Raw genomic sequence first — 57671 nt, 5'->3', positions numbered from 1 at the left:
GCAATCTCTTGCTCTAAGGTAGTGATCTTGTCACTGACCAACACGTAGTAAACCAAGTAAGAAACAAAGGCCACAACAACTATGGCTAAAATCGTTTTCGCCACTACCGGCCATTGACCGATATTATTGAGGTCTAAGTCATTTAACTCTGATAAATCAATATTTTTCATTAGCGACCTCCTGCGTTAATAAGCGCTTGTTCATCTAGCAGGCCTTGGATACGTAAGGTCATTTTAAAGTCACTTAATAACTTCTCTGACTTGCCGCTATTGGTAATCGATTCCAGCTCAGCATCAGCCAATAAGGTTGAGCTTTGTACCTCACGAATCATATTCGCTAAGTGGTTATTCGACTCACTTTTACCCTGCAGCAATAATTGGTTATCTTGCTTGGTTAATTTCGTGAGATACACACCAGGTGGCACAACTTTGGCGATTTCATCGAGAACTTGGGTACCGACGTTACGACTTTTCTGTAGTTGTTCGATTAACTTCATCCGTTGAATCAAGTCTTTCTTTTTCTGCTCTAGGGTTTTGATCTCGGCAATTCGCGCATCCAATACCTTAATTTCATTGGTTAAGAACTGGTTACGAGCACGTTGGCCGTCAATCTTAGCCTGGAAATACTGGCTCACGAGGAAAACAACCAAAAAGCTAGTCAAAGCTAAAAAGGTTAATAGAGAAAAATATTGTTGCTGGCGTAGTCGCTGAGCTTCTTCACGCCACGGTAGTAAATTTATATGTGGCATGGGGAAAAACTCCTTATAGCAAGACCTGTTGCAACCATCAATTGAGGTGCAACCTTAGAAAGCTCTTCTTCATTAATTTGCTCACCGACCATCATATCTTTAAATGGGTTAGCAATAATGGTGTGAATGCCAAGTTCAGCAGATAATAGTTCTTGAATGCTTTCCAGTGCGGCGGTACCACCAGAAATGACCAGATAATCGAGTTTATCTTTGCCACTAAAAGTCAAATACATCTGAATCGCACGACGAATTTGCTGAATAAGGGTGGTTTGAAATGGTGCCAAAACCTCAAAAGTGTATGTCGGCGGTAATTCGCCGGTTAGCTTTTCTCGTTCAGCGTCTTCAAAGGTTTTATTGTAATAAGACACAATAGAGCGAGTATATTGCTCTGAACCAAACAATTGGTCTCGACTGTATATATTCGACTCGGTTTCATTGACCGTAAACAATGTCATTGTCGCGCCGATATCGATAAATGCGACGACTTTATCACTTGCATCTTCAGGTAAGGCCGGCATGCATAAATCAGCTGCACGGCTCAAGGCATAAGATTCGACGTCAACAACTTTGGTTTGAAAACCACCGGTATCGAGTGCTGCAACTCGTGCTTCAACGGTTTCCGTTCGAGCGGCACTTAAGAGAACGTTCACCTTGCTTGGGTCTGACTCGTTAACATCAAGCTTTTCGAAATCAAGACTAACTTCGTCAAGCGGATATGGAATTAAGCTATCGGCTTCAATCTCAATTTGACTGGCAAGTTCGTCATCATTGAGAGCCACATCCATATAAATAATTTTGGTAATAACGGTAGAACCGGAGATTGCGACTGCGGCATCTTGCACAGACGAAAGGACTTTTTTACGAATTTTGCGAATGACAGCGCCAACGGCCTCGATGTCTTGGATCTTACGATCGACAACGGCACCTTTTGGAATTGGTTCAACAGCGAAAGCTTCAAGTTGATAGCCATCTTTGCCTTCACCGATAAGAACAGCCTTGGCGGAATGAGAACCGATATCGATCCCGACCATTTTAGCAGCGCTTTTATTCCATAACTTACTAAGCATATCTTCCCGTGAATTATTATTATTTTTTGTCTATTAAAGCATATTATCGTTAAAAATACATTTATTACAGCTTTAATCGATATATACTGGTAATATTATTTTTAGATTTTTTATATTGGCAGTATTTTTGTGAACATTATCAAGCGGTTAGTACAATTTTCTTTTGCTATTGCCCTACTTGGAATCCTTACCATCGGCGTTTTTTATTGGTATATGAAAGACGATTTGCCGAGCGTCGACGTTTTAAAAGACATTCAATTACAAATTCCCATGCAGATCTATTCGAGTGAAGGAAAACTGATCTCGCAATATGGTACAAAACGTCGAATTCCAGTCAAGCTAAAAGATATGCCGCCAAAACTTATTGAAGCGGTTTTAGCCACCGAAGACAATCGTTTTTATGAACATTTTGGTGTCGATCCAATCGGCATGACCCGTGCTGTGGTGTTGCTTATCAAAAGTAAAATAACCGGCGGTGAAATCGAAGGCGGTGCCAGTACCATAACCATGCAAACGGCGCGAAATTTCTTCTTAACTCGCGAACAAACCATTGTTCGTAAAGTACGAGAAATTTTTATTTCTTTGCATATGGAAAAGCTATTAACCAAAGATGAAATTCTCGAACTGTATCTTAATAAAATTGAGTTGAGTCATCGTGCATTTGGTGTCGGTGCGGCGGCGCAGGTTTATTACGGTAAAGATTTGCACGAATTGACCTTGGGCGAAATAGCCGTTATCGCTGGTCTGCCTAAAGCACCAACGACCTATAACCCTATCAGTTCACCAGAACGAGCTAAATTTCGCCGTACCACAGTACTGCAGCGTATGTTAGTCAGTGGCTATATTAGCGAAGAAGAATATGAGCAAGCCAATAATGAAGAAATTCGTACTAAACGCCACGGTGTAAGAATTGAAGTCAGTGCGCCGTATGTCGCAGAACAAACCAATAAAAAAGTACTCGAGCTGTATGGTAAAGAATTTGCCTATGGTAAAGGTCTAAAAGTTTACACTACGGTTAAAGCGGATTTGCAAAACGCAGCGAAGCAAGCGGTGGTAAATAACGTTTATGCCTATGATCAACGTCATGGTTACCGTGGCCCTATTCAGCGCTTGTGGTTATCTGAGCAAGACCAGCAAAAGGTACTCAGCCAATACCAAACGTTTGTCAATGATGAGCAGTTAGACACCTTAACCGACAGTTTTGCTGAGTTACCGACTCAAGCTCCAGAGCAACAAGACATCGTTACACAATTGCAAGAAGTTAAATCCTATAATGATTTGCAGCCTGCGGTAGTCATAGAAATTGCTGAGCAGGCGGCTAAAGTAATCGATGAACAGGGTGAGATCATCGATATCCCATGGGATGGCTTAAAGTGGGCGCGTTGGTATATCGATGACAAAATCCAAGGTAAAGCGCCAAAACTTGCACAAGAAATTGTTAGCGCCGGCGACATGGTGTATATCCGCCCTGCTGCAGAGCAACAATGGCAGCTAGCACAAATGCCGGATGTATCCGGTGGCATCGTGGCCATTTCGCCAGACAATGGCGCTATCTTAGCCAGTGTTGGTGGCTTTAGTTTTAGACAAAGCCAATTTAACCGTATTACTCAGGCAAATCGTCAGGTCGGCTCAAATATAAAACCCTTTGTTTATTCGGCGGCATTGGAAAATGGTTATACCCTCGCCTCTATTGTTAACGATGCGCCAATCAATCAATGGGATAAACGCTCAGGTTTTGCTTGGCGACCAAAAAATTCACCTGCGGTTTATGAAGGTCCTTTGCGAGTCCGTACCGGTCTAGCAAAATCGAAAAACGTGATGTCCATTCGACTATTACGCGGGATGAAGTTAAGCACCTTAATTGAGCATTTAACAAAATTTGGTTTTGAGAAAGAATCACTGCCTAAAAATGAGTCTATTGCTTTAGGCTCAGCAGTCATGACGCCACTGCAAGTAGTGACCGGCTACGCCGCTTTTGCCAATGAAGGTTATTTAGTCGAACCTTATATTGTCGATCGCATAGAAGACGCCAGTGGTGAGGTTATTTATCAAGCAGAGCCTAACGTTGCTTGCTATGAGTGCGAACAAGCGCAACAAGAATATGCTAATAGTTTTGATGCAAGTGATGAACTTGACGTTGAATTATTAACCCAACCAATTGCACCGCGCATCTTAAGTCGTGAAAATGCCTTTTTAGTCACAGAAGCGATGAATAGCGTCATTTGGGGCGGTGGCGGCAACTGGTCAGAAGGCACAGGTTGGATGGGCACAGGTTGGCGCGCTAAAGCACTTGAACGTCGTGATTTGGCTGGTAAAACCGGCACCACCAATGAATCAAAAGACGCTTGGTTTACTGGCTTTAGTCGTCATCTGGTTGCGAGCAGCTGGATTGGCTTCGATGATCCAAGTCGCAACTTGGGTCGCACCAATGTCAATGCAAACCTAGGTCGTAACCAAACCGCAGGCGGCGAAGCTGGCGCCAATGCGGCGCAACCGGCGTGGATTTCGTTTATGAATATTGCTCTAAATGAGTTCCCATACGCGCCATTTAAACAGCCGGATAATATTGTTTCGATTCGCATCGACAAAGAAACCGGTAAGCGCACCAATAAAAGTGATTCGAGTTCGACTTTTGAATACTTTATTCAAGGCACCGAGCCAACCGAATGGGTAGATGAAGACAATGTGGAAGATATTCTAGAAAACGAAAAGGCTCGTGAAGAAGATGAAGAAATCTTTTAAGCACAAACACTTGCTTGCGGATGTGTGCTGCTAATCATCAACTAAAGACGTTAAATAAAGACATTAAATAAAGACGTTAAATAAAGGCGTTAAGTCGCAACAGCCACTATAAAAACAAAAAAGGCCCAAACGGGCCTTTTTTTAATGCGCTGTTAGCAATCAGACTTCGGCAACTTCAATGGAGCCCAACATTTGCGGCATGGTGTGATGTTCGTTCAAGTCATATTTTAACGCGACTTCATCACAGCAATCTTTCTTCGGACAAATCTCACAATCTTTCATCACTTTTTCTGGCAAGCTGGCTTTATCGCTCATTTTGAAATCAAGCTTTTCAAAAAAACCTGGCTTGCGTGTTAACACAAACACTTTAAGCAGTGACAATTGTTGTGCACGATCCAGTAAGTAATGACATAGCTTGTTACCATAGCCCTTTCCTTGGTGGTTATTGGCCACGCCTAATGAGCGAATCTCCGCCAAGCCGGTACTGTAGATGTAAAGTGACGCACACGCGACCACTTGGCCCGCCACTTCAACGACAGCAAAGTCTCGAATTGATTTAATTAAATCATCTTCACTGCGAGGTAAGTTTTCTTCTCGATCAGAGAAGTAATTAACGAGCTTTCCGATTGAACGTAAATCCGTTAATTTGGCGTCTCTAACCGTGTATTCGGTACTGCCCAGCTGTTGACGATTTTGCTCAATAATCTTGCTTACAGGCTCGATGCCGGTGCCGCCAAGTATATTGCGCTTATCAACAAGGTATTCCAACTCTAAAATCGGATAAACGTCTTCCTCGATTAAATTTGAGAACTGTTTAAACTCATCCAAACGTAGATTTTCTAACGGTTCACCCTGGCCTATCGCATAAAGCACGACCGCACCGGTAATATCATGTGCGGTTCTAAATGGCACGCCTTTACCAACCAGGTAGTCTGCCAATTCCGTTGCATTGGCATAACCGCCACGAGCAGCGCGACGACATTCAGCAACATTCAGTTCAATGGAATTAACCACTTCACAAGACATTTCTATACATGAAAACCACTGTTCAAGTGCATCAAATAGGCCTTGTTTGTCTTCTTGCATGTCCTTGTTGTACGCCAGCGGCAAGCCCTTGAGGGTTACTAATAATCCTTGCAATGAGCCATAAACACGACCACATTTACCACGAATTAACTCCAATGCATCTGGGTTTTTCTTTTGCGGCATCAATGAACTGCCTGAGGTCACTTGATCGCCAAGGGTAATAAAATTAGCTTCGCCGGAATTGAAGAAAATTAAGTCTTCAGCAAATCGCGATAAATGCATCATACCGGTAGAGGCTGCAAATAATAATTCCAATACATAGTCACGATCAGACACGGCATCAAGGGAATTCATACATGGACCATCAAAGCCCAAACTACTCGCCAGTTCATAACGATCAATGTCATAAACGGTGCCCGCTAACGCGGCGCAGCCCAATGGCGATTGATTTAGACGCACTCTAGCGTCTTGTAATCTCGACACATCACGCTTAAGCATTTCCACATAGGCCATACACCAGTGGGCAAAACGAATCGGTTGTGCGCGTTGCAAATGGGTGTAGCCGGGCAAGATATGCTGTTTGTTGTTATCAGCAAGATTCAGTAATTGCGCAATACAACTATTTAGCATGTTAATTAGCTCATCAACCTGCTCACGCGCCCATAATCGTAAATCGGTACTGACCTGATCATTTCGACTACGGCCAGTATGTAATTTACGGGCAATATCACCGATCATTTCAATCAATTCGCTTTCAACGAAACTGTGAATATCTTCGGCATTTGATTGCTCGAAATTGATCTCACCATTATCGACTTTCGCGGCTAAATCCAGCAACGCTTGCTCAAGTTTTTGCTGCTCATCAATGGTCAACACACCTGCTTTGCAGATCGCTTTTGACCAACCAATTGAGCCCTGAATATCCTGATGTACTAAGACATGATCAAACGGTAAGGAATCATTGAACGCCTTAAACTTATCGCTGCTACCGGCTTTAAACCGGCCACCCCATAATGCCATGTTATTTCTCCTGAGCTTTCAGTGCCTTGATACGACTCGACAAACTAAACAGACGAATAAAGCCTTCTGCATGTTTTTGATCGTAAACATCATCTTCACCAAAGGTGGCAAACTCTTCTGAGTATAAGCTGTTTGGCGAACGACGCTGAGTAACCACAGCTTGCCCTTTATACAGTTTAACTACGACATCACCGGTTAATTGCTCAGCAAAGGCATGACATGCCGCCATTTGTGCTTGAGCTAATGGTGTAAACCAACGACCATCATAAATAACATGAGAGAATTCTAAGCCTACCGACTCACGAAACTTCAGTGATTCTTTGTCAAGAATAAGGGTTTCTAAGCCTTTGTATGCTGCCATTAATACGGTGCCGCCTGGCGTTTCATAACAACCACGAGATTTCATCCCTACCAGACGGTTTTCAACGATATCTACACGACCCACACCGTGAGCACCGGCTTTGTCATTTAGATAAACCAATGATTGATACGGGCTCATGGTTTGACCGTCAACGGCAACCAATTCACCTTTATCAAAACTAAGTAAAACAGATTCCGGTGTATCTGGTGCATCCAAAGGATCGGTGGTCATGGTCCACACTTCTTTTGACGGCTCACACCAAGGGTCTTCTAATTCACCGCCCTCATGAGAGATATGCCACGCATTGGCGTCACGACTATAAATCTTGGTCAATGACGCCGAACATGGAATGTTGCGCTGATCCAAATAGTCAAGCAAGTCTTCACGAGAAACCATATCCCATTCACGCCATGGCGCGATAACTTTGAGTTGTGGTGCCAGCGCGGCAAAACACGCTTCAAAGCGCACCTGATCATTACCCTTACCGGTACAACCATGACAAACCGCGTCAGCGCCTACTTTGAGTGCGACTTCAACATGTGCCTTGGCAATCACCGGACGTGCCATAGAGGTACCCAATAGATATTGTCCCTCATATACCGCACCGGTTTTCACGATCGGATAAATGTAATCTTTAACAAACTCTTCTTTTAGATCGACGACGTGACATTCTGACGCACCAGAGGCAATGGCCTTTTCTTGAATGCCTTCAAGCTCTTCATCGCCTTGGCCTACATCGGCACAAAATGCGACAACTTCACAGCCATTATAGTTTTCCTTCAACCAAGGAATGATTGCTGATGTATCTAAACCACCTGAATAGGCCAGTACCACTTTCTTAATATCTTGACTCATAATATCTACTCTTAAATCTATAAATTCTTTACTAAAATCTTGAAACTCGGCTTAATCAGCCAACAAATTAACCAATACGGAGTTTTGTGCCCACATACGGTTTTCGGCTTGTAAGAAAGCCAATGACTTATCCGAATCAAAAACCTCTGTGGTTACCTCTTGCTCTAAGTGTGCAGGCTGGCAATGCATTAACGCGCTCGCGCCTGCCTTTTCCATCAGGGTTTTGTTGACCTGATATGGCATAAAGGTTTGCAGTATTTGCTCAACCTTGGTGTTATCTCCCATAGATATCCAAGTATCGGTATAAATCACTTGTTGCTCGGCCGCAGCATTAATGTCAGTGGTAATGGTTAGCGTGCTGCCGTTGGCCTTTGCCAAGGCTTGCGCTTTATCAACCATTTTGGCACACGGCTCATAACCAACCGGCGAAATAACCGTGACGTTGACGCCAAGCACTGGCCCCATCAGCATTAATGAATTTGAGACATTGTTACCATCACCGATATAACACAGATTTAATCCGTTAAGTTGACCAAAGGTTTCGGTTAAAGCCATGTAATCAGCCAAAGCCTGACACGGGTGATATAAATCACTTAAGGCGTTGATAACTGGAATGCCTGCGTGCTCCGCCATCTCATCGAGCACCGATTGTTTGAACACTCGGGCAACAATGGCATCGCTCCAACACGCTAAGTTTTTGGCAACGTCTTTGACCCGTTCACGCTCACCTAATTGGCCATTTTGCTGACCTAAATATAAGCTATGACCGCCCAATTTATTAATGCCAAAATCAAAACTAACATGAGTTCGCAATGATGGTTTTTCAAACAACATAGCAACGGTTTTACCGGCTAGGGCATTTTGGTATTTTGGTAAGTTATTTTTAATATCAATCGCTTGCGTAATTAACTGGGTTAATTGCGCATTATCAAAATCACTATCTGCAAGAAAATGTTGCATCGACATATGTATCTTCCTGTTATTACTGCAATTTATTAAGTTTTAAAGTGTAGGAATAATGCGGGTGCCAAACTCGCCATCACTGTTTAACACAAACAGTTTTTCAGGCGATTTCCAACTGGCAACCGCGATACTTCGTCGTAATCGGTTGGCTGCAGCAAATGCAGCGTTAACTTTAGCGATCATGCCACCGGCAATGACGCCTTGTTCGATAAGGAGTTTGGCTTGCTCACCATCAAGTGTAGCAAGGTATTTTTGATCGGCACCTTTAACCCCAGCGACATCGGTTAACAACACCAAATCAGCATTGAGTAACTCACTGATAGCCACCGCTGCATCATCGGCATTCACATTAACTAAGGTGCCATTGTCTAAGCTGCCAATAGAACTGATCAACGGCAAACAGTTTGCCGCGACTAATGAATTTAACAAGCTCGCATTGCTCGCTTGAGGTATACCAACACAACCTAATTTCGGGTCAGCAGGCAAACACACAATGGACTGTCCATCATGCAATGCTAAGCCGACTGCTTTTAAACCACTATGGTTCGCTATCGCCACCATATGCTTATTAACCGTACCCGCTAAGGCGCCGCTAATAACCGCCATATGAGCCTGTTCGCTTACCCGTAAGCCATCGATTTTTTTACTGACAAAACCAGCTTGTTGCAACATATCATCAGCCACACAGCCACCGCCGTGGACGATAATAACGCCACGGTCTTGCTGTAACTGGCTAACAACCTTAAATAAATCGGACAGAGCCTGATCAGACTCCATTATCGCCCCACCAATCTTAATAACCAGAGGTCTAGTCATGCTGACCTCCAAGTAATGCTAAGGTGGGTTGCAAGCCAAAACTAATGTTAAAACATTGCACCGCTTGTGACGCCGCGCCTTTTAATAAGTTATCAATGGCGCAACTAACCACCAAAACGTGTAATGATTCATCATATTGCCAATAAATGTTGGCAAACGGTGTATTGGCAACATCATCGATTTGCGGCCAGCTTTTACTGATACGCACCAATGGCGTGTGTTGGTAACACTGCTGAAACGCCATATCTACTTGTTGTTTAGTCACCGTGTCTTGCAAGTTAAGGGTTACCGTTGCCATTAAGCCACGTTTAAACGGCGCAATATGAGGATTGAAAATGACCTGAGCACCGGCTTCTTGGCTTATTTCAGGCTGATGACGATGCTGTAATATATTGTAGGCTTTTAGGCTTAACTCATTAAAGCTGGTTGCTAATGACGCTTTGCGACCGGCGCCACTGACGCCACTGATACCATTGACAACGATTAAGCCATCTTCTTGCTGTAAGCCGGCATCGATTATTGGTTTTAATGACAATAAACTGGCGGTTGGATAACAACCAGGCACAGCAACAATGTGTGTTTCAGCGATGGCTTGCTGATTAAACTCCGCCAATCCATATACCGCTTGTTGCAACAAGTCGGTATGTTGGTGAGCAAAACCATAATATTTAGGGTAATCATCGGCGTCTTGTAGACGAAACGCACCGGACAAATCAAACACTTTAACGCCCGCATCGACAAAAGCATTCGCCCACTGCTGTGAATATTCATGTGGAGTGGCAAAAAACACCGCATCAATTTCAGATTGGTGATCTTTTAACCATGCCGCAGAAAAAGCCTGAAGTGGCAGATCACAAACACCCTGCATCGCCGGATATAACTCGCTGAACGCAAGATCTGCTGATGCACTATTTTCAGATACAAGTAATTGCAAAACATCCACTTGGGGATGCTTTGTTAGGATTTTAACTAATTCAGCGCCGGCATAGCCACTAGCACCTATAATTGCAACTTTCACTTAACCTCTCATTTGCAATTCTATTCAACAAGAATAAATATATGATTTCTATCAGCTGGGTATTATCGGCGATCCATATCCGTTCTGGCTACTATTTATACAAAACGATTACAATAAAATCCGACAACCTATGGTCTTTACCCAGAAGCTTGATTAAACTGTCCAAAGAAAGATAACAGTGATGAAATACTTATGCAATAAAAAAGCATAAGTATTTGCAATAAAGAGTAAGTAAATGTCAACAATTGTAAAGCTACCCAATTTTCAGCAAGCACTTAGTGAATTAATCGCCAGCCCATCGATCAGTGCTGAGTCTGCATCACTCGACCAAAGTAACTTGGCGGTGATTGAAATATTAGCGACTTGGTTCAAGGATCTAGGCTTTGCGGTGAATATTCAAAAAGTGCCCGGAACCAACAATAAATATAACTTGCTGGCTAAGGTGGGCAGCGGCGAAGGTGGCTTATTACTGTCCGGCCATAGTGATACGGTGCCTTTCGATCAACAAGGCTGGAACAGCGACCCGTTTGCTATACAAGAGAAAGACGACAAGTTTTTTGGATTGGGCACCTGTGATATGAAAGGCTTTTTCGCGTTTATCTTGCAAGCCTGTAAACAGCTACCCTTAACCAAGCTAACAAAGCCGTTATATATTCTTGCCACAGCCGATGAAGAGACAACCATGGCTGGTGCACGCTTTTTCATCGAACAACAATTGGCCAAACCCGATGTGGCGATTATTGGCGAACCGACCAACTTAAAGCCAGTAATTATGCATAAAGGACATATGTCTCATCGTATTACGGTGGTTGGCAAGTCAGGTCATTCCAGCCAACCCGCGAAAGGTATTAATGCCATCGAAATCATGTTCGAGATCATTAAAAGCCTAATGACCTTAAAGCAAGAGCTTAAACACCAATATCAAAACGCTGCTTTTTCTGTTACCGAGCCGACCTTAAATTTTGGTGCGATAAAAGGTGGTGACAGTGCTAATCGAATTTGCGGTGATTGCTACTTAGATATCGATTTACGAGCGTTACCTGGCATCAAAGATGAAGAGCTGCTGTTTTGGTTAAGTGAAGCATTAAAAGCAACGGCAGAAAAATATCCCGGTAGAGTTAACATGCAGGAATTGCATGCCAGCTCTCCTGCCTTTGCTGAGAACGAGTCCAGTGAGTTGGTTCATGTCGCTGAAAAACTCTCTGGTCATTGTTGTCAGGCGGTAAATTACGCTACCGAAGCGCCGTTTATTCAGCAATTAGGTTGCCAAACCATTGTCTTAGGACCAGGCTCGATTGAACAAGCACATCAAATAGATGAATTCTTAGCATTCGATCAAATCAAGCCAACAGAAAAAATCTTATTGGATTTTATTCAGCACTATTGCCTGCTCTAAACGAAAAGGACAGTTTGCCATGTAAACAAACTGTCCCTGCAAGATAGGATTATGTGGAGTGCTTAACCTTGTTGTGGGCGAATACCTAAGGTGTGACAAATTGCATAGGTTAATTCGGAACGATTTAGCGTATAAAAATGAAAGTCATTAACCCCTTCGCTACGTAATATCTTCACCTGTTCCATTGCGATATTGGCACCGACCATGTTTCGCGTAGTCGGGTCGTCATCGAGTCCTTCGTACAATTTCCCCATCCAGTCAGGTACATGCACGTTGGTTAACCCTGCAAAGCGTTTTAAAGTGGCAAAATTTGATACCGGCAAAATACCCGGGACAATTTCGACATCAATACCAACCGCAACACAACGGTCACGAAAACGTAAATAGGCGTCTATATCAAAAAAGAATTGCGAGATAGCACGTGTCGCGCCAGCATCAATTTTTCGTTTCAAGTTAACCAAATCAAATTGCGCATTAGGCGATTCAGGATGAGTCTCCGGATAGGCGGCAACAGAGATCTCAAAGTCGGCAACACCTTTTAATACCTCGACTAAGTCGCTGGCATACATATTTGGTTTTTCACTGCTGTTTGGTAAATCACCACGTAACGCAACAATGTGACGAACACCGCTTTGCCAATAGTCTTTGGCAATATCGATTAACTCTTGTTTACTGGCATCAATACAAGTCAAATGTGGTGCAGCAACTAAGCTGGTGTCACGTTGAATTCGCTTAATAACGCCGTGTGTTCTATCTCGGGTACCACTGCCAGCGCCATAGGTTACTGACACAAAACTAGGATTAAGCGGTTCTAGACGTTCTACCGAATTCCATAAGGTGGTTTCCATTTGTTCTGAGTTTGGTGGGAAGAATTCAAATGACACATTTAAGTCGCGATCCAAATCACGGACAGTACGATTTAACAAATCAAGTTGGCGAGCTTTAGCATTCATTTAATATATCCCCTTAATGACAACTTCTTTTTTCTTATGTTCTAAACGCTGGCACAAATTAACTAAGTCAGAATGCAAGCCGCCAGCGGTAACATCTCGACCGGCACCAGGGCCGCGTATGATCAATGGATTCTCTTGATACCAGTCACTCACCAATAAAAAGATATTATCGCAGGCTGTCAGATTTACAAATGCGTGGTCCGCCGGCAGTATTTCCAAACCAACCTTCGCAGTAAGTTTGTTATTATCTATGGCAAATCTAGCCACATAACGCAAATGTTGTTGCTGACTTTTTGCCTCATTTAGCTTATTAGCAAAATACTCGTCCAACTCTGTAATGCGAGTGAAGAATTGTTTTTTATCAATACCTTGCAATGATGGTGGCACAAGGTTTTCAACGTCGATGTTGTCCAGTTCAAGCTCAAAACCAGCTAATCGAGCCAAAATAAGCAATTTTCTTTGTACGTCCAATCCAGATAAATCATCACGCGGATCAGGCTCGGTAAAACCTTGCTCAAGCGCATCTAAGACTAAATCTGAAAATGCCTGCTCACCACTAAAGTTGGCAAACAGCCAGGATAAAGTACCTGAAAATATCCCGGCAATTTCATGAATACTGTCGCCGCTTTGCAATAGATCATTAATGGCGTAATTCACCGGTAAGCCCGCGCCGACTGTGGTATTAACTAACCACTGACTGCCGGTATTTTCTTGCGCCGCGAGTAATTGGCTGTATTGACTCTGCTCACTTGAACCGGCGCATTTGTTGGCACTGATGACATGGATACCACGTTCAAAAAAGCTTTGGTATAACTGAGCAAAACTCTCAGACGGGGTAATATCAACAACCACTAACTCGTCATACGGATGTTGCTCTAACCAACCAAGTAATTGTTGGTTGTCATAGTCAACGCTGCTGTCAGCAAATAACGGTAGTGCTTGGCTCGGGTCTATACCATCGTTATTAATAAGCGCTTTTTTTGATGTCGCAAGGCCAACCAAATGCACGTTTTCCAAACTTGAGATACGTGTTAACTGTTTTGGCAGCATGTCTAAAAATTTGCTGCCGATATTACCTAAACCTGCAACCACTAACCCTATATTGCGGGCATTTTTCGTTATGCTGGAATGCACTTGATTGAGTAATTCGACATTGCAGCTCTCGTTTAAAAACGCCAGCAAGCTGTGACCATTGTCACTGCCGACCAAAGCATCCAATGCTTCGTGGCGCAATACTCGTTTAAAACGTGCTTTAATTTCACTGCGACTCGCCACTTGATAGCCAACCACAGCCACTAACGATACTTGTTGGTAACTGAACTCAAGTTGATGCTGTTGCAGATATTCAATCGCCAACTGCGAAAACTGCTGGTTCACCACTAAGCACGACTTATCAGGACATTGGTAAATCGGTTCAAAGCGGGCAATCACATGCCGCAAATACAGCTCGCTGACTTTATCGGTGTTAATTTTCACCAGATCATTATTGTGAGTAACCGATAACTCGCTTTTTGCGATATCACCAAAGACACCAATTTCAGTGCCATTGTCTTCGGGTAAAAAACTGCTGGCAACATTCAATTGAATTTGCTGACATTGCAAAGGCGTTAATGTTTTCGCGTGTAGCACTGGATTGCCCAGTCTCCCCAACTCCGTTGCCACTGAATTTTCAATACGATGTAGCTTACGCGCGGTTGAAATAATGCGAGGATCGGCACTGTAAATACCGTCGACATCGGTCCATAGCGTGACACTTTCTGCGCCGATAAGCTTGGCAACAATTGTGGCACTGTAATCGCTGCCATTGCGGCCCAATGTTTGCGTTCTATTTTGCGTATCTGTGGCAATGTAACCGGTGATAACCGTTAACTTTGCTGCTTGCTTAGCCGTTAATAACGCGTGTTGTGAGCTATGCTCAACCAATTGATAATCATTGTCACAGTCAAGATGTAACACTTGACGTGAGTCGACACCAATACATGGGCATAACTGTTCATTAATCAGCGCCGATAACAAACGCATTGACCAAATTTCACCATGGGCTAATAGATCGTGTCGCTGATATATATCATCAAAATGGATGTCGGCAAGCTTGGCAATATCTGTAGCGATTTGCTGGCATTCGGTTGCTGCCGCTGATGCAGATAGTAATTCACAGACCAGTTGTTGCTGCTGATTTTGCAGCTCTGTTAATAATAACTGGCGCTGTTCGCTCTGTTGACAGTTAATGATTGCAAACAGCTTATCCGTGGTTTTACCATTCGCTGACACCACGACGACGTCATCAAGCTGTGCTTCTTGCTTTAAAATTTGTATAACTCTTAATAAACATTCAGCATTGGCCAGTGAACTGCCACCAAATTTATGCACATTTACCGGTATTTGTACGGCGTTATCTATATTTAACAAAGATGAGTTTGCTTGGTTCATGACTTATCCCTAACCGGCTTTATCACTAGGTGCAGCAAATGCAGCATCAAGGGCTTGCTGTAAATCAGCAACAATATCGTCAGCATCTTCAATGCCTATAGACAGGCGAATCAGTGTTTGTGAGATACCGGCGGCTTTTTGTGCAGCTAAATCCATCCCAGCGTGTGTCATGGTCGATGGATGTGCAGCCAAAGACTCTACGCCACCAAGAGACTGGGCTAGTGTAAACAACTGTAAAGCGGCAAAGAAATTGCGAACCTGATTTTCATCGCCTTTAATGTCAAACGACAACATTGAACCAAAACCGGCTTGTTGCGCTTTAGCTATCTCATGACCAGGATGAGTCGACAGGCCAGGATAATAAACAGCCTCGACAGCCTGGTGCTCGGTAAGCAACGCAACCACCGCTTGGGTATTTTGCTGATGAGCGCGCAAACGTACAGGCAAGGTTTTGATACCGCGTAACGTCAGGTAGGCATCAAAAGCACTGCCAGTAATACCAATGCAATTTGCCCACCAAGCCAGATCATCGCCTAATTGCGGGTCTTTAGTGACAACGGCACCGCCGACAATATCTGAATGACCATTAATAAACTTAGTGGTTGAATGAATAACTATATCAGCACCGAGCTCTAATGGGCGCTGCAGTAATGGTGATAGAAACGTGTTGTCGACGGCAACTAAAGCGCCAACCTGCTTTGCCGCATCGCAAACCTTTTTAATATCCACTAAACGCAGCAATGGATTACTTGGTGTCTCAACTAAGACCAGTTTTGGCTTTTTGGCTAAGGCGTCCTCTAGCGCTTGACTGTCGGTTTGATCAACGACATCTAATTCGAATTGACCACGTTTGGCTAGATGGACAAACAATCTGTAACTGCCGCCATAACAATCATGCGGTATCAGTAATCGGTCACCCGCGCTGAGCAGTTGGCAAATTAGGTGAATCGCCGACATCCCCGTGCTGGTTATAATACCTTTGCTGCCACCTTCTAAATGTGCAATAACCTCGGCCAGCGTTTGACGCGTTGGGTTACCCGTGCGCGAATAGTCATATTGACGTTTTTCGTTAAAGCCTTTGAGGCTATAAGTACTCGATAAATGCATCGCCGGCACGACAGCTCCGTGATGCTGATCACTGTTTATTCCTGCCTGTACCGCGATGGTCGCTAATTTATCGAGTTTCATAATTTTGTTACCGTGTATATTAGTGGATGTTTAGACGTCTATAAATCTATACGGATTAATTACTCAGGTCAAGAAGTTTTAGCCATCTATACATCTTTGCTTATAGATGTTGACTCAAACAACATATCCAGTACAATTTGATCAGCTGAGTAAAAACATCCAGATATAATTAAAAAACGGTTATTAGGGAGCAAAAATGGCTGACTGGAATGGCGAGTACATTAATCCATACGCGCCACACGGCAAAAAAAGTGAGCAAGTGAAGAAGATCACCGTATCTATTCCACTGCGAGTATTAAAAGTATTGACCGACGAGCGTACCCGCCGTCAGGTAAATAATTTACGTCACGCCACCAATAGTGAGTTGTTATGTGAAGCGTTTTTACACGCGTTCACCGGGCAACCATTGCCAAGCGATAACGATTTGGCGAAAGATAACGAAAACTTGTTACCTGAAAGTGTGCGTAAAGTGCTGGAAGAAAATGGCATCACCGACTTTTCAGACTTCGAGAACGATGATTAAACATCATTGATGTCAATTCATTGAATAAAAAAAGCGCTGATATCAGCGCTTTTTTATTGTTGTGATTTAACTTACTAGCTATTGCCCATACCCATATAGTTTTTAGGTAAGTCTATGGTCGACACGCCGGTTTCAACAGCGGCATTGGCGACAGCGAAGGCAACGTTGGCCAATAGTCTTGGATCCATAGGTTTAGGAATAATGTAGTCCTTACCAAACTCAAGTTTGTTACAACCGCTCGCGTGCAACACCCCTTCTGGTACAGGCAATTTGGCAATCTCTCGAATCGCATCAACTGCAGCAACCTTCATAGCATCATTAATTTGGCGAGAACGTACATCTAAAGCACCGCGGAAAATAAATGGGAAGCACAACACGTTATTCACCTGATTTGGGTAATCAGAACGACCGGTTGCCATAATCAAATCATCACGAGTCGCATGTGCCAGCTCCGGCTTGATTTCTGGATCCGGGTTCGAGCAAGCGAAAACAACTGGTTTTGCAGCCATTAGCTGCAATTGCTCCGCTGATAATAGATTAGGACCTGATACACCAACGAACACATCCGCCCCTTCTAAGGCGTCTTCTAAGGTGCGTTTATCGGTATTATTGGCAAATAATTTTTTATATTCATTTAAGTCATCACGGCGGGTATGAACGATACCTTTGCGATCTAGCATGTAAATGTTTTCACGCTGAGCGCCGCAAGTGATCAATAATTCCATGCAGGCAATGGCCGCAGCGCCAGCACCTAAACATACAATTTGAGCTTGCTTTAGTTGTTTACCTTGCACTTCTAACGCATTAAGCATGCCTGCAGCTGTGACAATGGCGGTACCATGTTGATCATCATGAAAAATTGGCACCTTACAGCGTTCAATCAAGGCTTTCTCAATTACGAAACATTCCGGTGCTTTGATGTCTTCAAGATTTATGCCACCAAAGCTATCCGCAATATTCGCCACGGTATTAATGAAGTCTTCAATGGTATTGTGTTTAACTTCAATATCGAACGAATCAATATTAGCAAAGCGCTTAAATAACAATGCTTTGCCTTCCATAACAGGCTTAGAAGCCAATGGACCTAGATTACCTAAACCCAAAATCGCCGTACCATCACTGATGACCGCAACCGTATTACCTTTGTTTGTATAGCGATAGACATTATCTGGATTTTCTGCAATCTCTCGTACCGGCTCTGCAACACCCGGACTATAGGCAAGAGCCAAATCATCCGCCGTTTCGGCAGGGGTGGTTAATGCAACACTGATTTTGCCTGGTTTAGGCTGTTCATGATAATCGAGGGCTTGTTGACGCAGATCTGTCATTGACGAATTCCTTTAGAAAGACAAGGGTAGCTTAAGCTTAGTTAGAATAGTGAATGTTACCTGAAAACTTTCATAAGGGTTACATTTTTTAATGGCTATTTTGTTATAAGAAAGCGTTATTAGTAACAAATGATTTACGCATATATTGAACCATGCATATCTAGTTTATTGGCCTGCATAAATAACAAAATCTGTTGCCATATCGGTGTGCTGTTTATGGTTATTATGTTGCCAAAGTCAGCGTAAACCGCTACCGTTGTTGGCAGTTGCAATTCATGTTTAAGAGAACCTATATGAACAAATCTACCATCAGCATTGCCTGCCTATTGACGTTAATTACCAGCTCAACGATGGCGACAGAAAACATAGCCGAAGCGCCTTTGGTATCGATTACTAGCCAAGATGCATTTTTTGATGCGATAAAACAGCACTGTGGTAAAGCATTTGCCGGAAAAGTTACTGTCGATAACAGCGACAGTGATGCATTTGCCAATAAACCGCTGATCATGCACGTGCGCAAATGCAGCGATAGTCAGCTGCAAATTCCATTTCATGTTGGCGATGACTCATCACGTACTTGGCTTGTCACCAAAACCGGCTCAGGGTTGTCATTAAAGCATGATCATCGACACAAAGATGGCAGCAATGACGCGTTGACTATGTATGGTGGTCACAGCCAAGATGCAGGTTGGCCGCAAGTGCAGTCTTTCCCTGCGGACCAATACTCAAAAGAAATGTTTGTTGCCCAAGGGATCCCACAATCGAACGACAATATTTGGCAAATGTTTATCTACCCAGAAAGCTTTTCGTATCGTTTGATTCGTCATGGCCGTGAGTTTCGCGTCGATTTTGACTTAAACAAGCCGGTAACACCACCTAGTGCACCTTGGGGTTACAGTGATAAGTAAACACAACTAAGGTTTGCCGTGTCGTTAATGTTTCGCTCAATGAGTTGCTGTTTTCTATACTTAATGGCAAATGTGTCAATCGAGCGTAAATGTCGATGCCTAACGAAATGGAGCGGCGACAACAGATCATAGATACTGCATTGCAATTAGCGAGCAAACGTTCATGGCACGCTGTTGCAATGCATGATATCAGTAACGAGATAAAGCTGCCGCTGGTGCAGATAAAACCTTTGTTCCGCAGTAAAGACGCTATTGCCGAAGCCATTTTCGATCGTGCCGACGATGCAATGCTGGCGCTAAATGACAACCCCACCTTTCAACAGCAAAACTCACAGCAGCGATTATTAACCGCCATTATCACCTGGTTTGAAGCCTTACCTAACAACAAGGCGGTGTTAAAAGCGATCATGGCCTACAAATTTGAACCTGGGCACATCCATTTACAAGCACACGGCGTCACTAGAGTAAGCCGCACGGTGCAATGGTTTATCGATATTGCCAACATTCGCCAACAAGGGCTTAAACGAATATGTATTGAAATTAGCGTTACCGCGAGTTACTTGCTCAGTTTTGCCCATTTTATCCATGACAAAAGCCCTGGACACGAGCGCACGAGGCATCGCTTAGCAAAGATGTTGGCCAGAATTGTTGATGCCGACACTCGACAGATATAGCTGATTCGTTGATGGATGCATTCACCCATGCAATCGTTGGCGCTGGTGTTGGCCAATGGTTTAAGCACAAACAAGATGATAATCGACTTGCCTCATGGCAATGCAGCGCAATCGGTGCGGTAGCAGCGTTATTGCCAGATCTGGATTATCTATCATTTTGGCTTCATCCTTTAGAATTCCTCGCCTATTGGCATAGAGCAGAGAGTCATTCTATTGTGCTTGCACCACTATGGGCCTATCTATTTATGGGTCTATTATTACTTTGCAAACGGTACCTATTTGCACACGTTCGTATCAACCGAAAATGGCTCTACACATTGCTGTTGACTGCCATCATGTCACATCTGCTGCTGGATGCGTTGACGGTATATGGTACGCAGTGGTTTGCACCGCTAAGCAGCTATAAAGTCAGCTTTGCACTATTGTTTGTTATCGATGGCTATTTCACTGGCAGTTGTTTGCTCGGTCTGCTTATTTATAGTTGCTATGATTGGCGCAATAGCAACACCACTCTAGAACACGCAACAACAGCTAATAAAACATCGGCCCTTAATATGGCCAAAAATAAGATGGCAATTAATATGGCAAGACAAGCGATTTGGGCTGTGCCACTAAGTTATTTATTGCTGGTTGCCGGCATCAAGCAATACACACTCACATTACTAAGCAAGCAACCTTCACAGTTAGCCAGTGGCAGCACGATTAGTCATAGCAGGGTGAGCAATAGCACGATGTTGTTACCACAACCGTTTTCACCTTTACTGTGGTTGGCAATAACGCAGCAGGATAATGATTTGCAATACCGCTATATTCGTCTGGCTAATGACAAAGTAGCAAGACAACTTAGCTCAAGCCTAGACAAGCCGGGTTACCTTGACCGTTATAACGATATCAACAGCAAAAAAAGCGTCGATGCAAACCGCGTGCAATGGCAACACACTTATCACCCAGCGAGCAGTGATGATGTCAATATTGTTAATGCCTGGCGGCATCCCCTAATGCAGGGCTTTCGGGACTTTGCGGTGTACCCGGTATTTTTGCAGCACAGCCGAAGCAAGCAGAAAGAGTGTTTTTGGTTTAGCGATTTACGCTATCACTGGCCATATTTTTTACCGTCATTTCGCTATGGTGTATGTCGAGAATCTGCCACGAAAAATGATTGGCAGCTATACCGAAAACGATATCTAAGTGATGAAACACAGCTCGTTAATTAACAAACTAGGCAAACAAAAAAGCCGGCATAAGCCGGCTTTTTCTTATAACGAAATGATTATTCGTCGAACGGGTTAACCAAAATCATGGTCTCTACACGATCTGGACCAGTCGAGATAATATCAATTGGAACACCACAAACTTGCTCAAGACGTTTGATATAAGCTCGTGCGTTTTCAGGTAGTTGCTCTACCGTTGTTGCACCAATAGTCGACTCACTCCAACCAGGCATGGTTTCGTATACTGGAGTGATGTTTTCGTAACCTTCAGCCGCCATTGGTGGCACAGTCAAAACATCGCCTGATTGAGTTTTGTAACCAGTACAAATCTTCAATTCTTTTAGACCATCCAATACATCTAGTTTGGTTAAACAGAAACCAGAAATAGAGTTAACTTGCACTGCACGGTGCATAGCGACGGCATCAAACCAACCACAACGACGTTCACGACCGGTAGTTGCACCGAACTCGTGACCAACAGTACCTAAATGGTGACCGACTTCATCGTTTAGCTCTGTCGGGAATGGACCTGAACCAACACGAGTCGTGTATGCTTTGGTAATACCTAATACATAGTCAAGGTAACGAGGACCAAAACCACAACCTGTGGCAACACCACCAACCGTGGTATTTGAAGAGGTAACATATGGGTATGTACCGTGGTCGATATCAAGTAAGGTACCTTGAGCACCTTCAAACATGATTGACTCACCGTTTTTGCGTGCTTGGTCTAAGGTTTCGCTGATATCGTCCATCATGGCAATGATGGTCGGCGCGATAGCCATAACATCTTCGAATACTTGCTCAACGTCCAAAGCTTCTGCTTTGTAGTAGCTCGTTAATACGAAATTATGGTATTCCATGATTTCAGTTAACTTCGCTTTAAATGATTCAGCATCAAGTAAATCGCCTACACGAAGACCACGACGGGCTACTTTATCTTCATAGGCTGGGCCGATACCACGACCTGTTGTACCGATTTTCTTAGAGCCGCGAGCTGTTTCACGAGCATTATCTAACGCTACGTGGTACGGCATAATAAGAGGACATGCATCACTGATTAGTAAGCGCTCACGTACTGGTACATTACGCTCTTCTAACATGTTGATTTCTTTCATCAAGGCTGTCGGACATAAAACAACACCGTTACCGATCAGACATTTTACGTTGTCACGTAATACCCCTGATGGAATCAAGTGGAGAACAGTTTTTTCACCGTCAACGATCAATGTATGACCTGCGTTGTGACCACCTTGATAACGAACGACGTACTTCGCCTTATCCGTTAATAAGTCAACAACTTTACCTTTACCTTCATCACCCCATTGGGTGCCTAGAACAACGACGTTTTTGCCCATAATATATTTTGCAAATCGGAAAGAAAATTAGGCGGGGATCTTAGCAAATACGCGGGTCTAGATCATCTGTTTTATGAACTTTTTTGTAGTTAAATTGTTAACGGTGGGGTTAACAAATGTAAGAACTTAGAGTTATCGCGGTGAGTATTCTAAAAATTGTTAATAATTGGCCATAAACAATACCGCGCCAATGGTCACTAAGACCAAACCAATTTGCCGTATTGTGGTTGGTTTTTCCTTAGCCAATTGCATCATAAAATTGCGCCAACGGTTAGGGAATAGCAAAGGTCCTAAACCTTCAAACATCAGCATCAAGGCAAAGGCAATAAGCACAATTTCAATAGTCATGAGCTTTCATCGATATTTTTATTAATATAGTGAATAGGCTAACGTAACGAGGCACAAATAAAAAGCCCACATTGAAGTGGGCTTTGGGATTTATCTATTTGCTTTATTGTCTTTCAAGTAATGGAAGAAATCACTGTCTGGTTTGACGATCATGATATCTCCTTTATTACTGAAACTCTTTTCATACGCTTCAAGACTACGAACAAAGTTGTAAAATTCTGGGTCTTGATTAAATGAATCAGCGTAGACTTTAGCAGCCAATGCGTCGCCGGAACCACGTACTTCAAAAGAGGTTTTATGGGCAGTCGCCAATAGAACGGCAATCTTCTTATTGATTTCAGCTTCAATAACCGCCGCTTTCTCACGACCTTTCGAGCGATGTTCTTTTGCTACCGCAATACGGTCAGCACGCATACGTTGATAAATAGACTCACTTACCTCATCCGGTAAGTTGATTCGTTTAACACGTACATCGATAACCTCGATACCAAGTTCAGCTTTACTCGACTCAGCACTTAGCATGGCTTCTTCCATCAGCGAGTCACGGTCACCGGATACGATCTGTTTAATGGTACGAGCACCAAACTCAGTACGTAGGCCGTTATTCACTTTTTGCTTTAATAGTGCTTCAGCATTGGCAAGATCACCACCACTGGTACGAACGTAAAACGTTGGGAAATCAACAATACGCCATTTCACGTAGCTGTCTACCAATACGTCTTTTTTCTCAGCAGTAACAAAACGGTCAGCACGGTCATCCAATGTTTGGATACGGGCATCAAGTTTATTAACACGTTCAATCAACGGGATCTTAAAGTGTAAGCCTGGTTCGTAAATTTTTACTTCACCACTACTATCACGTTTGATCTTTGAAAATTGAAAGACAATACCGCGTTCCATTTCATTAACGACGAATACCGATGATACGGTCAATAAACCGAGAATAACCAATACGATTAAAGAGAAATTTTTCATGATTAGTTTCCTCCTCGGTTAAAGCGATCGTTTCGCGATGAACTTGAATTAACGCTTGAGTTTTGACCTTGCGTTGGGTTGCGTTGAATTAACGGCGCAACTTCACGTTTAAAGGTTTGTGGTAAGTTTGATGATTGTTGCTGCATAATTTTATCTAGCGGCAAATACATCATGTTATTACCACCTTCAACATCAACCATAACTTTCGAGGTGTTTGAATAGACTTTTTCCATAGTCGCAAGGTATAAACGCTGACGTGTTACTTCAGGCGCAGCCTGATATTCCGGCAACAATTTATTAAACTTAGCAACATTACCCTGTGCTTCAAGAACAACCTGCTCGCTGTAACCTAGTGCTTGTTGCTCAATGCGTTTGGCTTCACCACGTGCTTTTGGCTCTTCTGATAAAGCATATGCTTCAGCTTCCAAAATGAAACGCTCTTCATCTTCTCGAGCCGCGATAGCATCATCAAATGCATCTTTAACTTGCTCTGGCGGACGAGAATTCTTGAAGTTAACGTCGGAAATCAAAATACCTAAATTATACGGTTCAATGATTTTCTCAAGCTCAGCCCATACCGATTGACGTACTTGTTCACGTCCAGATGTTAGTACTTCGTCCATTTTAGAATGACCGATTACATAACGGATGGCACTGTCAAACGCATGTTCAAGACTGTTGTCAGCATTGGTAACATTAAATAGGTAATTACGCGCGTCAATAATACGATATTGCACTTGCATCTCTACGCTGACCAGATTTTCATCTTCGGTTAACATAAAGCCTTTCGCTGCGATATTACGTGTTGTTTGCACATCAACTGGGATAACTTTTTGAATAAATGTCGGTTGCCAGTGAATACCTGGATCCACGAGAGTATTGTATTCACCAAATTGCAATACAACGCCCTTTTGAGCTTCTTTAATGGTATAAAAACCACTAAAAGCCCAAACAACCAATGCAATGATGACCACCAAACTGGCGCCAAAACCAGAGAAACTGCTGCCACCGCCAGGCTTGCCAGGTTTTTTACCACCAAACATTCCACCAAATTTATTGCCTAGGTCTTTTAATAATTCATCTAGGTCTGGTGGCCCCTGATCGCGCCCACCTTTATTTTTCCAGGGATCATTATCATTTTTCCCCGGTTCATTCCACGCCATTATGGTCTCCGTAATTACCCAATTGTTATTCTCTAGTCAGACTTTCGCCTGCCTATAATCAAGTATAGTAAGTTTTAATCTTATCAGTAGCTTAGTGCTGGATAAAGGTTTCCAGTTCGGTTTTTCCAGCTTTCAACAATTTATTCCATTCCCGTAAAGGCAATGTTACATCTAATAAACAGTTACCTTGTTCGTCATACTGTTCGTCCTTGATGCAATTTAACTCATATAAGGTACCACGCCATTTACCCGCTGTAGGCGGTATTTTAAGGCGATATTCAACAATATCAGTTGCCAGTACTTCAGTTAATGCTTGGGACAGTAACTCTAGTCCCAAGTTAGCTTGTGCTGACAACCAAACACGAATCGGTTTACCTTGTTCGTCTCGGTCAATACGCGGCGCAACATCATCAAACTTGTCAATTTTGTTACAAATTAACAACTGTGGAATGTCATCGGCTTCTATATCTTGCAGCACTTGCTCAACCTGAGCAATATTGTCTGCGCGACGATCGTCGGCAATATCAATGACATGCAACTGTAGATGCGCTTCTCTTGTTTCCGTTAACGTCGCTTTAAAGGCTGCAACCAAATCATGCGGTAAGTGACGAATAAAGCCCACAGTGTCTGCGAGAATTATCCGCCCTACATCTTCTATATGGAGTCGACGCAAGGTTGGATCAAGGGTAGCGAACAATTGATCCGCTGCGTAAACGTCTGCATTAGTGATGCGATTAAACAAGGTTGACTTACCGGCATTGGTATAACCTACCAGTGATACCGTTGGTATTTCTGCTCGTTCACGCGCTCGACGCCCTTGCTGGCGTTGCTTTTCGACCTTTTCTAAACGACCACGTATGGTTTGCATACGTTCGCGCAGTAAACGTCGATCCGTTTCCAGCTGTGTTTCACCAGGACCGCGTAAACCAATACCACCTTTTTGCCGCTCAAGGTGAGTCCAACCTCGAATCAAGCGCGAGCTGATATGTCGCAATTGCGCTAATTCAACTTGCAACTTACCTTCATGAGTCCGCGCTCGTTGCGCAAATATATCAAGAATCAACGTGGTTCTGTCAATGACTCGACACTCACATAAAGCTTCAATATTTTTCTCTTGCGAAGGTGACAAAGCATGATTGAACAGTATCACATCGGCATTATACATTTGTACAGCGTCACGGATCTCTTCAGCTTTGCCTGAACCGACAAAAAATTTAGGATGAGGTTTATCGCGTTTACCGCTGACAACGGTTAAAGAGTTGACGCCCGCTGAGGACACCAACATTTCAAATTCTGATAAATCTTCGCGAGCGTTTTCTTGGGGAAAGTCTATGTGAACAAGTACTGCTTGCTCACCTGCTTGATGTCTATCAAACAAATGAGCAACTCCAATTCATTTTCATTTAATTATTCCGCGGGTTGAGTTCCGTCAACCGGTGCTGTATTTACTGCACGCGATGGCACAACCGTAGAGATTGCATGCTTATAGACCATCTGGCTTACAGTATTTTTTAATAAAATAACAAACTGATCGAAAGACTCTACTTGACCTTGTAATTTAATACCGTTTACAAGATAAATAGCTACTGGAATTCGATCACGTCGTAATGCATTTAAAAACGGGTCTTGTAATGATTGCCCTTTCGCCATTAGTTTGGCTCCTTATTGTTATTGTTAATCCAATTAACTTACACTTAAATATTCAACGAAATCATCAAACTAGATGACTCTCCATGGTTCACGGGTAAGTCATAAATACACCGAGCCATTTAAGTATACACGAAGATTTTAACTTTGCTAATCAATAAGCTAAGTCGTAAAAGTTTTTTAACTAAGCCTTAAACCCTATGATATCCATGACTTTTTTAAGGTTGTCAGGATCATTAGTTGTCAACCAGTTAAGGTTTTGCCAACTGCGCAGCCATGTTAACTGTCGCTTGGCTAATTGTCGTGTTGCGCAGACACCGCGAAACACCATTTCATCATAGTCGCATTCACCATTTAGGTGCTGCCACATTTGTCGATAACCAACACATCGTATCGACGGTAAATCTTGGTGCAAATCATCACGAGTCATCAATTGCTTCACTTCCTGCTCAAAACCTTGTTCAAGCATTATTTGATAACGTAATTCAATGCGCTCATGCAACTCGCTACGTTGGTCCGTAGAAATCGCAAACTGATAAATATCACCTTCGAGAGTGTCACCCTTTATTGCGGTTAACTCGGTCAGCGATTTACCACTAATACGATATACTTCTAACGCACGTGTTAGTCGTTGTGGATCATTTGGATGGATACGTTCAGCCGATACCGAATCAACATCTGCCAATAACTGATGTACATGTTGCCAACCGTGCTGCTGTGCTAACGCTTCAATATCAGCTCGTATTGCAGGGTCAGCTTTTGGCAATGGTGAAATGCCCTCTAACAGACTCTTAAAATACATCATGGTTCCGCCGACTAATATCGGAATTCGACCATTACTTTGAATTTCAGCGATTTCACGCTTCGCATCGCGACAAAAATCGGCAGCAGAATAACTCTGTGCAGGGTCGATGATATCGACCAATCGATGCGGATAGCGTTGCAATTCGTCAGGGGTTGGCTTGGCACTGCCAATATCCATGCCTTTATAAATTAACGCAGAATCAACACTGATTATATCGCATGGCAATACATCACTGAGCTTGAAAGCCAGATCGGTCTTGCCTGAGGCGGTTGGCCCCATAATACAAATAATCGGCGGTTTATCGCTCGCCGGTAAACGTTGGCTCATGAACTTGCTCTGCAATTAAAACAATTAAGACAATAACGACTGAATGTCTGATGTAAGGTCTACTGCCTTTGAATTCAAGCGCATGTAGGTAAAAAGATCAAAGTTTTGTATTTGATTAACATCGGCTAACAATTGTGCCGCCATGCTAAGGTCGAAGTTTTGGCTACATTTTAACTGGGCAATTGCCGCCATCCAATCGTTATCTGCAAGCTCTTGCTTGGTCAGCAAAATCGTCAGCAACTCGATAAAACTGTCGCTAATGTCTTGCTCACGCAGTTGTGCTGGGTATTGGCGAATGACGACTTTGCTGCCATTGACACTGAGATGCACACCAATAAATTCAAAGCTGGCAATGTTGCTAGCAATAAATTTAACTTGGCTTGGCTGCAACTTAACAGCAACCGGCAATAACAATGGTTGCGATACCAAGCCTTGTGGATATTGGCTGGTTAAGCGGTGATGAAGCACCTGCTGACGCAGTGCTTTGAAATTACAACAATACAGACTTTGCTGCCATTCTAGTAATAACACGTGGTCGGCTAATACGCTGAACAACTTAATATCACTATCCGCGGTTATGGCAACCTGTGGTTGGCTAGTCGCTGGCGTCATAGCCGGTGATGGACTCGTTGTCGGCTTAGCATTTGAGTCATCACAGTGGTCAAAATCACTTTCTGCAATAGCGACTCGCTCGGCAGGCGACATCAATTTTTGATAGTTGCTTACTGCTTGGTCGCTGATCTTGTCGCGATAGTTTCGCCCAGCACTTGCTGCCGCTGAACAAGCTGACGCCGGCGTTGTCGATGCCGATTGAAAAGATGTGGCATTAGAGTCATTGCGCAATGGTTGCACATAATCACGATTGCCATGGGCATCGCTTGTTGCTCCCACATCAACGCTAAGTAACTCACCGGTTTCGGTATCAACAGCTAGTGATGCGTCATCTTGTAATGTTTGCTCAACGGCTGCGGCAATAAAATCATGCACCAAACGCGCCTGATGAAAGCGAACTTCGTGTTTCGCCGGATGGACATTGACGTCAACATCACCGTGATTCAATTCAAAATACAGTACAAATGCCGGATAAACATCACTGCTTAAGCGATGACCATATGCTTGACGGATGGCGTGATTTATCAATTTATCGCGCATCATACGGCCATTAACATAGCTGTAGCTCAAATCATTTTGATTGCGTGCATAACGTGGCGAGCCTACCCACCCCCATAAACGCATACCCGAATGTTGGTATTGCAAAGGCAAAGCGTTATCAATAAACCCCTGAGAACATACCGCAGCAATACGTTTTTCAATTTGTTTATCGGTTTGAGCAGAACGATATGAGCGTATGGTTTTACCATTGTGATTGAGAATCAAAGTTAATTGCAGCTGCGATAAACCGATGCGTTTAATCACTTCATCAATATGAGAAAATTCGGTTTTCTCGGTACGCAAAAACTTTCGTCGTGCCGGTGTATTGAAAAACAAATCTTCGACATCAATGGTGGTACCATCCGGGTGCGCAGCAGGCTTAATATCGACCTGCATATCACGCCCTACGGCGATCGCTTGCCATGCCGCTTGCTGCGCTGCCGGCTTTGAGGTTAATGTCAGACGTGAGACGGAACTTATACTGGCTAACGCTTCGCCGCGAAAACCGAGACTATCAATGGCTTCAAGATCATCCAATGATTTGATTTTACTGGTGGCATGACGAGATAAGGCTAAGGTCAGTTCATCTTTTTCGATACCATGACCATTGTCAGTTATACGTATACGCTTGCTGCCACCTTTTTCAATATCGATGACAATTTTCGTCGCTCCGGCATCAATGGCGTTTTCAACCAATTCTTTTACAACAGATGCCGGACGCTCGACAACCTCGCCGGCGGCAATTTGGTTCGCCAGGCGAGCAGGAAGGATACTAATTGTCATTAATTTACTCGAGGTATGGTCAGAGTCTGGCCTATACGCACAACATCGGATTTCAGGTTGTTGGCTAATTTCAATTGCTTCACTGAGACGTTATAGCGCTGTGCAACGACCGATAACGATTCACCACGACTGATCTTGTGCTTTTGCGGCTGTATGCTTGCCAACAATGAGTCTTGTGGCGGATAGCGAGTAAAATACTGCTGAATCCCTTTAAACATCGCTTTGGCTAGCTTTTCCTGATGATTCTTCGACATCAGATTTTTGAAATCATACGGGTTGGAAATAAAGCCCGTTTCCACCAGCATCGACGGAATGTCTGATGACTTAAGCACCGCTAGGCTGGCATTTTGTGGCTTAGTTTTATGCATGCGGGTAATTTTCTTTAATTCGGCGATGACATTACGAGCGATGCGGTCACTGATTTCCAGTGATTTATCTTTGGTGAGATCCGCTAAAAATACCGCTAGATTATCGTCATTGGTTGCCTTGATTAGCTGACCACCGCCGCCAAGCAATTCAGAGTTTTTCTCACGATGTTTTAGCCATCTCGATAATTCCGATTCAGCACGGCTATCATTTACGATCCAAACCGACGCCCCGCGAGGTTTAGAACTGTGAAATGCGTCGGCATGTATTGACACCAAAAAGTCGACTTGTTGCTTGCGAGCCAGCTCGGTGCGCTTATTAAGATTAACGAAATAGTCACCGGTACGTATCATCACCGCTTTCATGCCTTTTTGGCCATTGATGATGCGCTGCAGTCGTTTCGCTACCGCTAGAGTAATTTTCTTTTCGTAAGTACCATTTTTTGCAATCGAGCCTGGATCTTCACCACCATGACCGGCATCAATACCAATAATGACATCACGATTTTTCTGTTTGGGCTTATTTTTAACGACTTTAGTGGATTGTTTATCGTGCAAATCGACAACCAGACGATTGCCATACGGCCCCGTCGGCGCCAACACAAACACTTTCTCTTTGAAGCTTTTGCTTAGATCAAGCACGATTCTGGCGGATTTACTGTTTTTGCCCTTACTGGTGCGAACTTTACTAATACGGCTGTCATTTTTTGCTAAGTTAGCAAGTGCGGCTATGTTATCGGTATTCTTAAAATCAATGACTAAGCGATTAGGATTGCTCAGAAAAAAGTAGGAATAATCGGGTTGTTCACTTAAATCAAACACAACTCGAGTGTTATCTGGCGATGGCCAAATACGCACACTCTCTATCATGTTTTGTGAAAACGCAGTAAAGCTGCATAAGGAAAACAACAACAGCAGTATTGTTTCAATACGTGTTTTCATTCTCAGCGACCTTAATTCTTATAGTTATCTTATTGTTTATTAGGTCAATTGTTTAAGGATTAGTTCACCAACAGAGGTGTTGGCAGTGACGTTAATCAACCTTTCATGACCATTATATGATAAGTCTATAATAAGATCCTCTGGTGGTAAAAGGCCAGCCCCTTTTTCAGACCATTCAACAAAACAGCAAGATTTTTGTAAAAAATAATCTCGAATCCCCATATATTCAAGCTCTTCGGGATCAGCTAAGCGGTATAAATCAAAATGATAAATATGCCATGGCGGCAGCTCATAAGGCTCAACCAGGGTGTAGGTTGGGCTTTTGACATTGCCATTGTGACCCATGGCTTGCACAAAGCCACGGGTTAACGTGGTCTTGCCTGCACCTAAGTCACCATGTAAAAACACCACCAGACTTTGCAAATCGAGTGTTTGCAATGCCGCCGCTAATGTTGCACCGAACGCGACAGTTTGTTGTTCGTCGCGTAACGCTTTACTCAGAGAAAGAGCCATTTATTGATAAACCTTGACCAAATCTTAGTGTTGATTAACCAGCTGTCGGATATACACAAATAAGTCTGAAGGCAACATGCCTTTACGACCGTCTAACGCCGCAATATCAGCAGCACGACCATGAATATAGACAGCGGTGAGAACCGCTTTAAATAAAGACTGCGATTGTAAACCTAACGCGGCGATGATTCCAGCTAATACGTCGCCCATACCGGCAACAGCCATCCCCGGATTACCAGACATATTGATAAATACCTGCTGGCCATCGCTAATTAACGTGCCTGCACCTTTTAACACACAAATGGCTTGATACTTATTAGCAATCGCTTTGACCGCGGCAAATCGGTCTTGTTGCACTTTGGCAACGCTACACCCCAACAAGGTAGCAGCTTCTTTCGGGTGCGGTGTTAATACCCAATTTTTCCGAGTCATCGGTTGATGTGCTAATAAGGTCAAGGCGTCAGCATCAACCACTAAGACTTTATCCATGGCCATTAACGGTAAACGCGCTTTGGCAAACTGATCCAAACCAAGTCCGGGGCCAAGGCAGATACTATCAACTTTATTAAGTAAACGCTGATTATGACAATCACTCGCAGTCGCATCCGCCATAACGAACTCCGGGCGCTGACTGCTCACCACGTTCTGCATTGTCGAATGACAATCAACCGCCACTAAACCTGCGCCACTGCGCAATGCTGCTTCTGCCGCTAGTCGCACCGCACCAGAAAAACCTTGGTTACCGCCGGCAACCAATACCGTACCAGAGTTTCCCTTGTGCGCTGACCAAGCGCGAGATTCTAGTTCGGGTACATACGGTGGAGCCAATAACTGCGCATCGGCAGCAACCATGGCATTGAAGGCTTTCGCTAAACCTAAATCGGCTAGATAAATATCACCACAAAATTCGATGCCGCGGCCAGTTAGCAAACCTTGTTTAACAGCAATAAAGGTCACAGTAGCATCGGCTTGTACACAGTCACCTTGCGGTTGGCCGGTTTCACCATTGAGTCCTGAAGGCAAGTCTAAACTAAGCACGGGCTGCGCCAACTTATTAATCAGACCCATTAAGTCTCGATAATTTTGCCGCACTTGGCCTTTGATACCAGTACCTAGCAGCGCATCTACGACAACATCAACGCGTTGAAAATCAACATCATTTATCTTGCAGATACTGCCGCCAGCCTTTAAAAACTGCTGACAAGCTAGCGCCGCGTCGTCATGGTAATTTTCGATAGCTTGTAGGCTATGCAAATACACCCGCAGACCTTGTTTTAATGCCGCCGTTGCCAGGACAAAACCATCACCGGCATTATTGCCACTGCCACACACCACCAAAATAGTGTTCGCTTTTGGCCACAATTGTTGCAACAAATGGAAACCAGACACCCCTGCTGTTTGCATTAACGACCACATACTAACGCCTTGCTCACGAGCAACGATGGCCTCTTGTTGTCTAATGGTTTCTGCCCGATAGGCATATTGTGGTATGCTTGAGGCTAACTTTACTGGCAACATAACATCCTAAATCTTTCCATGACTGATTCGATATCTATTAACTATCAAGAACTTGCTGAAAAAATCAAGGTTTGGGGCAAAGAACTTGGCTTTTCCCAAATAGGCATAAGCGATATCGACCTAAGTAGCCATCAACAAGCCCTAGAAAACTGGCTAGACAAAGGCTATCAAGGTGATATGGATTACATGCAACGCCATCAAGAGTTGCGTGCTAACCCCGAACAACTGTTGCCCGGCACCATTCGGGTGATTTCAGCACGTATGGATTATCTGATTGAAGATGCTAAATTTGCCAGTACCCTAAATGATGCCAATAAAGCCTACATTTCACGTTACGCGTTAGGCCGTGACTATCACAAGCTAATGCGTAACCGTCTAAAGAAACTCGGCGAAAAAATTGAAGCGTACTGCCAGCAACTCAACTTTCGACCATTTGTCGACTCAGCGCCGGTGCTTGAGCGACCGTTAGCCGAAAAAGCCGGCCTTGGTTGGGTAGGCAAACATTCACTGCTGATCAATGAAGAGGCTGGTTCTTGGTTTTTTCTGGGTGAATTATTGGTTGATATTCCATTGCCACAAGACAACAAAAGTGACAACCAATGCGGCAGTTGTGTTGCCTGTATAAAAATTTGCCCTACGCAAGCCATCGTTGAACCTTACGTGGTAGATGCTAGACGTTGTATTTCTTATCTTACTATTGAGTTGCGTGACGCCATCCCTATTGAATTTAGACCATTACTTGGTAATCGTATCTATGGCTGTGACGATTGCCAATTAGTCTGTCCATGGAATAAGTTTGGCCAACTTTCCAGTGTCGATGACTTCAAGCCTCGTAACAACTTTGATTCGGTAGAATTATTAGCACTGTTTGCTTGGAATGAGCAGCAATTCCTCGACAATACTCAGGGCTCGCCAATTCGACGTATAGGCTTTGAATGTTGGCAGCGCAATATTGCTGTTGCCTTAGGCAATGCCCCATACAGTGCACACATCGTCACCGCGCTGCAGCAAAGCGACAACAACAGTGCCATGGTGCAAGAGCACATCGATTGGGCATTGAGCCAACAAAGCGAAAAACAGCAACAGCAAAAAGGTGAATCGCGGTTAACAGCCCGCCTGATTCGAACCATAGAGAAAGGTTTACCAAGAGACGCTTAGCGCTAGGCGATTGCCCTAGCCAGATACGGCTTTATCCTACAAAAACAAGCGTATTATCAATAGCCTTTTTTGTAATATTACGCTTACTTTTTAACCCTAATTGTGCTCAAATAAGACCTCGACCCCAAAGGTCACTGTACAGAAAAATAATTAAAAACAGACAGATTAGGATTATCATGAGCCTTACCCGAAAAACTCTGGCGCCCATGTTGTGCGCCATTATCTGCTTGCTTGCGAGCAGTAATCAGGTGTTTGCCAAGGATGCGCCAATTAAACAATCAACCCCAGCCTGGGTTGATCAATTTAGCCTCGACAGTGAGGTTGAGAAAAGCCCGTTTGAACAGCTCACCTATCTATTGCTTGACCGCCAAGTAAATAACACGCTTGAGCAAAAACAAAAATATTATCGCTACAGTTATCGCCTCAACAATACCTCTGGCGTCGCTGAAAACGCCGATATTCGCATCAGTTTTGCGCCGGATTATGAAACCCTGCTTATTCATCAAATCAATATTATCCGTAATGGTAAAGTGATCGATAAACTGGATATGAGCAAAATTCGCGTTGTTAATGACGAGACAGAGCAAGACAGCCAAATTCTAAACGGCCAAGTTGCGGCATTGTTGGTGTTAGAAGATGCGCGAGTTGGTGATATCATCGATTACAGCTTTACCATTGAAGGTAGCAACCCAGTATTTAAAGATAACTTTTCTTATATCAGTGGCTTAGGCTGGTCTATTGCAATTAACCAGGTGCGCTATCGCTTTATTCTCGACAAAGACATGCCGATATACAGCAAAGTCTCTGATAGCTCTGTTGAAATTAAAACCATTCCCCATCCAACACACAAAGTTTTGGCGGTAGATTTGGCCAATACCAAAAAACGACATATGGATGACAATGCGCCAAGCTGGCACAATCCATACCCGTATCTGCAATTAAGCAGCTATCAGTCATGGAATCAAGTGGCGCTATGGGCCGATGATTTGTTTAGCGTTAAGCCTGACAGCAATAGCGAACTGGCAACCTACATCAACGAACTTAAGCAATTGCCAAGCGAGCAAGCAATAGACTCTGCAATCACATTTGTGCAAGATGAAGTCCGTTACTTCGGTATTGAAATTGCCGAAAATTCACATTTACCACATGCCCCTAATGAAGTATTTAATAATCGTTATGGCGATTGTAAAGATAAAACGTTGTTGCTAACCACTATCTTTAGAGAGCTTGGTATCGAGGCATCACCGGCACTCGTGTCTACCGATATGCAACACAATGTGCGCGATTATCTACCAACTCATTCACTATTTAACCATGTCATTGTGAAAGCTGAAGTTGATGGCAAACAATATTGGATCGACCCGACCATAAACTATCAAGGCGGCAGTTACCAAAGTTTGCACCAGCCTGATTATGGCATCGCGCTAATTGTTGATCCGCAAACCAGTCAACTTAGTGACGCTAAGCCAACCATGAACAACCTGTCTGAAGTGACCATTGAAGAGAAAAAGATTGTGGTTGATTATTTTTCTCCGATTAGCTGGCAAATTACAACGACGTTTACCAATCGTGAAGCAGAGTATTTACGTTATCGTTTAGCTTCCAGCGGCGTTGATGAACTTGAGCGTCAATACCTAAACTACTATGCCAAAAAACATCCACTGATTGTCTCTGCCAAGCCAATGCAGATTAATGATGACCGTGACAATAACCGCATAACCTTAACCGAACAATATCTTGTGCCGGAATACTGGCATTACAGTGAACAAGACGCCGAGTTTTCGTTAGTCGCTGATTATCTGGCCTCGTATGTGAACCCACCAACGACGGTAAAACGACAAGATCCTTTCTGGTTACACTGGCCACTTAATGTCGATCATAAAGTCAGTATGCAATTCCCTGAGTTTATTCAATTTGGTGATATGGAAAACGTAGCCGTTAACAATGACTATTTCAGTTTTAGCGCGGTGTTAACACAAGACAGTCGCACCCTGACTTACCACACCAAGTATCGTAACCATAAAAATCATATTGAAGCTCAAGATGCCGGTATGTTTGTCCGTGATATTAACGAAGTTGACGATTATCTCGGTTACTACCGCAGCATTTTACAAGTCATGCAAGACCCAGGTATCAACGAAATGCAAACCTTGATGGAAATGCTCAACGAAAAATCGATGGGAAGCGAATAAGATGAATAACACGTTAAAAATTATTGCCGCATTGTCATTGCTGGCGATTACCGGTTGTAAATCAACTGAGACGGTAACAACACCCGTTCAACAAGTGAATTACCAAAATGTATTTCAATTTAATATGCATGTTGAAGCCTTGTTACAACAACAAGATGCAGCCGCATTAAAAGCCCTATACTCAAGCAATAAAGCGTTAAAGCTGCGCCAACCAAGCCGTATTGAAAAAACCTTTGGCGCGAATTGGCAACAAGCGTATGCCAACAGCATTTTTAATCTATTTATGGAATCACAAGTATTCTGGTCTTATCAATCGACCCGTCAACTGGATAAAAATACGGTACGCACCTTGTTCCGCGGTGATAGCGATGACGGCTTTCACTTTGTCGAATTAGAGATAGATAAAAACAGCTATAAAATCATTGATGCTCACGATTTATCGACCATGTACAGTACCACTGTGTTCTTAAATCGCGTGTCCGACATTGAATTTTGCGCAACCGATGCGAAACCCGTGTGTCAGGCTGAAGACGCCTTCAAGGGCCTGTTGATGTCGGCCAGCAATAAAGACGGCGCTAATGTGCTTAAACATTACGACAGTTTATCTGCTGAGCAAATGGCACTGCCGTTTATTCAGGATTTAAATATTCGCCTTATCAGTTTGCATAGCAATTGGCTGCCAAAAACATTCGTTACTCGCGTCATCAACGACTTTACTCGTATGGATACTTTGCCGTACAGCTTTGAAGGCTTATTGATTGAGCAAGGTAAGCTTGAACTTGCGCTTAAAGCCCTTGACTCAGCACCACAGCAAATTCGCGACAACTCAGTCATGTTGTTGGAAAAGGCGGCAATTTACGGCGAGTTAAATAACCACAAGACATCGATTAAGCTGTCTCATCAAGCCATCTTTAATGAGCCAAACTTGGTGGAAAGTTATGTCGTATTGCTGGTCTCAGCAATAGCAGATAAAGACTTTAAACTGGCCATGGCGACCATCAACGTATTAGAGAAACGTTTTGCCATTGAACTTGATGAGCAAGCGCTAAGCGAAATGATCAGTACCGACGAATTTGTGGCGAGTGAAATCTACCAACAAAGTCGCAAAAGCTAAACACTCAGCACCATTGTGTTGACCACAAAAAAACGCCCTTTTGGGCGTTTTTTTATATGGCTAGCTTTGGTTTCGTCAGGCTTCAGCGACATACTCACTAACTTCTTTTATCGCTGAGTTCATTTCAATTAGCAGCGGAATTGCCTGATGCATTTTTTGTTGCTGACAGACACTCTGCATTTGCTCACAAACTTTAATCAAGCGCGGCGCCGAAAGGATATTGGCAATTTTAAGAATGGCATTATTTACTTGGCTAACCTGAGCTAAATTCTCATGCGCCAGCGCTTCTTTTAATTTAGCGAAGTTCTTATTATTGCGCTCAATGTAGTCATCCAACATATAAACCGCCATTTCAGCGCTGCCATGATACTGATTAAATTTATCCAGGTTCATCACCAAATTATTAACCTTATAAAAGCTTGGTGAACTTTCCTCAGATTCAAAGTCTATCTCTTTAACATCAGCGTTTTCTGTTGCTTCTTTTGGTTTAGCAACGCCATCAAGAATATGCTCAAGTTGTTGCTTTTCTTTGACCTTCACATTCAACAAGGCTTGTTCTGCCGCCTTTTCTTTCTCATGCTCAGAGTCCATATATTTGGCACCGGCTTTATAACTGCGAGTCACCAACATAAACAAACGCCAAGCGATAAACGAGCTAAAGCTTAACAACACCAAAATAAATAAAAACGCTACCGGCATCATGGTTGATTCTTTCACTCTTACACCGAACACAGGCAGGTTAAGTTCAAATTCCGGTAAGTCATAAAAATTCGGTTTTTCAATTAAGTCGACGGTTTCCGCTAAGAAACTTTGGTAATCACGTAATTGCTCAATCACTTTTGCGGTGGTGATGTTTTCGTCACGCCATTTGGCAAACAATTGCCCAGAGCCCATTAACTGATTGGTAATAGCGGCGATATCTTCTTGCACCTGCTCGAGATCGGGATCGGCCTTACGTGAATGCAACTCTTTATTGATATTACGGGTAAGGTTGGCAATTTGAGTCGAGACTTGATTGAATTTATGCGCGGTCACCATACTCGACAAGGCTGTGATCTGATTCTCTACCTTGAGTAATTCTTGATAAATGTGCTGATAAAATTGCGCTTTATTCATCACCGCCAACATTTCATTCAATGATTGGGTTTGTACTCGACTCTGTTTGTTGACAAATGCAAACGACTGACTATTCAGTTCATTTAACTTAGCGTTACGTAACAAATCTACCGAGTGGACAATTTCCTTTAAGGTCGCAACGTTGGCATTGTATTGATTATTGCGCGATTGGCGGATTAAGATCAGATCATCAACCAAATTAACAAATCGCTTGTAACCGTTGGCAAAAGATTGTGCGGTGGCGGCTATTTCTTCGGCATTATTATCACGCAGATTATCATTGACCATATCGACATGATGCTTACTCAAATCAACGATTTCTTCCCAAGCCACCTTTAAATCTTCTAGGGGTTGTTCCAATTGCTGATGACGTATTGCTAACTGCTGCGCCACCAACTGGTTTTCCAGTTCGGCTACGCTTTTCATTAACTGAGCGTTATTTTTAATAAATGGGATTTGTTGCTGCTTAAGAAACTGCGCTTTATTGGCTTGTTGGTTGTAAAGCCACAAAGAGGTACCAACCAGCAAGGCCATGGTTGCCAGCAACAGGCCGAGGTATATCACGGCTTTAGATACGATGATACCGGGGGTTTTTAAATGCGATGTGGTGTCGGTCATTGCCACAAATCCTTTATTTTTATTTTTCTAGGTGACGAATTTTGCCAAGAGCTAACCTCATAATAGCAACTCTTGGTCAAAAATAAATCACAATCCATTGTTATCTATATTTGGCATTATCGATCTGTTTGCGTGTTTGTGCAATTTATTGCAACAGCACAAGGCTAACAGATTAAATTTTAAAGACCCATTTACGGTAAGTTTGTAATTCGGCTATCGATTCACGAATATCATCAAGCGCCAAATGGGTGCCTTGTTTACTCACTTTATCGAGTAATTCTGGTTGCCAGCGACGCACCAATTCTTTGATGGTACTGACGTCTACATTGCGGTAATGAAACCACTGTTCAAAATCTTTCATATAGGCATTAATAAAGCGGCGATCCTGACCTATAGAGTTACCACACATTGGCGATACGCCTTTATCAACATACTGCTCTATAAATGCGATGGTGTGTCGTTCCGCTTCTGCCAAACTCGTTGTTGATTGACGACAGCGCTCGGTCAAGCCGCTTGCACCATGCTGTTTAATGCACCATTCATTCATATTGGTGAGCACATGGTCAGACTGATGAATAGCAAATACCGGACCTTCGGCAAGAATATTTAAGTCGGCATCGGTAATGATTGTGGCAATTTCAAGAATAACATCCTGTTCAGGATCGAGTCCGGTCATCTCTAAATCTAACCATACTAGATTGTTTGCATCTACTGCCATTTCTTTGCCTACTGATTGATAATTTTCATTCTTGTGCTGCTGCGAGTATAATACGGCATATTCATAACTATTCATATACTTGAATAAGCAACCAAAGCAATTTCATAGTGGCAAAAGCGAAAAAACTGACCAAAGGACAACACCGACGAATCAAGAAAAATCTTGCTGACAAGTTGAATAAAAGTAAGCAAGAAGTATGGCAAGATTCTGAACTTGGCGATGCCGAACAAGGGATTATTATCAGCCGTTTTGGCCAACACGCCGACGTGAAAAGTCAAACTGGTGATATCGTTCGATGCAACATCCGCCGCACGGTCGATTCATTGGTTTGCGGTGATAATGTGCTTTGGCGTCCGGGCAAAGAAACCAAGCACAGTATCAGCGGTGTGATTGAAGCGGTGCACGAGCGTCACTCACTGTTATCACGTCCTGATGTTTACGACGGTGTTAAGCCGATTGCTGCCAACATTGATCAAATTTTTATCGTCTCATCGGTGGTTCCAGCATTTAACCCAGATATTATCGATCGTTATTTGGTTGCCACCGAATTAACCGGTATCAAGCCTATTATTGTGCTTAATAAAATCGACTTGCTCAGCGCAGACAATCAAGAGCTTATTGACCGTCATTTAAGCCTGTACGATGAGATTGGCTATGAAGTACTAAAAATAAGCTCCAAACATCAGCAAGGGTTGCAAGCGATAGAGCAACGCTTACTCAATCAAACCAGCATTTTCGTCGGTCAATCCGGTGTTGGTAAATCAACCTTAGTAAACAAGCTAATGCCAGAGCTGGATTTGGTCACCAATGAAGTCAGTGAAATGTCCGGTCTAGGTCAGCACACCACCACCGTTGCCCGTTTATACGACTTCCCAAGCGGAGGTCATTTAATCGACTCACCAGGGATTCGCGAGTTTGGTCTTTGGCATTTAACCCCAGATCAAGTCGATCAAGGCTTTATTGAATTTCAAGAATACTTTGGCTATTGCAAGTTTCGCGACTGCAAACATCAGGATGATCCTGGTTGCGCATTGCAAAAAGCAGTTGAAGATGGCCATATTAATCCATTAAGGTTTGCCAGTTATCAACGAATACTTGCCAGTCTGGGCAGTAATACACTAACATCCCGTTTTAAATAACCTATAATAACCAACCTGCGCTTCGGCCAGGTACGAAAAAGGAAAACCAAGTGTCTTTGGATAATTTAAAAATTGCCCTGCAATACGCACTACCTAAAACTGCGTTATCTCGATTGGTTGGCAAATTCGCCGATGCCAAAGCAGGTGCAGTGACAACCTTTGCTATCAAACGTTTTATCAAATCTTACGGCATTGATATGAGCGAAGCGAAACTGGAGAATGCCAGCGACTTTGCCACTTTTAATGAATTCTTTACTCGTGAATTGAAAGACGGAATTCGTCCAATCGATCCGGACACAAATGAAATATGTTTCCCTGTTGATGGCACCATAAGCCAGCAAGGCGATATCGTTAATGATCAAATCATTCAGGCCAAAGGCTTCAATTATTCATTAGAAACCCTACTTGGCGGTGATCCGAAAACCGCAGAACCTTTTCAAGGTGGTAAGTTCTCTACCATCTATTTGGCACCTAAAGATTATCATCGCATTCATATGCCAATCAAAGGCACCTTACGAGAAATGATTTTCGTTCCAGGTGAGCTATTTAGTGTTAACCCTCTAACCGCTGAAAATGTGCCTAATTTATTTGCTCGTAATGAGCGTGTAGTCACCATATTTGATACTGAAATTGGCCCAATGGCCTTGGTTCTAGTTGGTGCAACCATTGTTGCCAGCATGGAAACCGTATGGGCAGGTACTATCGCACCGAGTGGCGGTAAAGCACTTAAACGTTGGCACTACCCTGCCGCTGACGAAGCCGGTGCGATTACCCTAGAGAAAGGCGAAGAAATGGGTCGCTTTAAACTTGGCTCAACCACAGTATGTTGTTTCCCAGCAGATACCATGGATTTTTGCACTGATGATGGTCCTGGTACTATTACCCGTCTTGGTAAGCCGTACGGATATTTAACCAAAAGCGAATAACTACCATGTTAGTTTTAGCTCACCGCGGTGCCAGCGGTCACGAACCTGAAAACACATTGTTGGCGATAGAAAATGCCTTGCAAATGCAGGTTGACGCCATTGAAATTGATGTGCATTGGGCCGATGGTGAGCTAGTGGTTATTCATGATCGAAAAGTCGATAAAACCACCGATGGTCAAGGCCAATTAAAGAACCTCAGCTTTGCGCAAATTCGACAGCTCGATGCTGGTAAAGGCCAACAAATCCCGACCTTAGATGAAGTGCTTGAACTTATTCAAGGCAAGTGTCCGGTAAATATCGAACTGAAAGCGGATAATACCGTTGTTGCGACCTTAAGCGCCATCGATAAAGCGGTTCAGGAGTATGGATTCGACTACGATCAATTTCTCTTGTCGAGCTTTAATCACCACTTATTATTGCAGATTAAATCGCTAAATAAGGCGATAGATATCGGCGCATTAACCGCCAGTTGCCCTGTCGATTACGCTGCATTCGCACAGCGCTTAAACGCCTACAGTGTGCATATCAGCGTTGACTTTATTAATCAGGCATTTGTCGACGACGCCCATCAACGCGGCCTTAAAGTATATGTTTATACCGTCGATGACGAAGAAGATATCATCGCCATGCACCAGCTTGGTGTCGATGCTATTTTTAGCAATTACCCGACCCGCTCATTACTGAAAATCGCCCATTTAAAAGGGGCACCTAAATCGGATGCCCCTATTAACTAAATCAATCTGTCAGCGCACTATATCTTACAGTCGTATTCGATAACGCCCTTGATTATCTTTTTTGCCCATAAAGCCTAGCATTGGTTGCAGCTGCTCTGGGAATTTAGCACCTGGTTGTAAGAAACCCGTTGCTGATAAACGACGTCCATTAAATATCGCATCGAGTTGCAAGCCTAGGTTATTTTCTGGTTTAACTGCCAGCAGCACGTTGCCTTTTTCACAGCTAATATCCGCAGCCAAATCGCCTAATGGGACATATTCGCCAGTTGCATCAAGTTGTGCTTGCTGCCAATTAACAATACCTGTAGCTGCATTACATACGGCTTTGCCTGGGGTGTACTCTGGTAAGTCTAGCTGTACTTGACCTGCAGCCTTAATATCAATCATTAGATTGAGTTTGCTGGCAATGTAGTCAGCATCAGCATTGATTTTGACATCTTGTAATGACGCCACAGACAGTAGATCAGATGCGGTAAAGCGACCACTATAACCCAATCGCGGGTTACCGAATTCAACATCGGCACTCGGGTTAAAGGTTAATAATGACAAAACACTTAATGACCAACGCACATCTTCTATTTTGTGTTGACCTAAGTAAACGCTATCGACGTTACCGGAAAATATAGAGCCAGAGATCTGACCTAGTTGAACGGTTTTTGGTAATTTAAAATGACCAATGATTTTCTTTGCCGGTGCATTGGCTACAACAAATAGCAAATACAATACTAGAAATGCCCCGGCAGGGGCTAAATACTTCTTAACGATAGCCATCTTATCCTGCTTTAGCTAATTGTAAACGACGCACCGCAATAGTTCCCGGCGCATTACCTTCAGTTATATCTATGGATTCAATCAGTACACCTTCGTTACTGTTCAAATTATTAAGCCAGCTAACGAAAGTATTAAAAGGCACTTCATCAATCCAAACTTGCAAATCGTCACCTTGCGGTTGCATGCGAGCAATATCAATCGATTGACGCTTAGCCGTGCGATTCACAATGCTTGATAAACTGCCACCAGTGCTCTTGATACCACCAGCTTTTTGCAATGCTTGCAGTTTTGGTAGATTCTCATCAACCCAAGCCGCTAATTGCTGCTGTCTCTCAAGCTTCTGTTGTGCCTTTTCTACACTGTTATTTAACGGCTGCCATATTAAAAAATAAAATATAAATATCGCAACCACGACGCCCATAATCGCCGCTAATTTTTGTTCTCTTGGATTAAGTCCTAACCACCATTGCTTCATGACTTACTCCTGATATTAAACGAACCACTTATCTGGTCACCTTGATTGTTCTGCGCACCAACTTTAACGTCAAAATTAGAACTTTCAAGTTTTTGCTTAAAACGTTCAAAACTCTGATAGTCATTGCCAACAACGGAAAGTCGCAGTTCTTGGCGCTTGCCATCGAAGCGAATCGAACTCGGTTTAATTTGCGGCACATCAGCAAATGCAGGTTGCACGTCAGCAAGGATGGGTAAAAAGCCATTACCTTCGCCACTAGCACCTAGGGCTTGCAACTGTCTTTCAATTTGACTCTTAACCGTTGTTAAACGGACACGCTTGGTCTTTGGGAACGCCTTTTTATAGCTGGCTTCAATTTTCTTGCCAACCGCGGTGTATTGATTTTCTAATTGATTAAGCTGAACCACTTTGCCGATCAAATTCAACAACAATGCAAATGCGGCTATACCGGCCACCCATAACCAGTTTTGAATATGTGGTGAGCGCTTCTCTTTAACCTGAAAGTCACCTTGCAATAAGTTAAAGCTAACATCTTTGCTATGGCGTGCAAGCAATAACAAAGGTAATGGGTATGCTTCGCTGATTACATCTACGGATTCAAGTTCGGTTTCAAACGGACTATAACAATGCATACGCATTGGCTCGGCATCGTCTTCGTCTTCTTCTTCATGAACCTGTGCTAAGTGCTCTACCGCCAACGGTAACAACGACTTATCGACCACAAACCCACTAAAGCCACCGTAACGCAAAAGGCATTGATCGTTGATAGCCACCATGCTCAAGCCATCGTGCAATGGCATACACAGCACATCAGGAATAATGCGTTTAACCACCAAGCCAGCCTCTTCAAACCAAGATAGCCAGGTAGTTATTTGTTGATGGCTGCTGTAGGCAACAAAGCAATTTTCGTCGCCTTGAAAATCCTTGGGCTTATTGGCGTAGGCAAAAAACAACTCATCTACGTCTTCAGCTAGCTCTTCTTCCAACATATAAGGTGTTGCCGCCCGTATTGAGCGGTCATTTTTGCCTGGTACTTTTAGCTTGCGCAAACCAATGGCCGTACTGTCAACCAATACCGTCAGTTGGCGACCTTCGGCTTTCTCAAGCAATGTCGCTAACTGCTCTTTACTGTCAAGTTCGCCACTGGCAATCTCATCCTCATGTTCATGGGATAAAATCAGCCATTGCAGCGGAGCTTGTGGTTGGGCAGAGATACGTATAAATAATGTTTCCCGCATTAATTTGCTCCGATCGTCCTATCTACCACACTAATAGATTCATCTTCATTAATTTTCATCACAGATTTCATACTGAAATAACTGTCGTTAAATGACGTCTTTGTGGTCAACATAAAGTAGTCACTGTCGACCACGAATTGCTGACGCCATTGCTTTTGATTCTTGATACCTTTGACCACACTTAAATCATATAAGGCGCTCAAATCTTTAAACCCTTCTTCGCCACGTTCTGCTAAGATTTCTTCCGCAGTACTGGAGTCTATACCCCCAAACAAGGCTTGTAATAACTCAATCTTTTCTTCATCTAAGGTATTGATATTAATTTGATGGCGATGTGAGTTCGGTATGACACAAACATAATCTTGCAAGGCTAATATTGCCTGGGCGCTAAAATGTTCAACTAAACGCAATTCATTACTACTAACCATCAAACTATTGGCGGCCAAATATGGGTACTCACGTGACGCATAATCATTGTCTTCGGCACCACCTGGCGCTGCAATCATCGAATCTTCATCAAGCCAATCTTGTAAAGCTTCAGCCATTGCTTCAGCAGTATAGCGATCAACACCTTCAATATCGAGTAAACTGACTAATTCGATAAAGGCTTGTTTCGCCTTGTTTTTAATTTCTTTGCCCTGCTGATTGTCATCATCATCATTGCCATTACCTGGATTTTGCGATTCGCCGTTATCGGGATCATTATCCGGGTCATTGTTATCATCATCACCTTGATCCGACGCATTATCATCGTAGTTATTGCTCTGGTTTGGATTATTCAATGCGTTAAGATTAAAGCAAGATTGTAAATCCTTGATTTCACCACTAATTTCACCCAAATCAACAGGAAACGCGGTTTCCCCAGCAGCCCAAGGTTGTCCTAAATGAGTGACCGTCTTGTCTTTATTGTCTTGAAAAGATAAGGCTAATACCGTCTTACCAAACGCTTCTGCGCCCATGGCGTACCAATAGGCCTGCTGATTGGAATTGATATTTTCCGTACGTTGTACCTGAAAAATTAGTGCCGAGCTCATGCGACTGGCGATGATCACACAAATTGCCAGCACCAGCATAACCGTAACCAATGCAACGCCGCGTTGTTGTTTAGCGCTAGTTTTGATCATCATTGCCCCCAGACTTATCAACGATGCCGGCAACCAAAAACTGGCGGCGAATCATACCAATATCGGTTAGGGTCATTTCAATAGCGACAGCCAATGGTAATTCTTTACTCGGGGTTTCTTTAACCCATTTATTACCATCAAAAAATTCAAAGTCGACTTGTTCAACACCGGTTATCAAGGGTCTAACTTTTGGTTCGGTACCTATGACCGAATCAACGAAGATATAATGAAGACGATTTAAAGTCTCTTCTTCTAATTGATAAGACACCGCTTGCACATCAGAGCGCGGTAATAATAATGCTGGATTGCGCCAACCTTGACGCACGAAGGCGATACCATGGGTATTACTTGAATAGGTCGATTCATTAGAATAGACGAAACTTTCTAGTGGCTCTTCACCATTTAAGCGCACTGAGCGCTTGGTCATTTGCAGGAAATCTCGCTCCATAACCAAAAATGCGCGTTGTAATTCTGTTAAACGCGCGCCCTTTTCAGCATTTACTTCACTGGAGGCATTTATGGTCGATAATACCGCGGTACTGCCAAGAGAAATTAGCGCAAAAATGAAAATTGCGATAAGAATTTCAATAAGCGTAAAACCGGTTTGGCGCATCATTTTCTTACCTTAGGATTACTAACGTAAGTGATTAAACTGGCAAGCGGGTATTTGTCATCTTCGCTTTCCCTTACCTCAATGGTAATGGCACGCATGTTCTTGTCTTCAGTTTCCTGAATAATACTTTGCCAATGCCATTCATGGCCGGCCATTTCTTCCTTACCGTTTTTCTTTTTCGGTGGCCACTGTTGCTGCAAGTTTGCCTCAACCAGTTGGTTTGACGCGACCCACGTAGCGATGCTTTTAACTTCTAGGTTCGCGGTACCGTTTAAACTGGTGGCAGCAACATTCATCACCGCGGTACCTGCCAAGGCAAATATCGTAAGTGCCAACAACACTTCAATAAGGGTGAATCCGTTAGCCCTGTTCATCTTCAAACGGCCCCTCGACTTTTAGCGGTAAGGTATATTCAGCGAGTACTTCGTAGAAAACTGGGATGTCATAGTTGTCATCGTAAATGAAGGTCAACTTAAACGGGGTAATATCACCACCTGACAAGATAAACACTTGCGGATAAACCGGCTCTTCGTCTTCCTTGAAACCTTCATCGTATTCGAAGTCTTCAAACATGCTTTGGTTAACTTGCATAGCGTCTTCGTCGATTGGCAAGTCATCAAGGCTCAACTCGATAGCGAAAGGTTCATCAAAAGCGACTTCGGTAAGAATATCCTGATCTGGAACAGGCACCCAACGGGTACCATCAAAGGCGAGAAAACGATAGACGTTGTCTTCTACATGTAAGCCCAGCTCAAGATTATTGAGCAGGGCATACTCACTTGCCAATGAAAATAACTCGGCAAATGTGTGGCTGTGTTTTTCCAACTCGTCGGCAGGCTCAGTACCACGTATATTGGGAATGACTGCGGTATACATCATTCCCAATACAACCAATACCAACATTATTTCAAGTAAGGTAAAACCCTTAACACGACGAGACACAAACACATCCTAAGCCAAATTAGCCTTCAGAACCCGGACCACCGGCTTGCCACTCTTTGATGTTCCAGTTACCAATGTCATCATCAGTACCTGGTTCACCATCTTCACCAGAAGAGAAGATATCGTAGCGACCAAATTCACCTGGGCTAATTAAGATATAGTCATTGCCCCAAGGGTCTTGTGGCAGACTCGATACATAGCCACCCGGCAAAAAGCGACGCGGAAGAGGCTCAATATCTGTCTCTTCAACTAAGGCTTCTAAGCCTTGTTCTGTGGTTGGAAATTTAAAGTTATCGGCCTTATACGTGATCATCGCTTTTTCCAAAGCTTGTACGTCTGAAATTGCCTTTTGAACATTAGCACGGTCCAAGTTACCCATGACATTAGGCAATACCATTGCACCTAATAAACCGAGAATTACGATTACGATCATAATTTCAAACAAGGTAAAACCGCGAACATTACGGCGTTTTTGCACTTTCATTTTGACACCTTATATCATTGTATTTAACTGCAGTATTGGCTGAACGATTGCCATTACAATAAATAAAACTATGGTTCCCATAGTTACCATTAGCGCTGGTTCAAAGATTTTTAACGATATACTGACCAGCGCTTCAAATTGGCGATCTTGGTTGTCAGCAGCTCGTTCGAGCATTGATTCCAACTCACCTGATTTTTCACCACTGGCTATCATATGGACCATCATTGGCGGAAATAGTTTGGTTTGTTTCAGTGAAGCTTGCAAGCTCGCACCTTCTCTAACCTTATCTGCAGCTTCACTGACCCGTAATTTTATATAATCATTGGTCAAAACCTCACCTGCGATACGCATACTTTCCAGCAAAGGAACAGAACTTGCGGTCAGTATACTTAAGGTGCGGGCGAAGCGTGCAGTATTCAAGCCTTTGGTGACTTTACCTGTAATAGGCAAACTCAAAGACTTCTCATGGACCTTCATTCTAAAGCCGGCTTTTTTCATCATTTGTCTAAAGCCAAACATGCACAGCACAATAAATGCCAAGATCCACAACACATAATTTTTGAGAAAATCACTGACCGCAATCAACACTTGCGTAGAACCTGGCAATTGTTCGCCTAAATGATCAAACTGACCAACGATTTGCGGCACAACCGCGACTAACAACACGACGATTACCGATACCGCGACGAGCGTCATAATGATTGGATAAATTGACGCCTGAATGATTTGCGAACGCATGTTTTGACGTTGTTCGGTATAGTCCGCCAAACGATTAAGAACTTTATCCAAATGTCCCGACTTTTCACCTGCCGCCACCATGGCGCGAAACAGGTTGTCGAATATATTAGGAAATTCCGCCATCGATTCCGCTAAGGTGAAACCTTCGTTGACCTTAGAACGGACCGACATAATCATGCTTTTCAGCTTGTCTTTTTCACACTGCTCAGCAACCGCGACCAGCGTTTCTTCCAATGGTAACCCTGATTCTACCAGAGTAGCCATTTGACGTGTTATCAAAGCGAGCTCAGAAGATGATATTTTTTTGCTGCCAAAGGCACCGCCAGCGGCTTGTTGTTTGGCTTTGGCTAACGCCGGCGTCACTTCAATGGGGATCAGGCCACGCTCGCGTAATATTGAACGCACTTGCTTAGCGTTATCGCCTTCAAGAACGCCCTTTTTATTTTTCCCACGGTCATCGACCGCTTGATAATCAAATGCTGCCATTTAGACTAACCTTCTCGGGTTACACGTAAGATTTCTTCCAACGTTGTAACACCGGCTAGGACTTTATCAAAACCATCATGGCGAATACTTGGTGTATTGGCGCGTACCGCCCTAACGATGGCTTGTTCACCAGCGTTATTTTGAATCAATTCTCGAACGCTATCATCAACCACCAAGAGTTCATGAATACCGGTACGACCGCGATAACCAAGATACTTACATTTCTCACAACCAACAGCTCGATATATGGTGTGTTCTTGTTGATCATGGATATCTAATAAACGAGCTTCTTCGTCGTTCACTACATGGGCTTCTTTACAATGTGGGCACAAGGTACGAACTAAGCGCTGTGCCAGTACACCGATTAAGCTCGACGAAAGTAGAAACGGTTCAATACCCATATCTTCAAGACGGGTAATCGCGCCTGCTGCGGTATTGGTATGCAGCGTCGACAACACCAAGTGACCGGTCAAACTCGCTTGTACCGCAATTTGTGCCGTCTCAAGGTCACGAATCTCACCGACCATTACCACGTCTGGATCTTGACGCAATATCGCACGCAGACCTCGGGCAAATGTCATATCTACCTTAGTATTCACCTGAGTCTGACCAATGCCTTCTATCGCGAATTCAATTGGATCTTCAACGGTAAGGATATTACGTTCAGATGAGTCTATTTGCGTTAAACCTGCATACAAGGTGGTACTTTTACCGGAACCAGTTGGGCCGGTCACCAAAATAATGCCATGTGGCTTGGCAATGACATCGGTAAAATTCTTACGAGCTTCGTCTGTCATACCTAAGTCGATAAGGTTTAATCGCGCGGCGTTTTTATCGAGTAGACGTAACACCACTCGTTCACCGTGACTTGAAGGCATGGTTGATACACGGACATCAACAGCACGACCACCGATAAGCAACGAAATACGACCATCCTGAGGGATTCGTTTTTCGGCAATATCGAGCTTTGCCATAACCTTAATACGAGATACTAGCATCGACGCAAGCTTACGATTTGGCTTAAGGATTTCTCGTAAAACACCATCAATACGAAAGCGTATTTTTAGCATTTTTTCAAAGGTTTCGATATGTATATCAGAGGCGTTTTCTTTAATCGCTTCAGACAACATGGCATTGATTAATTTGATAATCGGCGCGTCGTCTTCATTTTCGAGCAAATCTTCTGCGTCATGGATTTCATCGGCCAATGAATACAAGTTTGCTTCATTACCGATATCTTCCATCAACTGTTGCGCTTCTGATGAATCGCGTTGATAAGCTAACGTTAATAAACGCTCAAATTCTTCTGGGCTATGCTTGGTTATCGAAAACGGCTGCGAAACATAACGCTGCGCTTCTAACACAGCGTGCAAGTTTGCTTGACCTGCGGTATGCATCACTAATCCGTCATCGGTTTGCTCGGTTAACACACCATGACGTTTGGCAAAACCAAAAGGCAAACGAATCGGGTCAGCTAATTCAGCTTCCTCAGGGAGTTCATCAAACAACTCTTTTGGGCTGGCCAATTCGTCGGCCAGCTCGTTTGCTTCGTTGATAATGTCGTTATTTTCGTTACTACTCATTTGTATCTTCTTGTGTATTTGACTCGTCAGATTCATCTAACTTATCAATAGCACGTTGTTGCATATATTCATCAAACGATGGCGGAAGTTCTAAGTTCTCTTCCCATTCAGGTAGCAATGGTAATTTAGCATCATCCATCAACTGCAAACCTGCTTCTTGTTTTTCCATCTCTACAGCACGCATGTAGTTGTAGCGTTTCTTGGTGATAGCATCCATTGCCGTACCTTCACGGATAATGGTTGGACGCAAGAACACCATAAGATTACGCTTACGCGTCGTACTGCCGGTTGAACGGAATAATGCACCAAGTAATGGAATATCACCTAAGATAGGCACCTTTTGCATCGATTCTTGTACGTCTTCATCAATCAGACCACCAAGAATAATCGTTGCGCCATTATCAGCCATTACCGTGGTTTTGATTTCACGTTTGTTAATTGAAATATCAACGCCGGTTGCACCACTGACTGATGACACCTCTTGTTCAATTGTCAGCTGTACACCACTGCCTTCATTAACCTGAGGGGTCACTTTCAGCTTGATACCAACTTCTTTACGGTCAACCGTTGTGAACGGGTTAGAATTATTACTGCCGGTTTGTGAACCGGTGATAATCGGTACTTCCTGACCAACAATAAAGTAAGCTTCTTCGTTATCTAATGTGGTAATACTTGGCGTTGCCAAAATGTTTGAATTTACATCGGTACTTACCGCTTGCACGATAGCACCCCAATCGTCTTCAACAATACCAAACATCATACCGCTGACATTACCAAGTAATTGCGCAAGAATTGTGTAATCACCCGGGGTGTCTGGGTTGTTTGATTCGGTTACAGAACCATCAGGGTTGGTAATAATGGTTTGCGACGCTTCTTCACCTTCAGCGGCAATGGCGCCAGCGGCGATACCAGAAATAGGCACAACACCGTTATTAAATTGAGTGAAACCACCGTCTTCGTGATACCACTGAACACCAAGTTGAGCGCCGTCAGATTCGAATACTTCAACAATAATTGCTTCAACTAAGACTTGCGCTCGGCGGATATCCAATTGACGAATTACCGTTTCCAAAGAACGCAACATATCCGGTTCGGCGGTGATAACCAAGGTATTGGTATCATCATGTGCTTCAATCGATACATTACGATTTGAACTGTTACGACGTGCGGTTGTGGTTTTCGTGGTGCCGGTTGTTGTGGTACTGCGTTGAATACTGTCAGATACCGACTGCATCACCTGCACTAGATCTGCGGCTTTTGCGTATTTTAAGTAATAAACGCGGGTATTACCTGAGGTTTCTAATTCACTGTCTAGCTTGGCTATCAGTTTGGTAATACGTTCACGCGCTTTCAGCTCACCTGAGACAATGACCGAGTTAGTACGCTCATCGGCAACAATTTTTGGTATCAGAAACGCTGGAGTATCCGATTTGCCGCTCTTTGGCTTATTGATATTTTCAATAATGCGCACCATTTCACCCGCTGATGCAAATTCAAGCTTGACGATTTGTACGCCTTGGTCACCAGCTCGGTCTACTCGTTGAATGATATTGGCAAGTCGATTAACTACCGCTGCCGTACCTGTCATCATAATAACGTTAGATGGTTCATAGTGAACCACGTTACCACCGCCGGCCTGATCACTTAGTTGACGAAGCAATGGCGATAATTCTCGAACAGATACATTCTTAACTTCAATGACACGGGTGACCATTTCGTCACCAACACCAGAATTCTTATCACCAACAACCGGAATATTTGCGGTTTTAGCATCCTTATTAGGGATTACCTTGATGATATTGTTTTCCATTTCTACAACGGAAAAACCATAGACTTCCAGTACGTTAAGGAAAAACTGATAGTACTGCTCTTCGCTTAACAGGTCATAACTTCGGACATTAATTTTACCACGAACTTTCGGGTCAACAATGATGGTTTTTTGCAGGTTTTTACCAACTATGTTGATAAATTCGGTAATTTCTGTGCCTTTAAAATTTGGAGAATATTGTGCTGCATAAGCGTTGCTGACGCTTAAGGTACATGCCATAGTCATGGCTGCCAACATACTCGCTGAGGCTCGTTTTAATTGTTTTGCGCAAAATGTTCGGCGCATGAATGCTCTCCAGTTAGTTATCCAGTCCCAATGAAATGTCGTGTAACACGCCGTCACGTTCAACTAGCAAATCGACATGTTCTGATTTTCTTAGTTCTGCTAATGCTTTTTGCGCTTCGCGCATATCGGTCAAATCACGACCATTTATTTGTACCGCCACATCGCCAGGTTGTAAGCCTACTTCCTGAAAAAATTCCGGATTTTTGCTCGGCATCAAACGATAGCCAGCGACTTTACCTTCGACACGGTACGGTGAAATTTTTATGTAGTCTGTTAATTTTCCGGGATTATCAAGGATCTCTGAACGCGCCTGAGCGACACGTTCTTTAATACGAGCCTGACGTTCAGAATCGTCTTTGTTAACCCCAGGGTTATTTTTCTTGGTCGACTTAACCGTTGTTTTGATTTTAACTTCGTCAGCGGCTGGTTGATCCGCGCGAAATTCCTTGGTGTATTCAAAGCCATCAAGCATTAAGGTTTCCATACGGCCTGAACTTTGGATTATGACGCGGTCATTGTGCACTTGTTTCAAAATTGCACGTGTGCCGGTAATTTTATCGTCAATGCCGTAGGTTTCCTGTACTCCTTTTGATTCAACAATGGCGGCGGCCGTTGTTTGATCATCAGAGGCAACAACACCGGTTAATGTCAGTCTTAATTTTGTCTCTGGTGCCGACTCAATTGTCTCAACCGGCGTTTCAACTTCAACCTGTTTATTGTATTCACCAAACAGGTTCAATTTAGTGATTGAACTGATATCAAGGTTTTTGCTGCTACTTTTACCAGCAATGGTTTGACTTATAGGAACGCCAGAAGTTGCTTTTTCTGCTTGAGGAACCAACATCCAGGTAAAGTTGGCTGCCCAAAAGGCAATATAGATAACAAGTAAAGTGATTAGCGCGCGCGTGAGTGCCTGCTGTGGCACTTTTTGCCATAAGCTCTGTAACTGAATTGTAATGTGCGCTAAATCCATAATTGCTTTTCGTTATATAAAATAATCATAATAAATATCCGTCCCTGATAATACTTAACGAAATCAACAGTAACAAGCGCTGTCATCGTTTTTTTGTGACAAAGTTTTTAGGTTTACAGTTGGTTTACATATTTATTGTAATCAGGCGTGTACAGATCGTTAATTTTACCTGCCACTAACACTAAATGATCTAGCATTAACAAGGATTTAACAAGTTTTTAGTAATAAAAAATTGTAACTGTTAAAAAATGTAACCAGAAAATTGACTATTTTACCGTCGAAGAACGGCAAAAGTGGCTAAAATTTAACAACTATGGTAAAAATGCCGGCAAATTTTTAGGCTGAGAAAATCGTGACAAAAAAATCGACTCAAGACATTGAAAACGACTCTGTTCGCCTCGATAAATGGCTGTGGGCTGCGCGTTTTTACAAAACCCGAGCCATTGCCAAGCAAATGATTGACGGCGGTAAAGTGTTTTATAACGGTCAGCGCAGTAAATCCAGTAAAAGTGTCAGTACTGGTGATCGTATTCGTATACGCCAAGGTTACGATGAAAAAGAAGTTATTGTCGTCGCCCTCGCAGATCGTCGTCGCGATGCGACATTTGCACAAACGTTATACCAAGAAACAGAGCAAAGTCTAAAAACCCGTGAAGATACGGCATTGGCGCGCAAGCAAGGTACATTATTTAGCCCAGCCAGTGACAGCAAACCAGACAAAAAACAACGTCGTAAATTAAGAGAATTTAAAGAAAGGATCTAATGTGACAATGCCAACAGATGTATTGAACCGCTACCTATTTGATGACCTACATGCCCGTGGTGAGTTGGTTCAACTTGATCAAAGCTTTAAGCAAATCATCGAAAATCACAATTATCCTCAGCCGGTAAGCAAATTACTTGGCGAGTTGATGGCAGCAACCAGTCTGTTAACCGCCACCTTGAAATTTGAAGGTGAAATTGCGGTGCAAATCCAAGGTGACGGTCCGGTAAAATATGCGGTAATCAATGGTAATCATCAACAGCAAATGCGTGGTATCGCCAAAGTGGACGGTACGATTGAAGGTGATAGCCTACAACAAATGCTGGGCAAGGCGAATATGGTGATCACTGTTATTCCCAATAAAGGTGAGCGCTATCAAGGCATCGTTGCCTTGCAGGGCGATTCATTGGCAGAATCGCTTGAGCATTATTTTGCGACCTCAGAACAATTGGCGACCAAAATTTGGCTGTATGCCGATACTGACGCGGTAACAGCGGGTGGCGCTTTTGTGCAGGTACTTCCGGATAGCGAAGATAAAGACCAGCAAATGCAGGACTTTGAGCACATCAGTCAACTAACAGCAACGCTTAAAGCCGAAGAAGTATTCAGCCTGCCTGCTGAAGAAATACTGTATCGCTTATATCACGAAGAAACGGTACGCATGTTTGAGCCACAACAAGTCAGTTTTGTTTGTGGTTGCAGCGAGGACAAATGCTTAACCGCCATCGCCAATATTGGACGTGACGGGATTGAAGAGCATTTACAAGAACATGGTGAGATAAATATTAATTGCGATTTCTGTTTACGAGAGTATCGATTTGATCGTGAAAAACTTAAACAGGTACTTAATCCTAACTAAAACAAGCCGAATCCAAACTAAGTATCAATTACATCGTTGTTTAATAATGGTGTAATTTTACTACTTTTATGGCGTTAAACTGTCGAAAAAGCGTGCAATTTTCGATAGTTAACGCCACTTTCGTTATCCCACCAAAAAACTTTCAAAACCACTTACATTTTCCTTTTATTTACAACTCATTTTCGTTACTATGCGAGCAATCTAACGAAGATTTAGAATTATTACTCTAACTTTTACTTATAATGCCAGGAGCCGCGCTAATGAGTACTGCGAAAGCCATTGATTTAACGCCAAAAAATATTGATTTGTCGCAATATGGTATCAATGACACAACCGATGTCGTGTACAACCCATCTTATGATCTGCTATTCGCTGAAGAAACCAAAGCAGGTTTAGAAGGTTATGAACAAGGTACTGTAACAAATACCGGCGCTGTTGCTGTCGATACTGGCATTTTCACTGGCCGCTCGCCAAAAGATAAATACATTGTTCGTGATGACACCAGCCGCGATACGGTTTGGTGGTCAGATCAAGGTCAAAATGATAACAAGCCTATGAGTCAGGAAACATGGTCTCAGCTTAAGGGTTTAGTTACAGAACAGTTATCTGGCAAACGTCTATTCGTAGTAGATACCTTCTGTGGTGCAAACGAAGATACGCGTCTTAAAGTGCGCTTTATCACCGAAGTTGCATGGCAAGCTCATTTCGTTAAGAACATGTTTATTCGTCCAAGCGACGCAGAACTGGCTGAATACGAACCTGATTTCGTGGTCATGAACGGCGCCAAAACAAATAACGCTGATTGGCAGCAACAAGAATTGAATTCAGAAAACTTCGTCGCCTTTAACCTAACCGAGAGAATGCAACTTATCGGTGGCACTTGGTACGGCGGTGAAATGAAAAAAGGTATGTTCTCAATGATGAACTACCTATTACCACTTAAAGGCATTGCGTCGATGCACTGTAGTGCCAATATTGGTAAAGATGGTGACACAGCGATCTTCTTCGGCCTATCAGGCACAGGTAAAACCACGCTTTCAACGGATCCAAATCGTCAATTAATTGGTGATGACGAGCACGGTTGGGACGACAATGGTATCTTCAATTTCGAAGGCGGTTGTTACGCAAAAACCATCAACCTAAGCAAAGAAAACGAACCTGATATCTACAATGCTATTCGTCGTGACGCATTGCTGGAAAACGTTGTGGTCAGAACCGATGGCAGCATTGATTTTGACAATGGTTCAAAAACAGAGAACACGCGTGTTTCTTACCCTATCCACCATATTGATAACATCGTAAAACCAATATCTCGTGGCGGCCACGCGAATAAGGTCATTTTCCTTACCGCGGATGCCTTTGGCGTATTACCACCGGTGGCTAAGTTAACACCAGAGCAAACTGAGTATTATTTCTTGTCTGGTTTTACCGCTAAATTAGCCGGTACCGAGCGTGGTATTACCGAGCCGACACCAACCTTTTCAAGTTGTTTCGGTGCTGCGTTCTTAAGCTTACATCCAACCAAATACGCTGATGTATTGGTGAAACGCATGCAAGCGGCGGGTGCAGAAGCATACCTTGTGAACACCGGTTGGAATGGGTCAGGTAAGCGTATTTCTATTAAAGATACTCGCGCCATTATTGACGCTATCTTGGATGGTTCAATTGAAC

Annotated in this window: 52 protein-coding genes (2 of these 52 running past the window's edge); 15 read left to right on the top strand and 37 right to left on the bottom strand. The window is 43.2% G+C overall.

Annotation, left to right across the window (positions count from 1 at the left end):
• The 3 genes in view from E2K93_RS09870 to E2K93_RS09860 are tightly spaced (each overlapping or abutting the next) and all read right to left on the bottom strand, a layout consistent with a single transcriptional unit that may run on beyond the window.
• Positions 1-170, bottom strand: the 5' end (the start) of a protein-coding gene (locus E2K93_RS09870; RefSeq protein WP_135438938.1) for a type 4a pilus biogenesis protein PilO. 430 nt of this gene lie to the left of the window's left edge; 170 of the gene's 600 nt are visible here — the first part of the coding sequence; its start codon is at positions 168-170; its stop codon lies beyond the left edge, outside the window.
• Positions 170-748 carry a PilN domain-containing protein gene (locus E2K93_RS09865; RefSeq protein WP_135438937.1) on the bottom strand — a complete coding sequence of 193 codons (579 nt, stop codon included), beginning with the start codon at positions 746-748 and terminating at the stop codon, positions 170-172. Before E2K93_RS09865 ends, E2K93_RS09870 begins: the two co-directional genes overlap by 1 nt.
• On the bottom strand, positions 736-1815 hold the full coding sequence (locus E2K93_RS09860; RefSeq protein WP_135438936.1) for a pilus assembly protein PilM: 1080 nt from the start codon (positions 1813-1815) through the stop codon (positions 736-738). The genes E2K93_RS09865 and E2K93_RS09860 overlap by 13 nt, the downstream gene beginning before the upstream one ends.
• Before the next feature lie 129 nt (positions 1816-1944).
• Here E2K93_RS09860 and E2K93_RS09855 point away from each other — a divergent pair, with 129 nt between their 5' ends.
• Positions 1945-4557 (top strand): penicillin-binding protein 1A, encoded by a 2613-nt coding sequence (locus tag E2K93_RS09855; RefSeq protein ID WP_189637742.1) that lies wholly within the window; start codon positions 1945-1947, stop codon positions 4555-4557.
• A 159-nt stretch (positions 4558-4716) separates the two neighbouring features.
• On the opposite strand, the gene argH is transcribed toward E2K93_RS09855, so the two are convergent.
• Genes argH through argC form a run of 5 tightly spaced genes read right to left on the bottom strand, consistent with a single transcriptional unit; the run spans position 4717 to position 10616 of the window.
• Positions 4717-6603, bottom strand: a complete 1887-nt coding sequence (gene argH / locus E2K93_RS09850) for an argininosuccinate lyase (RefSeq protein ID WP_135438935.1) — start codon at positions 6601-6603, stop codon at positions 4717-4719.
• A gap of 1 nt (position 6604) precedes the next feature.
• Positions 6605-7819 carry an argininosuccinate synthase gene (locus tag E2K93_RS09845; RefSeq protein WP_189637741.1) on the bottom strand — a complete coding sequence of 405 codons (1215 nt, stop codon included), beginning with the start codon at positions 7817-7819 and terminating at the stop codon, positions 6605-6607.
• Positions 7820-7870: 51 nt separating this feature from the next.
• On the bottom strand, positions 7871-8785 hold the full coding sequence (locus tag E2K93_RS09840; RefSeq protein WP_323368242.1) for an ornithine carbamoyltransferase: 915 nt from the start codon (positions 8783-8785) through the stop codon (positions 7871-7873).
• A gap of 36 nt (positions 8786-8821) precedes the next feature.
• The gene (gene argB / locus E2K93_RS09835) at positions 8822-9598 is read right to left on the bottom strand and encodes an acetylglutamate kinase (protein WP_228445256.1); all 777 of its coding nucleotides are present in this window, start codon (positions 9596-9598) and stop codon (positions 8822-8824) included.
• Positions 9591-10616, bottom strand: a complete 1026-nt coding sequence (argC, locus tag E2K93_RS09830; RefSeq protein ID WP_135438932.1) for an N-acetyl-gamma-glutamyl-phosphate reductase — start codon at positions 10614-10616, stop codon at positions 9591-9593. The genes argB and argC overlap by 8 nt, the downstream gene beginning before the upstream one ends.
• Positions 10617-10851: 235 nt before the next feature.
• Here argC and argE point away from each other — a divergent pair, with 235 nt between their 5' ends.
• Entirely contained in the window at positions 10852-12012 is a 1161-nt protein-coding gene (argE, locus tag E2K93_RS09825) for an acetylornithine deacetylase (protein ID WP_135438931.1), read from the top strand.
• A gap of 62 nt (positions 12013-12074) precedes the next feature.
• Here the strand turns inward: argE and metF are convergent, their stop codons facing one another.
• The 3 genes from metF to metB are packed head-to-tail and all read right to left on the bottom strand — an operon-like array spanning position 12075 to position 16583.
• On the bottom strand, positions 12075-12965 hold the full coding sequence (gene metF, locus E2K93_RS09820; RefSeq protein WP_135438930.1) for a methylenetetrahydrofolate reductase: 891 nt from the start codon (positions 12963-12965) through the stop codon (positions 12075-12077).
• Positions 12966-15395 (bottom strand): bifunctional aspartate kinase/homoserine dehydrogenase II, encoded by a 2430-nt coding sequence (gene metL, locus E2K93_RS09815; protein ID WP_135438929.1) that lies wholly within the window; start codon positions 15393-15395, stop codon positions 12966-12968.
• 9 nt (positions 15396-15404) lie between these two features.
• Positions 15405-16583 (bottom strand): cystathionine gamma-synthase, encoded by a 1179-nt coding sequence (metB, locus tag E2K93_RS09810; protein ID WP_135438928.1) that lies wholly within the window; start codon positions 16581-16583, stop codon positions 15405-15407.
• 196 nt (positions 16584-16779) lie between these two features.
• On the opposite strand from metB, the gene metJ reads away from it, so the two are divergent.
• Complete coding sequence (gene metJ, locus E2K93_RS09805; RefSeq protein WP_135438927.1) at positions 16780-17106, top strand: met regulon transcriptional regulator MetJ; 327 nt, start codon at positions 16780-16782, stop codon at positions 17104-17106.
• Between the two features lie 74 nt (positions 17107-17180).
• On the opposite strand, the gene E2K93_RS09800 is transcribed toward metJ, so the two are convergent.
• On the bottom strand, positions 17181-18434 hold the full coding sequence (locus E2K93_RS09800) for a malic enzyme-like NAD(P)-binding protein (RefSeq protein ID WP_135438926.1): 1254 nt from the start codon (positions 18432-18434) through the stop codon (positions 17181-17183).
• Between the two features lie 350 nt (positions 18435-18784).
• Here E2K93_RS09800 and E2K93_RS09795 point away from each other — a divergent pair, with 350 nt between their 5' ends.
• The 3 genes from E2K93_RS09795 (at position 18785) to E2K93_RS09785 (ending at position 21230) form a co-directional block, all read left to right on the top strand.
• Positions 18785-19342 carry a hypothetical protein gene (locus E2K93_RS09795; RefSeq protein ID WP_135440459.1) on the top strand — a complete coding sequence of 186 codons (558 nt, stop codon included), beginning with the start codon at positions 18785-18787 and terminating at the stop codon, positions 19340-19342.
• Between the two features lie 89 nt (positions 19343-19431).
• Positions 19432-20016, top strand: a complete 585-nt coding sequence (locus tag E2K93_RS09790; protein WP_135438925.1) for a TetR/AcrR family transcriptional regulator — start codon at positions 19432-19434, stop codon at positions 20014-20016.
• Between the two features lie 11 nt (positions 20017-20027).
• Entirely contained in the window at positions 20028-21230 is a 1203-nt protein-coding gene (locus tag E2K93_RS09785; RefSeq protein WP_135438924.1) for a metal-dependent hydrolase, read from the top strand.
• Positions 21231-21286: 56 nt separating this feature from the next.
• On the opposite strand, the gene E2K93_RS09780 is transcribed toward E2K93_RS09785, so the two are convergent.
• From E2K93_RS09780 to E2K93_RS09730, 11 genes are all read right to left on the bottom strand, one after another.
• Complete coding sequence (locus E2K93_RS09780; protein WP_135438923.1) at positions 21287-22585, bottom strand: adenylosuccinate synthase; 1299 nt, start codon at positions 22583-22585, stop codon at positions 21287-21289.
• A 159-nt stretch (positions 22586-22744) separates the two neighbouring features.
• Positions 22745-22933, bottom strand: coding sequence for a DUF2065 domain-containing protein (locus tag E2K93_RS09775; protein WP_135438922.1), 189 nt, complete (start codon positions 22931-22933; stop codon positions 22745-22747).
• Between the two features lie 90 nt (positions 22934-23023).
• Positions 23024-23908: a protease modulator HflC gene (hflC, locus tag E2K93_RS09770; protein WP_135438921.1), complete on the bottom strand. Its 885-nt coding sequence runs from the start codon at positions 23906-23908 to the stop codon at positions 23024-23026.
• Positions 23909-23910: 2 nt separating this feature from the next.
• On the bottom strand, positions 23911-25071 hold the full coding sequence (gene hflK, locus E2K93_RS09765) for an FtsH protease activity modulator HflK (RefSeq protein WP_135438920.1): 1161 nt from the start codon (positions 25069-25071) through the stop codon (positions 23911-23913).
• 91 nt (positions 25072-25162) lie between these two features.
• Positions 25163-26449 (bottom strand): ribosome rescue GTPase HflX, encoded by a 1287-nt coding sequence (gene hflX, locus E2K93_RS09760; RefSeq protein WP_135438919.1) that lies wholly within the window; start codon positions 26447-26449, stop codon positions 25163-25165.
• Between the two features lie 29 nt (positions 26450-26478).
• Positions 26479-26721, bottom strand: coding sequence for an RNA chaperone Hfq (hfq, locus tag E2K93_RS09755; protein ID WP_135438918.1), 243 nt, complete (start codon positions 26719-26721; stop codon positions 26479-26481).
• 181 nt (positions 26722-26902) lie between these two features.
• Positions 26903-27850, bottom strand: a complete 948-nt coding sequence (miaA, locus tag E2K93_RS09750; RefSeq protein WP_135438917.1) for a tRNA (adenosine(37)-N6)-dimethylallyltransferase MiaA — start codon at positions 27848-27850, stop codon at positions 26903-26905.
• Between the two features lie 24 nt (positions 27851-27874).
• On the bottom strand, positions 27875-29785 hold the full coding sequence (gene mutL / locus E2K93_RS09745; RefSeq protein ID WP_135438916.1) for a DNA mismatch repair endonuclease MutL: 1911 nt from the start codon (positions 29783-29785) through the stop codon (positions 27875-27877).
• Complete coding sequence (locus tag E2K93_RS09740; protein WP_135438915.1) at positions 29785-31092, bottom strand: N-acetylmuramoyl-L-alanine amidase; 1308 nt, start codon at positions 31090-31092, stop codon at positions 29785-29787. Before E2K93_RS09740 ends, mutL begins: the two co-directional genes overlap by 1 nt.
• A 39-nt stretch (positions 31093-31131) precedes the next feature.
• Positions 31132-31605 (bottom strand): tRNA (adenosine(37)-N6)-threonylcarbamoyltransferase complex ATPase subunit type 1 TsaE, encoded by a 474-nt coding sequence (gene tsaE / locus E2K93_RS09735; RefSeq protein WP_135438914.1) that lies wholly within the window; start codon positions 31603-31605, stop codon positions 31132-31134.
• A gap of 24 nt (positions 31606-31629) precedes the next feature.
• The gene (locus E2K93_RS09730; RefSeq protein WP_189637740.1) at positions 31630-33120 is read right to left on the bottom strand and encodes an NAD(P)H-hydrate dehydratase; all 1491 of its coding nucleotides are present in this window, start codon (positions 33118-33120) and stop codon (positions 31630-31632) included.
• 21 nt (positions 33121-33141) lie between these two features.
• On the opposite strand from E2K93_RS09730, the gene queG reads away from it, so the two are divergent.
• From queG to E2K93_RS09715, 3 genes are all read left to right on the top strand, one after another.
• On the top strand, positions 33142-34281 hold the full coding sequence (queG, locus tag E2K93_RS09725) for a tRNA epoxyqueuosine(34) reductase QueG (RefSeq protein ID WP_135438912.1): 1140 nt from the start codon (positions 33142-33144) through the stop codon (positions 34279-34281).
• Between the two features lie 176 nt (positions 34282-34457).
• Positions 34458-36473: a DUF3857 domain-containing transglutaminase family protein gene (locus tag E2K93_RS09720; RefSeq protein ID WP_135438911.1), complete on the top strand. Its 2016-nt coding sequence runs from the start codon at positions 34458-34460 to the stop codon at positions 36471-36473.
• Between the two features lies 1 nt (position 36474).
• Positions 36475-37587: a hypothetical protein gene (locus E2K93_RS09715; protein ID WP_135438910.1), complete on the top strand. Its 1113-nt coding sequence runs from the start codon at positions 36475-36477 to the stop codon at positions 37585-37587.
• A gap of 75 nt (positions 37588-37662) precedes the next feature.
• On the opposite strand, the gene E2K93_RS09710 is transcribed toward E2K93_RS09715, so the two are convergent.
• Positions 37663-39321, bottom strand: coding sequence for a hypothetical protein (locus E2K93_RS09710; protein ID WP_135438909.1), 1659 nt, complete (start codon positions 39319-39321; stop codon positions 37663-37665).
• Between the two features lie 172 nt (positions 39322-39493).
• Positions 39494-40039, bottom strand: a complete 546-nt coding sequence (orn, locus tag E2K93_RS09705) for an oligoribonuclease (RefSeq protein WP_135440458.1) — start codon at positions 40037-40039, stop codon at positions 39494-39496.
• Positions 40040-40146: 107 nt separating this feature from the next.
• Between orn and rsgA the strand changes: the two genes are divergently transcribed.
• Genes rsgA through E2K93_RS09690 form a run of 3 tightly spaced genes read left to right on the top strand, consistent with a single transcriptional unit; the run spans position 40147 to position 42838 of the window.
• The gene (gene rsgA, locus E2K93_RS09700; protein ID WP_135438908.1) at positions 40147-41178 is read left to right on the top strand and encodes a small ribosomal subunit biogenesis GTPase RsgA; all 1032 of its coding nucleotides are present in this window, start codon (positions 40147-40149) and stop codon (positions 41176-41178) included.
• Between the two features lie 50 nt (positions 41179-41228).
• Positions 41229-42104 carry an archaetidylserine decarboxylase gene (gene asd, locus E2K93_RS09695; RefSeq protein ID WP_228445253.1) on the top strand — a complete coding sequence of 292 codons (876 nt, stop codon included), beginning with the start codon at positions 41229-41231 and terminating at the stop codon, positions 42102-42104.
• 5 nt (positions 42105-42109) lie between these two features.
• Positions 42110-42838, top strand: coding sequence for a glycerophosphodiester phosphodiesterase (locus tag E2K93_RS09690; protein WP_135438907.1), 729 nt, complete (start codon positions 42110-42112; stop codon positions 42836-42838).
• A 24-nt stretch (positions 42839-42862) separates the two neighbouring features.
• Here E2K93_RS09690 and E2K93_RS09685 read toward each other — a convergent pair whose 3' ends face one another.
• From E2K93_RS09685 to gspC, 12 genes are read right to left on the bottom strand one after another with little or no spacing between them, the layout of a single operon-like run.
• On the bottom strand, positions 42863-43609 hold the full coding sequence (locus E2K93_RS09685; protein WP_135438906.1) for a type II secretion system protein N: 747 nt from the start codon (positions 43607-43609) through the stop codon (positions 42863-42865).
• A 1-nt stretch (position 43610) separates the two neighbouring features.
• Positions 43611-44084 carry a type II secretion system protein GspM gene (gene gspM / locus E2K93_RS09680; RefSeq protein ID WP_135438905.1) on the bottom strand — a complete coding sequence of 158 codons (474 nt, stop codon included), beginning with the start codon at positions 44082-44084 and terminating at the stop codon, positions 43611-43613.
• Positions 44081-45322 (bottom strand): type II secretion system protein GspL, encoded by a 1242-nt coding sequence (gene gspL, locus E2K93_RS09675; protein WP_135438904.1) that lies wholly within the window; start codon positions 45320-45322, stop codon positions 44081-44083. The genes gspM and gspL overlap by 4 nt, the downstream gene beginning before the upstream one ends.
• Positions 45322-46449, bottom strand: a complete 1128-nt coding sequence (gene gspK, locus E2K93_RS09670; protein WP_135438903.1) for a type II secretion system minor pseudopilin GspK — start codon at positions 46447-46449, stop codon at positions 45322-45324. Before gspK ends, gspL begins: the two co-directional genes overlap by 1 nt.
• A complete protein-coding gene (gspJ, locus tag E2K93_RS09665; RefSeq protein WP_135438902.1) occupies positions 46433-47062 on the bottom strand; it encodes a type II secretion system minor pseudopilin GspJ in 630 nt (209 codons plus the stop codon). The genes gspK and gspJ overlap by 17 nt, the downstream gene beginning before the upstream one ends.
• On the bottom strand, positions 47059-47433 hold the full coding sequence (gene gspI, locus E2K93_RS09660; RefSeq protein ID WP_135438901.1) for a type II secretion system minor pseudopilin GspI: 375 nt from the start codon (positions 47431-47433) through the stop codon (positions 47059-47061). The genes gspJ and gspI overlap by 4 nt, the downstream gene beginning before the upstream one ends.
• Positions 47420-48001, bottom strand: a complete 582-nt coding sequence (gene gspH, locus E2K93_RS09655) for a type II secretion system minor pseudopilin GspH (RefSeq protein WP_135438900.1) — start codon at positions 47999-48001, stop codon at positions 47420-47422. The genes gspI and gspH overlap by 14 nt, the downstream gene beginning before the upstream one ends.
• Positions 48002-48020: 19 nt before the next feature.
• On the bottom strand, positions 48021-48485 hold the full coding sequence (gene gspG / locus E2K93_RS09650; protein WP_135438899.1) for a type II secretion system major pseudopilin GspG: 465 nt from the start codon (positions 48483-48485) through the stop codon (positions 48021-48023).
• 9 nt (positions 48486-48494) lie between these two features.
• The gene (gene gspF, locus E2K93_RS09645) at positions 48495-49709 is read right to left on the bottom strand and encodes a type II secretion system inner membrane protein GspF (protein ID WP_135438898.1); all 1215 of its coding nucleotides are present in this window, start codon (positions 49707-49709) and stop codon (positions 48495-48497) included.
• A gap of 5 nt (positions 49710-49714) precedes the next feature.
• Complete coding sequence (gspE, locus tag E2K93_RS09640; protein ID WP_135438897.1) at positions 49715-51292, bottom strand: type II secretion system ATPase GspE; 1578 nt, start codon at positions 51290-51292, stop codon at positions 49715-49717.
• Positions 51285-53405, bottom strand: a complete 2121-nt coding sequence (gspD, locus tag E2K93_RS09635; RefSeq protein ID WP_135438896.1) for a type II secretion system secretin GspD — start codon at positions 53403-53405, stop codon at positions 51285-51287. The genes gspE and gspD overlap by 8 nt, the downstream gene beginning before the upstream one ends.
• Positions 53406-53418: 13 nt before the next feature.
• On the bottom strand, positions 53419-54378 hold the full coding sequence (gene gspC, locus E2K93_RS09630; RefSeq protein WP_135438895.1) for a type II secretion system protein GspC: 960 nt from the start codon (positions 54376-54378) through the stop codon (positions 53419-53421).
• A gap of 352 nt (positions 54379-54730) precedes the next feature.
• Between gspC and hslR the strand changes: the two genes are divergently transcribed.
• The 3 genes from hslR to pckA form a co-directional block, all read left to right on the top strand.
• A complete protein-coding gene (gene hslR / locus E2K93_RS09625) occupies positions 54731-55141 on the top strand; it encodes a ribosome-associated heat shock protein Hsp15 (protein WP_135438894.1) in 411 nt (136 codons plus the stop codon).
• 7 nt (positions 55142-55148) lie between these two features.
• Complete coding sequence (gene hslO / locus E2K93_RS09620) at positions 55149-56000, top strand: Hsp33 family molecular chaperone HslO (protein ID WP_135440456.1); 852 nt, start codon at positions 55149-55151, stop codon at positions 55998-56000.
• Positions 56001-56260: 260 nt separating this feature from the next.
• Positions 56261-57671, top strand: the 5' portion of a protein-coding gene (gene pckA, locus E2K93_RS09615) for a phosphoenolpyruvate carboxykinase (ATP) (RefSeq protein ID WP_135438893.1). Its footprint extends 218 nt past the window's final position; the window shows 1411 of its 1629 coding nt (coding positions 1-1411); its start codon is at positions 56261-56263; its stop codon lies beyond the right edge, outside the window.

Source organism: Thalassotalea sp. HSM 43 (genome assembly GCF_004752005.1).
GTDB lineage: Bacteria > Pseudomonadota > Gammaproteobacteria > Enterobacterales > Alteromonadaceae > Thalassotalea_A.
This window is presented reverse-complemented; position numbering and strand designations above follow the sequence as displayed.

What these genes read in the sequence shown, in the direction of transcription:
- E2K93_RS09865 (WP_135438937.1), bottom strand. Translation starts at nt 748, where the DNA reads ATGCCACATATAAATTTACTACCGTGGCGTGAAGAAGCTCAGCGACTA.
- E2K93_RS09860 (WP_135438936.1), bottom strand. Translation starts at nt 1,815, where the DNA reads ATGCTTAGTAAGTTATGGAATAAAAGCGCTGCTAAAATGGTCGGGATC.
- argH (WP_135438935.1), bottom strand. Translation starts at nt 6,603, where the DNA reads ATGGCATTATGGGGTGGCCGGTTTAAAGCCGGTAGCAGCGATAAGTTT.
- E2K93_RS09845 (WP_189637741.1), bottom strand. Translation starts at nt 7,819, where the DNA reads ATGAGTCAAGATATTAAGAAAGTGGTACTGGCCTATTCAGGTGGTTTA.
- E2K93_RS09840 (WP_323368242.1), bottom strand. Translation starts at nt 8,785, where the DNA reads ATGTCGATGCAACATTTTCTTGCAGATAGTGATTTTGATAATGCGCAA.
- argB (WP_228445256.1), bottom strand. Translation starts at nt 9,598, where the DNA reads ATGACTAGACCTCTGGTTATTAAGATTGGTGGGGCGATAATGGAGTCT.
- argE (WP_135438931.1), top strand. Translation starts at nt 10,852, where the DNA reads ATGTCAACAATTGTAAAGCTACCCAATTTTCAGCAAGCACTTAGTGAA.
- metF (WP_135438930.1), bottom strand. Translation starts at nt 12,965, where the DNA reads ATGAATGCTAAAGCTCGCCAACTTGATTTGTTAAATCGTACTGTCCGT.
- metL (WP_135438929.1), bottom strand. Translation starts at nt 15,395, where the DNA reads ATGAACCAAGCAAACTCATCTTTGTTAAATATAGATAACGCCGTACAA.
- metB (WP_135438928.1), bottom strand. Translation starts at nt 16,583, where the DNA reads ATGAAACTCGATAAATTAGCGACCATCGCGGTACAGGCAGGAATAAAC.
- metJ (WP_135438927.1), top strand. Translation starts at nt 16,780, where the DNA reads ATGGCTGACTGGAATGGCGAGTACATTAATCCATACGCGCCACACGGC.
- E2K93_RS09800 (WP_135438926.1), bottom strand. Translation starts at nt 18,434, where the DNA reads ATGACAGATCTGCGTCAACAAGCCCTCGATTATCATGAACAGCCTAAA.
- E2K93_RS09795 (WP_135440459.1), top strand. Translation starts at nt 18,785, where the DNA reads ATGGCGACAGAAAACATAGCCGAAGCGCCTTTGGTATCGATTACTAGC.
- E2K93_RS09790 (WP_135438925.1), top strand. Translation starts at nt 19,432, where the DNA reads ATGTCGATGCCTAACGAAATGGAGCGGCGACAACAGATCATAGATACT.
- E2K93_RS09785 (WP_135438924.1), top strand. Translation starts at nt 20,028, where the DNA reads ATGGATGCATTCACCCATGCAATCGTTGGCGCTGGTGTTGGCCAATGG.
- E2K93_RS09780 (WP_135438923.1), bottom strand. Translation starts at nt 22,585, where the DNA reads ATGGGCAAAAACGTCGTTGTTCTAGGCACCCAATGGGGTGATGAAGGT.
- E2K93_RS09775 (WP_135438922.1), bottom strand. Translation starts at nt 22,933, where the DNA reads ATGACTATTGAAATTGTGCTTATTGCCTTTGCCTTGATGCTGATGTTT.
- hflC (WP_135438921.1), bottom strand. Translation starts at nt 23,908, where the DNA reads ATGAAAAATTTCTCTTTAATCGTATTGGTTATTCTCGGTTTATTGACC.
- hflK (WP_135438920.1), bottom strand. Translation starts at nt 25,071, where the DNA reads ATGGCGTGGAATGAACCGGGGAAAAATGATAATGATCCCTGGAAAAAT.
- hfq (WP_135438918.1), bottom strand. Translation starts at nt 26,721, where the DNA reads ATGGCGAAAGGGCAATCATTACAAGACCCGTTTTTAAATGCATTACGA.
- miaA (WP_135438917.1), bottom strand. Translation starts at nt 27,850, where the DNA reads ATGAGCCAACGTTTACCGGCGAGCGATAAACCGCCGATTATTTGTATT.
- mutL (WP_135438916.1), bottom strand. Translation starts at nt 29,785, where the DNA reads ATGACAATTAGTATCCTTCCTGCTCGCCTGGCGAACCAAATTGCCGCC.
- E2K93_RS09740 (WP_135438915.1), bottom strand. Translation starts at nt 31,092, where the DNA reads ATGAAAACACGTATTGAAACAATACTGCTGTTGTTGTTTTCCTTATGC.
- tsaE (WP_135438914.1), bottom strand. Translation starts at nt 31,605, where the DNA reads ATGGCTCTTTCTCTGAGTAAAGCGTTACGCGACGAACAACAAACTGTC.
- queG (WP_135438912.1), top strand. Translation starts at nt 33,142, where the DNA reads ATGACTGATTCGATATCTATTAACTATCAAGAACTTGCTGAAAAAATC.
- E2K93_RS09720 (WP_135438911.1), top strand. Translation starts at nt 34,458, where the DNA reads ATGAGCCTTACCCGAAAAACTCTGGCGCCCATGTTGTGCGCCATTATC.
- E2K93_RS09715 (WP_135438910.1), top strand. Translation starts at nt 36,475, where the DNA reads ATGAATAACACGTTAAAAATTATTGCCGCATTGTCATTGCTGGCGATT.
- E2K93_RS09710 (WP_135438909.1), bottom strand. Translation starts at nt 39,321, where the DNA reads ATGACCGACACCACATCGCATTTAAAAACCCCCGGTATCATCGTATCT.
- orn (WP_135440458.1), bottom strand. Translation starts at nt 40,039, where the DNA reads ATGGCAGTAGATGCAAACAATCTAGTATGGTTAGATTTAGAGATGACC.
- E2K93_RS09690 (WP_135438907.1), top strand. Translation starts at nt 42,110, where the DNA reads ATGTTAGTTTTAGCTCACCGCGGTGCCAGCGGTCACGAACCTGAAAAC.
- E2K93_RS09685 (WP_135438906.1), bottom strand. Translation starts at nt 43,609, where the DNA reads ATGGCTATCGTTAAGAAGTATTTAGCCCCTGCCGGGGCATTTCTAGTA.
- gspM (WP_135438905.1), bottom strand. Translation starts at nt 44,084, where the DNA reads ATGAAGCAATGGTGGTTAGGACTTAATCCAAGAGAACAAAAATTAGCG.
- gspL (WP_135438904.1), bottom strand. Translation starts at nt 45,322, where the DNA reads ATGCGGGAAACATTATTTATACGTATCTCTGCCCAACCACAAGCTCCG.
- gspK (WP_135438903.1), bottom strand. Translation starts at nt 46,449, where the DNA reads ATGATGATCAAAACTAGCGCTAAACAACAACGCGGCGTTGCATTGGTT.
- gspJ (WP_135438902.1), bottom strand. Translation starts at nt 47,062, where the DNA reads ATGATGCGCCAAACCGGTTTTACGCTTATTGAAATTCTTATCGCAATT.
- gspI (WP_135438901.1), bottom strand. Translation starts at nt 47,433, where the DNA reads ATGAACAGGGCTAACGGATTCACCCTTATTGAAGTGTTGTTGGCACTT.
- gspG (WP_135438899.1), bottom strand. Translation starts at nt 48,485, where the DNA reads ATGAAAGTGCAAAAACGCCGTAATGTTCGCGGTTTTACCTTGTTTGAA.
- gspF (WP_135438898.1), bottom strand. Translation starts at nt 49,709, where the DNA reads ATGGCAGCATTTGATTATCAAGCGGTCGATGACCGTGGGAAAAATAAA.
- gspE (WP_135438897.1), bottom strand. Translation starts at nt 51,292, where the DNA reads ATGAGTAGTAACGAAAATAACGACATTATCAACGAAGCAAACGAGCTG.
- gspD (WP_135438896.1), bottom strand. Translation starts at nt 53,405, where the DNA reads ATGCGCCGAACATTTTGCGCAAAACAATTAAAACGAGCCTCAGCGAGT.
- gspC (WP_135438895.1), bottom strand. Translation starts at nt 54,378, where the DNA reads ATGGATTTAGCGCACATTACAATTCAGTTACAGAGCTTATGGCAAAAA.
- hslO (WP_135440456.1), top strand. Translation starts at nt 55,149, where the DNA reads ATGCCAACAGATGTATTGAACCGCTACCTATTTGATGACCTACATGCC.